This window comes from candidate division KSB1 bacterium (genome assembly GCA_016214895.1).
In the GTDB taxonomy this organism is placed as follows: Bacteria; Electryoneota; RPQS01; order RPQS01; family RPQS01; genus JACRMR01.
Window position 1 is genome coordinate 173,015 of sequence record JACRMR010000003.1, and the last position, 57,671, is coordinate 230,685.

At 61.0% G+C, this 57,671-nt stretch carries 42 protein-coding genes and 1 tRNA gene (1 of these 43 cut by a window edge); 25 read left to right on the top strand and 18 right to left on the bottom strand.

Going from position 1 to position 57,671, the window contains the following annotated elements; translation table 11 throughout:
• The first annotated feature begins 100 nt into the window (after positions 1 to 100).
• The 12 genes from bshB1 to HZB60_02775 all read left to right on the top strand — a co-directional run bounded on the left by bshB1 (position 101) and on the right by HZB60_02775 (position 16,180).
• Complete coding sequence (gene bshB1, locus HZB60_02720) at positions 101 to 826, top strand: bacillithiol biosynthesis deacetylase BshB1 (protein MBI5058679.1); 726 nt, start codon at positions 101 to 103, stop codon at positions 824 to 826.
• Positions 827 to 931: 105 nt separating this feature from the next.
• Entirely contained in the window at positions 932 to 2,800 is a 1,869-nt protein-coding gene (locus tag HZB60_02725; GenBank protein ID MBI5058680.1) for a S8 family serine peptidase, read from the top strand.
• Positions 2,801 to 3,079: 279 nt separating this feature from the next.
• The gene (gene bshA, locus HZB60_02730; protein ID MBI5058681.1) at positions 3,080 to 4,198 is read left to right on the top strand and encodes an N-acetyl-alpha-D-glucosaminyl L-malate synthase BshA; all 1,119 of its coding nucleotides are present in this window, start codon (positions 3,080 to 3,082) and stop codon (positions 4,196 to 4,198) included.
• A gap of 175 nt (positions 4,199 to 4,373) precedes the next feature.
• Positions 4,374 to 4,934, top strand: a complete 561-nt coding sequence (locus tag HZB60_02735; protein MBI5058682.1) for a hypothetical protein — start codon at positions 4,374 to 4,376, stop codon at positions 4,932 to 4,934.
• A 320-nt stretch (positions 4,935 to 5,254) separates the two neighbouring features.
• The gene (locus HZB60_02740; protein ID MBI5058683.1) at positions 5,255 to 5,677 is read left to right on the top strand and encodes an OsmC family peroxiredoxin; all 423 of its coding nucleotides are present in this window, start codon (positions 5,255 to 5,257) and stop codon (positions 5,675 to 5,677) included.
• A gap of 24 nt (positions 5,678 to 5,701) precedes the next feature.
• Positions 5,702 to 6,220 (top strand): GNAT family N-acetyltransferase, encoded by a 519-nt coding sequence (locus HZB60_02745; GenBank protein MBI5058684.1) that lies wholly within the window; start codon positions 5,702 to 5,704, stop codon positions 6,218 to 6,220.
• Between the two features lie 308 nt (positions 6,221 to 6,528).
• Positions 6,529 to 7,047 carry a GNAT family N-acetyltransferase gene (locus tag HZB60_02750; GenBank protein MBI5058685.1) on the top strand — a complete coding sequence of 173 codons (519 nt, stop codon included), beginning with the start codon at positions 6,529 to 6,531 and terminating at the stop codon, positions 7,045 to 7,047.
• Between the two features lie 224 nt (positions 7,048 to 7,271).
• Complete coding sequence (locus HZB60_02755) at positions 7,272 to 8,660, top strand: phosphomannomutase/phosphoglucomutase (GenBank protein ID MBI5058686.1); 1,389 nt, start codon at positions 7,272 to 7,274, stop codon at positions 8,658 to 8,660.
• Between the two features lie 89 nt (positions 8,661 to 8,749).
• Positions 8,750 to 9,736: an ADP-glyceromanno-heptose 6-epimerase gene (rfaD, locus tag HZB60_02760; protein MBI5058687.1), complete on the top strand. Its 987-nt coding sequence runs from the start codon at positions 8,750 to 8,752 to the stop codon at positions 9,734 to 9,736.
• A 369-nt stretch (positions 9,737 to 10,105) separates the two neighbouring features.
• Positions 10,106 to 12,145 carry an Omp28-related outer membrane protein gene (locus HZB60_02765; protein ID MBI5058688.1) on the top strand — a complete coding sequence of 680 codons (2,040 nt, stop codon included), beginning with the start codon at positions 10,106 to 10,108 and terminating at the stop codon, positions 12,143 to 12,145.
• 497 nt (positions 12,146 to 12,642) lie between these two features.
• Complete coding sequence (locus HZB60_02770) at positions 12,643 to 14,382, top strand: T9SS type A sorting domain-containing protein (protein ID MBI5058689.1); 1,740 nt, start codon at positions 12,643 to 12,645, stop codon at positions 14,380 to 14,382.
• 85 nt (positions 14,383 to 14,467) lie between these two features.
• On the top strand, positions 14,468 to 16,180 hold the full coding sequence (locus HZB60_02775) for a T9SS type A sorting domain-containing protein (GenBank protein MBI5058690.1): 1,713 nt from the start codon (positions 14,468 to 14,470) through the stop codon (positions 16,178 to 16,180).
• Positions 16,181 to 16,193: 13 nt separating this feature from the next.
• Here the strand turns inward: HZB60_02775 and HZB60_02780 are convergent, their stop codons facing one another.
• Together HZB60_02780 and HZB60_02785 are read right to left on the bottom strand one after the other, a co-directional pair.
• A complete protein-coding gene (locus HZB60_02780) occupies positions 16,194 to 16,574 on the bottom strand; it encodes a hypothetical protein (protein ID MBI5058691.1) in 381 nt (126 codons plus the stop codon).
• 17 nt (positions 16,575 to 16,591) lie between these two features.
• Positions 16,592 to 16,834, bottom strand: coding sequence for a cytoplasmic protein (locus HZB60_02785; GenBank protein MBI5058692.1), 243 nt, complete (start codon positions 16,832 to 16,834; stop codon positions 16,592 to 16,594).
• A gap of 702 nt (positions 16,835 to 17,536) precedes the next feature.
• On the opposite strand from HZB60_02785, the gene HZB60_02790 reads away from it, so the two are divergent.
• Positions 17,537 to 20,449, top strand: a complete 2,913-nt coding sequence (locus HZB60_02790) for a hypothetical protein (protein ID MBI5058693.1) — start codon at positions 17,537 to 17,539, stop codon at positions 20,447 to 20,449.
• Between the two features lie 120 nt (positions 20,450 to 20,569).
• Here the strand turns inward: HZB60_02790 and typA are convergent, their stop codons facing one another.
• From typA to HZB60_02805, 3 genes are all read right to left on the bottom strand, one after another.
• Positions 20,570 to 22,399, bottom strand: a complete 1,830-nt coding sequence (gene typA, locus HZB60_02795) for a translational GTPase TypA (GenBank protein MBI5058694.1) — start codon at positions 22,397 to 22,399, stop codon at positions 20,570 to 20,572.
• Between the two features lie 165 nt (positions 22,400 to 22,564).
• The gene (locus tag HZB60_02800) at positions 22,565 to 25,570 is read right to left on the bottom strand and encodes a T9SS type A sorting domain-containing protein (protein ID MBI5058695.1); all 3,006 of its coding nucleotides are present in this window, start codon (positions 25,568 to 25,570) and stop codon (positions 22,565 to 22,567) included.
• Positions 25,571 to 25,876: 306 nt separating this feature from the next.
• Positions 25,877 to 26,848: a hypothetical protein gene (locus HZB60_02805; GenBank protein MBI5058696.1), complete on the bottom strand. Its 972-nt coding sequence runs from the start codon at positions 26,846 to 26,848 to the stop codon at positions 25,877 to 25,879.
• 1,065 nt (positions 26,849 to 27,913) lie between these two features.
• Here HZB60_02805 and HZB60_02810 point away from each other — a divergent pair.
• The 8 genes from HZB60_02810 (at position 27,914) to HZB60_02845 (ending at position 37,330) form a co-directional block, all read left to right on the top strand.
• The gene (locus HZB60_02810; protein MBI5058697.1) at positions 27,914 to 29,068 is read left to right on the top strand and encodes a T9SS type A sorting domain-containing protein; all 1,155 of its coding nucleotides are present in this window, start codon (positions 27,914 to 27,916) and stop codon (positions 29,066 to 29,068) included.
• Positions 29,069 to 29,329: 261 nt separating this feature from the next.
• Positions 29,330 to 30,559, top strand: coding sequence for an isochorismate synthase (locus tag HZB60_02815; protein MBI5058698.1), 1,230 nt, complete (start codon positions 29,330 to 29,332; stop codon positions 30,557 to 30,559).
• A 62-nt stretch (positions 30,560 to 30,621) separates the two neighbouring features.
• A complete protein-coding gene (menD, locus tag HZB60_02820; protein MBI5058699.1) occupies positions 30,622 to 32,334 on the top strand; it encodes a 2-succinyl-5-enolpyruvyl-6-hydroxy-3-cyclohexene-1-carboxylic-acid synthase in 1,713 nt (570 codons plus the stop codon).
• Positions 32,331 to 33,137: a 2-succinyl-6-hydroxy-2,4-cyclohexadiene-1-carboxylate synthase gene (gene menH, locus HZB60_02825; protein ID MBI5058700.1), complete on the top strand. Its 807-nt coding sequence runs from the start codon at positions 32,331 to 32,333 to the stop codon at positions 33,135 to 33,137. The genes menD and menH overlap by 4 nt, the downstream gene beginning before the upstream one ends.
• Before the next feature lie 29 nt (positions 33,138 to 33,166).
• The gene (gene menB / locus HZB60_02830) at positions 33,167 to 33,988 is read left to right on the top strand and encodes a 1,4-dihydroxy-2-naphthoyl-CoA synthase (GenBank protein MBI5058701.1); all 822 of its coding nucleotides are present in this window, start codon (positions 33,167 to 33,169) and stop codon (positions 33,986 to 33,988) included.
• Positions 33,970 to 34,866 (top strand): 1,4-dihydroxy-2-naphthoate polyprenyltransferase, encoded by an 897-nt coding sequence (locus tag HZB60_02835; protein ID MBI5058702.1) that lies wholly within the window; start codon positions 33,970 to 33,972, stop codon positions 34,864 to 34,866. The genes menB and HZB60_02835 overlap by 19 nt, the downstream gene beginning before the upstream one ends.
• Positions 34,863 to 35,963, top strand: coding sequence for an o-succinylbenzoate synthase (gene menC / locus HZB60_02840; GenBank protein MBI5058703.1), 1,101 nt, complete (start codon positions 34,863 to 34,865; stop codon positions 35,961 to 35,963). Before HZB60_02835 ends, menC begins: the two co-directional genes overlap by 4 nt.
• Before the next feature lie 8 nt (positions 35,964 to 35,971).
• A complete protein-coding gene (locus HZB60_02845; GenBank protein MBI5058704.1) occupies positions 35,972 to 37,330 on the top strand; it encodes an acyl--CoA ligase in 1,359 nt (452 codons plus the stop codon).
• A gap of 5 nt (positions 37,331 to 37,335) precedes the next feature.
• On the opposite strand, the gene HZB60_02850 is transcribed toward HZB60_02845, so the two are convergent.
• The 4 genes from HZB60_02850 to HZB60_02865 all read right to left on the bottom strand — a co-directional run bounded on the left by HZB60_02850 (position 37,336) and on the right by HZB60_02865 (position 43,346).
• Entirely contained in the window at positions 37,336 to 37,764 is a 429-nt protein-coding gene (locus HZB60_02850) for an acyl-CoA thioesterase (protein MBI5058705.1), read from the bottom strand.
• 87 nt (positions 37,765 to 37,851) lie between these two features.
• Complete coding sequence (locus HZB60_02855) at positions 37,852 to 40,980, bottom strand: carboxypeptidase regulatory-like domain-containing protein (protein ID MBI5058706.1); 3,129 nt, start codon at positions 40,978 to 40,980, stop codon at positions 37,852 to 37,854.
• Between the two features lie 249 nt (positions 40,981 to 41,229).
• On the bottom strand, positions 41,230 to 42,411 hold the full coding sequence (locus HZB60_02860) for a glycosyltransferase (protein MBI5058707.1): 1,182 nt from the start codon (positions 42,409 to 42,411) through the stop codon (positions 41,230 to 41,232).
• Positions 42,408 to 43,346: a glycosyltransferase family 2 protein gene (locus HZB60_02865; GenBank protein ID MBI5058708.1), complete on the bottom strand. Its 939-nt coding sequence runs from the start codon at positions 43,344 to 43,346 to the stop codon at positions 42,408 to 42,410. Before HZB60_02865 ends, HZB60_02860 begins: the two co-directional genes overlap by 4 nt.
• Positions 43,347 to 43,675: 329 nt before the next feature.
• Between HZB60_02865 and HZB60_02870 the strand changes: the two genes are divergently transcribed.
• From HZB60_02870 to HZB60_02880, 3 genes are all read left to right on the top strand, one after another.
• Positions 43,676 to 45,484, top strand: coding sequence for a response regulator (locus HZB60_02870; GenBank protein MBI5058709.1), 1,809 nt, complete (start codon positions 43,676 to 43,678; stop codon positions 45,482 to 45,484).
• The gene (locus HZB60_02875) at positions 45,477 to 46,508 is read left to right on the top strand and encodes an Hpt domain-containing protein (protein ID MBI5058710.1); all 1,032 of its coding nucleotides are present in this window, start codon (positions 45,477 to 45,479) and stop codon (positions 46,506 to 46,508) included. The genes HZB60_02870 and HZB60_02875 overlap by 8 nt, the downstream gene beginning before the upstream one ends.
• 167 nt (positions 46,509 to 46,675) lie before the next feature.
• Positions 46,676 to 47,326 (top strand): hypothetical protein, encoded by a 651-nt coding sequence (locus tag HZB60_02880; GenBank protein MBI5058711.1) that lies wholly within the window; start codon positions 46,676 to 46,678, stop codon positions 47,324 to 47,326.
• 80 nt (positions 47,327 to 47,406) lie between these two features.
• Here HZB60_02880 and HZB60_02885 read toward each other — a convergent pair whose 3' ends face one another.
• The 3 genes from HZB60_02885 to HZB60_02895 all read right to left on the bottom strand — a co-directional run bounded on the left by HZB60_02885 (position 47,407) and on the right by HZB60_02895 (position 50,087).
• On the bottom strand, positions 47,407 to 48,258 hold the full coding sequence (locus HZB60_02885) for a T9SS type A sorting domain-containing protein (GenBank protein ID MBI5058712.1): 852 nt from the start codon (positions 48,256 to 48,258) through the stop codon (positions 47,407 to 47,409).
• 222 nt (positions 48,259 to 48,480) lie between these two features.
• Positions 48,481 to 48,921, bottom strand: a complete 441-nt coding sequence (locus HZB60_02890) for a CBS domain-containing protein (protein MBI5058713.1) — start codon at positions 48,919 to 48,921, stop codon at positions 48,481 to 48,483.
• A 227-nt stretch (positions 48,922 to 49,148) separates the two neighbouring features.
• Positions 49,149 to 50,087, bottom strand: a complete 939-nt coding sequence (locus tag HZB60_02895; GenBank protein MBI5058714.1) for a DMT family transporter — start codon at positions 50,085 to 50,087, stop codon at positions 49,149 to 49,151.
• Between the two features lie 543 nt (positions 50,088 to 50,630).
• On the opposite strand from HZB60_02895, the gene HZB60_02900 reads away from it, so the two are divergent.
• Positions 50,631 to 53,249 (top strand): right-handed parallel beta-helix repeat-containing protein, encoded by a 2,619-nt coding sequence (locus HZB60_02900; protein ID MBI5058715.1) that lies wholly within the window; start codon positions 50,631 to 50,633, stop codon positions 53,247 to 53,249.
• Between the two features lie 148 nt (positions 53,250 to 53,397).
• On the opposite strand, the gene HZB60_02905 is transcribed toward HZB60_02900, so the two are convergent.
• The 6 genes from HZB60_02905 to gap all read right to left on the bottom strand — a co-directional run.
• A tRNA-Leu gene (locus HZB60_02905) sits at positions 53,398 to 53,479 on the bottom strand.
• A 66-nt stretch (positions 53,480 to 53,545) separates the two neighbouring features.
• Positions 53,546 to 53,908, bottom strand: a complete 363-nt coding sequence (secG, locus tag HZB60_02910; protein MBI5058716.1) for a preprotein translocase subunit SecG — start codon at positions 53,906 to 53,908, stop codon at positions 53,546 to 53,548.
• Between the two features lie 88 nt (positions 53,909 to 53,996).
• Positions 53,997 to 54,779: a triose-phosphate isomerase gene (locus HZB60_02915; GenBank protein MBI5058717.1), complete on the bottom strand. Its 783-nt coding sequence runs from the start codon at positions 54,777 to 54,779 to the stop codon at positions 53,997 to 53,999.
• A 110-nt stretch (positions 54,780 to 54,889) separates the two neighbouring features.
• Positions 54,890 to 56,086, bottom strand: a complete 1,197-nt coding sequence (locus HZB60_02920) for a phosphoglycerate kinase (GenBank protein MBI5058718.1) — start codon at positions 56,084 to 56,086, stop codon at positions 54,890 to 54,892.
• A gap of 645 nt (positions 56,087 to 56,731) precedes the next feature.
• A complete protein-coding gene (locus HZB60_02925) occupies positions 56,732 to 57,184 on the bottom strand; it encodes a DUF4920 domain-containing protein (protein MBI5058719.1) in 453 nt (150 codons plus the stop codon).
• A 122-nt stretch (positions 57,185 to 57,306) separates the two neighbouring features.
• Positions 57,307 to 57,671, bottom strand: the end of a protein-coding gene (gap, locus tag HZB60_02930; protein MBI5058720.1) for a type I glyceraldehyde-3-phosphate dehydrogenase. 640 nt of this gene lie beyond the right edge of the window; 365 of the gene's 1,005 nt are visible here — the last part of the coding sequence; its start codon lies off the right edge, out of view — the gene reads right to left on this strand; its stop codon occupies positions 57,307 to 57,309.

Here is a 57,671-nt window from a genome sequence, read left to right on the forward strand (position 1 = left end):
TCTCAAGAGACGTGCCGCCGCGACGAAGGGCAGACTCTCCGATTCCGGCCGCGCGGGGACGCACGGCTCGGCGAAGCAGAATGTAGTGATGAGGTAGAGCATGTTTGAAGCGGTCGAGACGAAGGTGGATGTGCTGGCGATTGGGGCGCATCCGGATGATATTGAGTTGTGCTGCGCGGGGACGCTGTTGCGGCTAAAGTCACTGGGCTATTCGATTGGTCTGGTGGATATGACGCGGGGTGAGCGCGGGACACGCGGGACGCCGGAGCTTCGCGCGGCGGAGGCGAACGCGGCGCTTGGCAGTCTGGGGTTTGCGTTTCGCGAGAATCTGGATTTGGGGGACATGCACATCCGGGACACGGATGAGCGCCGGCGGCACGTGGTGGAGTGCATTCGGCGGCACCAGCCAAGGCTGATATTTACGCAGTATTTTCACGACCGTCATCCCGATCACGAGGGGACGGCGCAGGTGGTGAAGAACGCGGTGTTTCTGGCGGGGGCGGCGAACTTTGACGCGGCGGGGGAGCCGCATGTGGCGAAGCGGCTGTTGTACTGGCCGGCCTCGTGGGTTCACGATGTAAACGTGTTCGTGGATGTGAGCGAATTTTACGCGGGGAAGATCGCGGCGGCGCAATGCTACAGGTCGCAGTTCTACGATCCGGGTTCGAGCGATCCGGAGACGCAGTTGTCGCGGCAGAGTTTTTGGGCGGACATGGAGACGCGGCACCGCAACTTTGGGTTGCAAATCGGCGTCCAATACGCGGAGGCATTTTTCATGCGCGAGAAGATCCGGGTCGATGATCCCGTGGCGACGCTGGCGCGGTGACGGACGGCGCGCACGCTCAGAAGGGGCACATGAAGACAAGTGCCGCCCAATGGTTCGGTTTGCAGTTTCCTAATTTTCGATACCTCTCATACTGGAGAATTGGTCATGAAGAGTCTGACATGCTTGCTGGCACTGCTGGCGGTGTTTGCGCTGGCCTTTGGCGATGCGCCGAAGGTGAAGATTGAGAAATTGGACGATCTGCCGCGGCATCTGTACAAGATTGACGTGAAGGCGGCGGAGCTGCTGGATAACGATGCGGCGCTGTTGAAGTTGGCCAAGGAGGTCGAGGCCAATCTCAAGGCGGACCTGGACAAGTTTGACATTCAGGATAAGACGACGCTGAAGGGGATGTGGGCGGATCTGGGTTCGATCGCGCTGATCGAAGGTCGTTATGACGATTACCTCAAGGGTCTCGAGCTGCGTAAGTCGCTGGAGGACAAGGAGGCGAGTCGCTACACGACGGGGCTATTCATGCGGGCTTTTATCGCGGCGAAGCAGTCCGGCGACACAGATTTCGCGGGAGCGCTGAAGCGCGAGCTGGAAAAGCTGGTGAAGGACCTGCCCTACGAGGTATGTGAAGCGAATCTCAAGTCGGCGAAGGGTTCCGCGGAAATCGTGTCGAAGGATTTGTTAGTCGGGCAGATCAATTCGGCGATCCAGCCGACGCTGGATGGCTCGAAGGGCGAGATGAGTCAGGATATTGCGACGGGGCTGTTAAGTCAGGCGGTGTCGGCGCGGAATCTGATTCCGTACAAGCAGGTGATTGTGGAGGTCTATAGTGCGTGGATCGACGCGCATGCGACGGCCTTGAAGCCGGACATTTGGGAAGCGCGCGACGTGACTTTGACGCCGCAGGAGGGCAAGGATCCGGTGGTGGTGGGGGTTTGGGATTCCGGTGTAGATGTTGAGATATTTCTGCCGAAGCAGCAGGTGTGGACGAACAGCAGGGAAGTCGCGGATAACAACAAGGACGACGACGGCAACGGTTACATCGACGACGTGCACGGGATTGCGTATTCGCTGCACTCGGAGAAGGAGATTCCGTTGTTGTACAACGTGGGCGACGTGTCGCAGGATCGTCCGCGCTTGCAGCGGCTGATCAAGGGTTTTTCGGATTTGCAGTCGAGTGTGGACAGTGAGGAGTCGCAGGAGCTGAAGGTGATGATGAGCAAGCTGCCGGCGGATTCGGTGAAGCCGTTCATTGAGGGCATCGCGAAGTACGGGAATTACTCGCACGGGACGCACGTGGCGGGGATCGCGGCGAAGGGCAATCCGTTTGTGCGGTTGCTGACGTCGCGGATCACGTTTGACTATCACATGATTCCGGAGACGCCGACGAAGGAGCTGGCGCGGGCGGAGGCGAAGGCGAATGCCGAGGCGATCGCGTATTTCAAGCAGAACGGCGTGCGCGTGGTGAACATGAGCTGGGGCGGGTCGCTGCGTTCGGTGGAAGAGGCGCTGGAGCAGAATAACGCGGGCGGGTCGGTGGACGAGCGCAAGCAGTTGGCACGGGAGATATTTGAGATCAGCAAGGACGGGCTGTTTGAAGCGATGAAAGGCGCGCCGGAGATTTTGTTCGTGGTGTCGGCGGGCAATTCGAACAGTGACAACGAATTCGAGGAGTTCATGCCGAGTTCGTTCGTGCTGCCGAACATGTTGACGGTGGGCGCGGTGGATCAGGCCGGCGACGAGACGAGCTTTACGAGTTTCGGCAAGACGGAAGTCTATGCCAACGGGTTTGAAGTGTTGAGCTATGTTCCCGGCGGCGATCAGATCAAGTACAACGGGACGTCGATGTCGTCGCCCAACGTGACGAATCTCGCGGCGAAGTTGCTGGCCAGGAATGCGAAGCTGAATCCGACGCAATTGCGGGAGCTGATTATCAACGGCAGCGAAGAGCGCAAGTCGGGCGATCGAATATTCCGATTGATCAATCCGCGGCGTTCGATGGAATTGCTGGCGGCGGGGAAGTAGGGCGGGAGGCGGCCTCCCTTGCAGAATGCGAGGGGGGGAGTGCTGACGCTCCGATTCCGGCCGCGCGGGGACGCACGGCTCGGCGGGGGGAGAGCGGGGCACGTCAAGTCTCAAGAGACGTGCCGCCGCAGGGAAGATTCCGGGCATGTGAAGACACATGCCGCGGCGGTGGAGCTCGGCGGAGGGAAGAGCGGGGCACGTGGCTCGGCGGGGAAGAGGCGCGAAGACGCGCACCCCCCTTGATCCCCCCACAGGATGTGGGGGGAGGTAAAACGAACTATGAACATCGGCATTGTTTGCTATCCGACGCATGGCGGTTCGGGAGTGGTGGCCTCGGAGTTGGGGTTGGCGCTGGCGGATCGCGGGCATAACGTGCATTTCTTTTCGACGGCGCGGCCATTCCGCTTGCCCGGATTTAAGCCGAACGTATTCTTTCACGAAGTGCCGGTGGTGCATTACTCGCTGTTTGAGCACACGCCGTACACGTTGACGATTTCCTCGACGTTGTACGAGGCGGCGGAGTTGCACGGGTTGGATGTGATCCACGCGCACTATGCGATTCCGCATGCGGCGGCGGCGCTGATGGCGAAGCAGATGGGCGGCGGTCGGCCGCCGATCGTGACGACGCTGCACGGGACGGATATTACGCTGGTGGGTTCGCATCCGGCCTATTTGCCGACGGTGCGGTGGGCGATCAATGAATCGGATGCGGTGACGGCGGTGTCGCAGCATCTGGCGGCGGAGACGCATCAGCGGTTGGGCGTGACGCGCGAGATTGACGTGGTGTATAATTTTGTGGATGGCGCGATCTACCGTCGTCAGCCGTGTTCGGTGGAGCGCAAGCTGTTTTCGCTGGCGGGCGAACCGCTGATTATGCATATCTCGAATTTTCGTCCGGTGAAGCGGATCGGAGATTTGATCGAGGCGTTTATCAAGGTGCGGAAGCAGGCGAAGTGCCGGATGCTGCTGGTGGGGGACGGGCCGGAGCGCACGCGGGCGGAGCAGGACGCGCGGCGGGCGGGGGTGCTGGGCGACGTGGTTTTTCTGGGCAACCAGGTAGCGGTGAATGAGTTGCTGGGGATTGCGGACATCTATTTTCTGCCGTCGGAGAATGAGTCGTTCGGGCTGTCGGCGCTGGAGGCGATGGCCAGTGAAGCGCCGGTGGTGGCGACGAAGATCGGTGGTTTGCCTGAAGTTGTGAAGGAAGGGGAGACGGGGTTTCTGTGTGATTTGGGTGACACGGACACGATGGCGGCGCGAATCTTGCAGTTAGTCGAAGACGGGGAATTACGCCGGACGATGGGGCAGGCGGCCCGCCGGCGCGCCTTGACCGAATTCCCGCAGGACAAGATCGTGCCGCAGTACGAGGCGGTTTACTCGCGGATCGCGAAGGGGTGAAGCAGCGCATCGCCGCGCGCTCGGACACGATCGGCGAGCCCCCCCCCTATCCCCCCCGTGAACGGCGGGGAGCCCGAGTCCGCTTCCGGTGGGGTTGCGCAGACGGGCGACGCAGTCTGCCCGTACAACGCAAACCAACGGTAATCGTCGTCATTTCAATTCACCAGGGAGCCGCATGTCCCGTTTCTTCGTCATCGAAGTTCGCGATCATCTCACCCGGTTCTACAATCTTCCCGCTGAGCTTCCGGCGCGGAACGAGGAGGAGATTGCGTACATCCGTGAGCATGGCTATGATCTGACGCGCGGCCGGGCGGCGATGCAGTGGGTGGTGGAGCATCGGCCGGATTATGAACATGCGGGGGCGTACCGGCGGTTTCTGATCAAGTGGCCGTTGATATTGGAAGCGCGGGAGACGATTCTCGATCACGATTATCCGGCCGCGTTGATTCGGTTGGACGCCCTGGTGACGATTGATCCTGATGATCCGAGCGGGCACTATCATTTGGGCGTCGTCTTCCGGTATGTGAATCGCTTTCGCGAGAGTGAGACGAGTCTGCGGCGCTGTCTCGATTTGTATCCTGACTTGGCGATCGCGCATCGAGCATTGGGCTTTACGCTGGCCTATCTCGAACGGAAAATGGAGGCGATTTGCGAGCTGGAGATCGCGCGGGCGGGTCTGCCCGATGATGCGGACGTCCTGCGCGCGCTGAACGAGATCAAGGAAGCGGCGGACTAAAGAAACTGCGGGCAGTTGAGAGTGCGGAGGGTGGAGACCTCCCCCTGACCCCCCCGGTGACTACGGCGGGGGACCCGAGGCCGATTTCGGGCACATGGAGACATGTGCCGCGGCGCAGAAGCGACCTCCCCCCGCGTGGACGGTGGGGGACCCGAGGCCGATTCCGGGGTCGGGAGGGCTTGCGCGGGGTGACTCTCCGATTCCGGCCGTGCGAGGACGCGCGGCTCGGCGGGGACTCCGAGACCCCCCCCCTTGATTCCCCCTCAGATGCGGGGCAGAGCAGAATTTGATTTCCCACCACCACCATACTGGAGCAACGAATGAAGCGCAAGGCAAGCGCGCATTGGCAGGGCGGCCTCAAGGCCGGCATGGGTACGGTATCGTCGGAGAGCGGCGCGCTGCAGCATACGCCGTACGCATTTCACAATCGATTTGAGAATGAGCCGGGGACGAATCCGGAAGAGCTGATCGCGGCGGCGCACGCGGGGTGTTTTGCGATGGCGCTGGCCGGCGCGCTGGAAAAAGCCGGGATGACGGCGGAAGCGTTGGATGTGACGGCGACCGTGACACTCGAATTCGTGGATGGTGCGCCGACGGTCACGGCGTCGCATCTCGATCTGGTGGCGAAGATTCCGGGCGCGGATGCGGCGCAGTTCAAGGCGGCAGCGGATGGCGCGAAAGCGGGCTGTCCGATTTCGCGACTGTTGAAGGCGGCGATTACCTTGGACGCGAAACTGAAATAGGCGAATCTTCCTTCCCCGGCTGCCGTGACTCCCCCCGAAACCGCGAGACTGAAGCTGCGCGAGCTGACGCTCGACGACGTCGATAATCTGCACAGCATTGTCGGCAGTCCGTTAGCGATGCGCTGGTATCCGAAGGTCTATTCCCGGGCGGAGGCGCAGGAGTGGATCGAGCGGCAGTTCAGGCGTTACGTGGTGGGCGGCTGCGGACTGTGGGCCTGTGAATTGAAGGCCACGGGCGAGTTCGTCGGTACGTGCGGTCCGTGCTGGCAGCCGGTGGACGAGGTGTATGAACTCGAAGTCGGCTATCTGTTGGTGCCGATACACTGGGGTCAGGGCTACGCCACGGAGGCGGCACGGGCGTGCCTGGCGTGGAGCTTCGAGCACTATCCGGTGCCGCGTGTGATCTCGCTGATTCGTCCGGAGAATACGCCATCGTGGAAAGTCGCGCAGCGAAACGGGCTGACGGTGTGGAAGGAGACGATGTGGCACGACCTGTTGCATCAGGTGTGGCGGGTGGACAGAAACTCGGAAATAGGGAATTAGGAATCAGGATCCCGAGTCCGATTCCGGGCATGTGCAGACACATGCCGCGGCGGGAAGATTGCGGGCAGGTAAAGACACCTGGCTGACGGGGAATGGCAGATGCGCGAAGACGCGCACCCCCCCGGCCCCCCACAAGTTGTGGGGGGAGAGCCGATCTCCCGAGACCCCCCCTGCCCCCCCAAATCGGAATTTGGGGGGGGCGGACAACCGATTCCCGCCGCGCGAGGACGCACGGTTCGGCGGGTCTCTTACTTAACTTATCAGCATCGATGACGTGGCAATAGTGAACCGGAAAATGGAGATAGATTATGAAGGAAGTGAAAGTCATTATCGAGACCCATCGGCTGCGCTTGCGCGAGCTGGTCCCGGGCGATCTCGACAATATCATGAGGATGTTCGGCGACGCGGCGACGATGCGGTTCTTGCCGGGCGTGCAGACGCGCGAAGAAGGCGCGGCGTGGATTGCCGCTCAGCGCGAGCGCTATGTGACGGACCGTTGCGGTTATTGGGCCTGCGAACTGAGCGGGACAGGGCAGTTCATCGGCTATGCCGGGCTGAACAAGCAGGAGGTTAACGGCCGCGCGGAACTGCGGATCAGCCACATGTTCCTGCCGGCGTTCGAGCACGGCGGCTATGCGGGTGAGGCGCTGCGGGGCTGTCTCAATTATGGATTTGAGAAGTTCAAGATTATGCAGATTGTCGCGCTGATCCCCTCGGACAATGAGCTCTCGGTCCGCGTGGCGCAGCGCGTCGGCATGACGCTGGGCAAGACAACCGTGTACAAGGAATCGGTGCACGGGATTTGGGGTGTGCAGAGACGGGGGTAGAGGAGAACCCGCATCCGATTTCGCGCCGGGTTGCGCGGACCTGACCCGGCGCGGCGGGTAATTCCGATGTCGCGCATGGGAGTGCGCGTCAGGGAAGATTGGACTGGCCCACCGAGGTGGGCGCTACGGAAGCTTGGATTGGCCCACCGAGGTGGGCGTTACGGAAGATTGGACTGGCCCACCGAGGTGGGCGCTACGGGCGATTATACATTTTGATTTTGACCATGATCAATCCCAACATTTTTCGAGAGTATGATATTCGCGGCGTGGTCGCGGATGATTTGCCGACCGCGGTGGTCGTGCAACTGGGCAAGGGAATCGGCACATACATGCGCGGTAAGGGTGCGAAGCGGATAACGCTGGGGCGCGACGGCCGGCTCTCGAGCGAGCGGATCCAGCATGATCTGCAGGACGGATTGCTGGCGACGGGTTTGGAAATCACGGATGTGGGAATGTGCCCGACGCCGGTACTCTATTTCTCGATCCAGCATCTCGGCGTGGACGGCGGGATCATGATCACCGGTTCGCACAATCCGCCGGAGTTCAACGGGATCAAAATGACGCTGGGCAAGACGTCGATCTTCGGGCCGATGATTCAGGAGATTCGCGAGCGGATCGACGCGCAAGCGTTTGCGGTGAGTGCGTCCCGCGCTCCGGTGCAGACGTACGAAGTGCTCGATCCGTATGTGACGTGGCTGTCGCGGAATCTGAAGCTGGATCGCGCGGTGCGCGTGGGGATGGATTCGGGCAACGGCGTCGGCGGTCTGGTGGCGCCGCAGATTTTTCGCGCGATTGGCGCGACGGTGTATGACATTTTCACGGAGGTCGATGGGCGGTTTCCGAATCATCATCCCGATCCGACGGTGGAGCGGAATCTGACCGCATTGAAGCAGTTGGTGGCTGAGAAGGGCCTCGAAGTCGGCGTAGGCTTTGACGGCGACGCGGACCGGCTCGGTGTGATCGATCAGCACGGCACGCCGATCTGGGGCGATCAGTTGATGGTGCTGTTCGCGCGGTCGATCCTGCGGCATCATCCGGGCGCGGCGATCATTGCGGATGTGAAATCCAGCGACAATTTTTTTGCCGACGTGCAGCGGCATGGCGGTCGTCCGATCATGTGGAAGACGGGGCACGCGCTGATCAAGAGCAAGTTGTGGGAGGAAAGCGCGGTGCTGGCGGGCGAGATGAGCGGGCATTTCTTTTTCAATGACCGCTATTTCGGGTTTGATGACGGGATCTATTCCGCGTGCCGGTTGGCGGAAATTGTGAGCCAGCTCGACAAGCCGTTGCACGAGGAGCTGGCCGATCTGCCGCGGACCTACAGCACGCCGGAAATTCGCGTGGATTGTCCCGACGATGTGAAATTCGGGTTGGTGGAAAAGGTGAAGTCCACGTTCAAGCGGAAGGGCCACGAGACGTTCGATCTGGACGGCGTGCGCGTGCGGTTCAGCGATGGTTGGGGTCTGGTGCGCGCCTCGAATACGCAGCCGACGTTGGTGCTGCGGTTTGAGGCGAACTCGGAAGCCGGCTTGCAGCAAATTGATCACGACATCCGCGACGTGCTCGCGAACGAGGGCGGGTTCACGTTTGACGAGAAGTCGGGCGGGCACTGAAGCAGGGCTGAAATCCGATTCCGGCCGGGTTGCGAAAACTTAACCCGGCTCGGCGGTGATAACGTTTTCGTGTAATAGCTGTTCAGACCATGATCCTAATTACCGGTTCGGCCGGTTTTATTGGCAGTGCGATAGCGGCGTTTCTGAATCGACAGGGGCGCGCCGACCTCGTGTTGTGCGACACGCTGGGGACGGGGGAGAAGTGGCAGAATCTTGTCGGACTGAAGTTCGCGGAGATCATTGCGCCGTCGGAGTTGTTCGCGGCGCTGGCGACGCGGCGGGACATTGAGACGGTGATTCACATGGGCGCGTGTTCGGCGACGACCGAGACGGATGCGGATTACTTGCTCGCGAATAACACGCAGTTTTCGTCGCGGCTGTGCCGCTGGTCATTGGAAAACGGTGCGCGATTTATTTATGCGAGTTCGGCGGCGACATACGGCGACGGCGCGTTGGGTTTTTCCGATGATCCGGAGCTGACGTTCAAGCTGAAGCCGCTCAATGCGTACGGTTTTTCGAAGTGGCTGTTCGATTGCGAGGTGGTGAAGAACCGCTGGCACGAGCAGGTTTGCGGACTGCGCTTTTTCAATGTATTCGGTCCGAACGAGTATCACAAGGAGTCGATGGCGAGCGTGGTCTATCGCGCGTTTCCGCTGGCTGCGCGGGAAGGTCGTGTGCGGTTGTTCGAGTCGTACCGGGAGGGGATTCCGCACGGCGAGCAGCGGCGGGATTTTGTGTACATCGATGATTCGCTGGCGGTGATTGACTATCTGCTCAAGCGACCATCGGTGCACGGGATCTTCAATGTGGGCTCGGGGATCGCGCACAGCTTCAACGAGCTGGCGCGGGGGGTGTTCGCGGGGTTGGGGATCGCAGGCCGAATTGAGTATTTTCCGATGCCGGAGGAGCTTCGGGACCGCTACCAGTACTATACGGTAGCGGACCTGTCGCGGCTGACGGCGGCGGGGTTTGCGCGGCTGCCGGACCGTTTTGAAGAGCACGTTGCCCGCTATGTCCGGGAGTACTTGCGGCCGGGGCTGAAGCAGTGGCAGGACGGGAAGCGGGAGGGGGGATGAGGGCTGACTGCCCGAGCCGCTGTGTGGCTTCCCGGCTGTGGTTCGGGGAGAGGCTCTGCTATGCTTAATGTGCACATCTTGCGGGGGAAGGGCAATGGAGACGGTGTTCTTCGGGAGAATCTAATTGTGAGGCCGGTCCCGGGTGGCCGGCGGCGGCGAGATGAGTACATGTAAATTAATATAAACAATGTAGTTAGTGTTTTCGTATATTCATGTCGGTGAATTTGGTGGTATTCCGGTTGTGGGATTGGTTTTTGCCGCGTTTTGGGGGCGGAGACTTGCCCTATTTCCGACGGGAGACTATATTTTAGCACTTGAATTGGAGTTAGATTTCAACGGAATAGTGGTCTCTCAACGAAAGGAAACCCCATGAAGTTGGCGCATCGATTTTTCCTTCTGACCGCGCTGGCCACGATGCTGCTGTTTGCGACGGCGGGGGCGGTGCAGCGGACGGTAGTATTCGAGGATTTCACGAACTGGAGCTGTGGGCCGTGTGCGCAGGTCAATCCGGGATTCCGCACGGTGCTGAATTCGATGACGACGGATACGGTAATTGCGATAGCTTACCATGTTTGGTGGCCGGGTGCGAATGACGCGTTCTATCTTTGGAATACGGCGGAGATTTCGTCGCGGGTGAATTACTATGGCGTTAACGCTGTTCCGGCTATTTTCGTGGATGGGGTTACCAGTCCCAATCCGTCGAGCCAGACCGCGATTCGCTCGGCGATTCGTCAGCGGTACGCGATAGCGTCGCCGGCGACGATCGAACTCGGGGCGTTCGTGGCGGGGGAGACCTCGATTGGTTTCAGCGGCACGGTCACGGCGGAATCGGGCATGAATAATTCGACGACCCGCTTGTTCGTCGTGTTGATCACGGAGCATGTTACGTACAGCAGCCCTCCGGGTACCAACGGCGAGACGTTCTTTCCGCATATTTTCCGTGACTTCTGGCCAAGTGCCAGCGGTCAATTGTTCACGCTGGAGGCCGGGGAGACGCTGGACTTTGAGGGAACGCTGAATCGCAACGCGTCCTGGGATCCGGATAGTCTGCGCGTGATGGCATTTATTCAGACGACGAGCAACCGTGAGTTCCTGCAATCGGCGGAGGTGCATGTCGATCAGTATTACGGCGCGCGGATGGAGACGGCGGATGCGCATCAGAGCATTGAGCCGACGAACGCGGAGCAGTCGTACGAATTGACGCTGCAAAGCATCGGATTGAACGAGGATACGTACACGGCGACGTTGAGCGGGGAGTTGCCGGCCGGGTGGACGCGCACGGTGGAAGCCGTCGGCGTGACTCCGAACTCGAATGAGATTGACATCACACTGGACGGTCAGGCCTCGACGACGCTGACGATCCGCGTGAATCCGAACGGCTATCCGGGCAGTGCGGATCTTGAGCTGGCGGTTTCATCGGCGAATATGCCGTCATTGAACCTGCATGACAGCTTCCGGCACATGGCGGGGCTGGAGATTCTGATCGTGGATGACGACGGCGGCGAAACCTATGAGACTTTTTACGAGGAGGGTCTCACCGCCGCGCTTGCCGCGCAGCAGCGTACGCTTCCGTGGGGCGTCTGGAACGTCAACCGCGACGCGCTCGATGCGGCGCTGGATGGCGTGGAACTCGTGATTTGGGGCACGGGCGCGACTCCGAACAATACGTCGCTGTCGGAAGCCGATATCCTGTTGTTGTCGGACTATCTGGATAACGGTGGCAACCTGTTCCTGTTTTCGCAGGGTGCGGGTTTCGACCTTCGTCAGACCACGTTCTACAGCAGCTATCTGCATGCGACGTACACGGGCAACCATGCCTGGCGTGAGATCGAGGGTCTGTCGGGCGATCCGATCGGGGACAACCTGCATTTCTATCTTGGCACGGATCAGGGCGGCGACGGCATTCCGCAATCACGTCAGCACAGTGTGAGCCCGTTGGACGGCATGGCGGCAAGCTCTCTGCTCTATTCCGGTCATACCAACACCGCGGCGCTGCGCGTGGAAACCGGGACATTCAAGGTGTTTTACGCCGGGTTTGGCTTTGAGGGGATCGGCGATGCGGACAGCCGCACGGGCGTGATGGCCCGCGGTCTGGACTGGATCTTCCCGCAGGATGCGGAGAACCCGGGCGATCCGTTCATGCCGCAGGAGTTCGCACTGGGGCAGAACTTCCCGAATCCGTTCAACCCGACGACGGTGATTCCGTTTGCGCTGCCGGTGCGGACGGATGTGCGGCTGTCGGTATTTGACATTCTTGGCCGGGAAGTGGCCGTGCTGGTAAACGGCATGACCGACGCCGGTGTGCATGCGGTGGAGTTCAACGGCGTTGATTTGTCGAGCGGTGTCTATTTCTACCGGCTCGAAACATCGGAATTCCGCGCGACGCACAAGCTGGTGTTGATGAAGTAAACGAACGCGATGTCGCGTTGGGCTGATACGGCAAACAGGGGCACGGCTTGCCGTGCCCCTGTTGTTGTGGTGGCGGCTGTGGAGGAGGATATTTGCCGGCTGCCGACGCACGGGCTCGGCGGCGGGCACCGACCCCATCTAACTTCCCCAGAAGCTGGGGAAGGACCAGAGGCGGATTCCGGCGGGGTCTGGAGACCCCGCTCGGGGAAGGATGCAGATTCCGTCCGGGTGGCGGGAGCGTTTGACCCGGCTCGGTGGAAGAGCGGGGCACTTGGAGACAAGTGCCGCCGCGAGTGATTCCGGCAGGGAAGGAATCCCTGCTCGGCGATCAACTTCTGCAAGGCAAGGTGGCTTTAGAGCCTTGATCGGCAACACAGACAACGGGCTGAAGCTCCGTTGCCCGCCTGCTGCCATTTGGGGACAGCTTCTTGATTCGCACACGGAGCGGGGAGAGTTGCGAGCACCTATATTTTCAACCTGGAGGGGAGGTTCGGAACATGGTGAAGCAGAGTGGCCGAATTGAACCGGGTTATCGCATGCGTCAACTGATCGCCGGATTTCTGATCACAGTTGGACTCCTCGGCATGATCGCCGTGGATAGTTATGCGTGCTGGACCGTGGCGTTGCAGGAGTGCTTTGAGCGGCCGGTGACGCAATGGCCGTGGGTGAATCCGGTGGGCGGCACCGCGCGCTGGCGGAATTGCGCATTGATGGGCGGCCAGATGGTGTGCTGGCCATCGTTGCCGCCGACGCAGCCGTTGCGCTGGGGGATTCAGTCGCAGATGTACGATCAGCGGATTTGCGGGAATGACCAGCAGGCGGCGTGGATCATCGGTCAGCCGACCTCGGAGGATCCGCGCTACGATCCGTATCCACCGAATATTGACACGTACATGATCTACGGACCGGTGAATTTGTCGAGCGTGGTGGCGGCGCATGTGCTCTTTTTCTATTACAATCGCTCGGAGCCTTCGCACGACTCCCTTTACTGGGGCGCGGCCACGGACTTCAATTTGACGCCGGCGAACATGCAGGTTGCGGAGAGCAATTGGGGCCGGATGGTTGGCTTGGATTTTCAGGAGACGACGATGGATCTGTCGAATTTGCGGAACTATTCGACGGGCGATTCGGTGTCGATGATCGGTGAATCCACGGTGTATGTATTCTGGCGGTTCAAGGCGGACGGGAACGCGAATCCGGCGCCGCCGCAGGGGGACATCGGCGCGTTTGTCGATCAGGTGATTTTCGCGTATGATGACGGCGGGATCGACCTGCGCTCCGGGGCGTTGCGTTTGATGCGCACGGACTCCAGCGACTTTCCGGTGGAACCGCAATTGGGGGATAGTGTCTGGGCGAGCTTCGACTGGCAGACCTGCGACGGCGGTGTGGAAGAGTACCCGGACTTTCAGGTGATCGGCACGGTGAACGAGCTGGTGGTGCTCGATACGGTGCTATCGCAGGTGCAGCCGGACACACGGATCACGCTGTACACCGATTTCTGGGTGAATAGCGCGCCGGGCGATTACCACGTGCGGATCAAGCTCGATACGTTAGGTCAGGTCGGCGAGACCAACGAGAACAATAACGCGGCAAACGCGTCGTACTATGTACCGCCGCCGAATCCGGCGCCGGTGTTTACCTGGGTGGATCCGGCGACGGACACGCTGTTCGCGGATTCGATTGCGCTGTTGCGCTGGACTTGTTTTGATCCCGACGAGACGGCGTTGATCTCGATTTACTACGATCAGGATCAGATCGGCTGCATCGGCGTGACGATCCCCGGCGGCTCGAATCGGCCGGAGCTGGATGGTCCGGATTCGCTGGCCTGGGACGTTCACGCGCTGCCGCAGTACCGCACGATGTACGTTTACGCGGTCGTGACGGATGCGCAGAATCAGGCGTGCATTTACGGTCCGTTTCCGGTGACGATCGACCACGTCCGCGCGGCGAATGAGCCGCGCGGCGGCTTGCCGACCGCGCTGACGCTGGGGCGGAACTATCCCAATCCGTTCAATCCGGTCACGACGATTGAGTACAGCATTCCGGTGTCCGGCCCGGTGACGCTGCGGGTGTTTGATATCGCCGGACGCACGGTGGCGACGCTGGTGAATGAGCCGCTGGCGCCGGGAAACTACCGTGTGGAGTTCAACGGTCGCGGGCAGGCCTCCGGGATCTATCTCTATTCGCTGTCCACTCCCGGCGCGACGTTGACGTCCAAGATGGTCTTGCTGAAGTAGGGGCCGGTTCGGTGCACGATAGCACGTTTACACCCATTGCACAACTTGACAGGCACATTTTTTTACCGCGGGGGGAATTCGGAAGATGGCAACTCAGAATCACGGTAGTCGGAGACATTCCGGTGCCGGGCGATTGCTCGCCGGGGCCGTGCTGATTTTCAGTTTGGTCGCGCTGGTGACGGACGAAGCGCGGGCGTGTTGGACCTCGCTGTTGACGGAGTGTTTTTCGCGTCCGGCGACGCAATGGCCGTGGGCCGGACCGGCGGGTTCGGGCGCGCAGTGGCGGCATTCGCCGAATGATCCGATGCTGCACTGGGGGATTCAGGCGCAGTATTACGATCAGCGGATCTGCGCGACGGACCAGCAAGCGGCGTGGATCATCGGGGATCCGACGACGGAGGATCCGCGTTACGACGGCTATGCGCCGAATTTGGACACGTATATGACTTACGGTCCGATCAATTTGTCGAACGTGGTCGCGGCGAATGTCTTGTTCTTTCTGTATTGCCGGTCGGAGCCGTCTCACGATTCGGTCTATTGGGGTGCGGCGACGGCGTCCGGCCTGACCGCCGCCAATATGCAGGTGTCCGGCAGCTTCTATGGCCGGATGCAGAGTATCGACTTTCAGGAATACACGATGGACCTGTCGAATCTGCGGAATTACACGACGCATGATTCGGTGTCGATGATCGGTGAGCCGGCGGTGTTCATCTTCTTCCGGTTCAAGGCGGACGGCAATTCGAATCCACCGCCGCCGACCGGGGACGTTGGCGCGTTTGTTGACGAGGTGATCATCGCGGTGGACGACGGCGGGATCGATTTACGCGCGGGTTCGCTGAACCTATTGCGCCCGGATTCCAGCGATTTTCCGACGACGCCGCAGTTGGGCGACACGGTGTGGGCGAGCTTCGATTGGTCCACCTGTGACGGCGGCGTGCTCGAGTATCCCGAGTTTCGGGTGACGGGCACGGTGACGACGTCCACCCAAACGCTGGTCGTGCTCGATACGGTGATGACGGGAGTGCAGCCGAACACGCGGTATCGGTTCTTCACGAACACGTGGGTGAACGAGACGCCCGACGATTACTGCGTGCGGGTGAAGTTGGACACGCTCGGGGAGGTGGGGGAGACCAGCGAGATCAATAACCAGTCGTACCAGTGCTATTACATTCCGGCGCCGAATCCGGCACCGGTGTTTACGTGGGTAGCGCCCGCGACGGACACGCTATTGGCGGACACGATCGCGATGATCCGCTGGATTTGTACGGATCCCGACGAAATCGCGCACGTGTCCCTGTATTACGATCAGGATCAGTTTGGCTGCGTGGGCGTGAACCTGCCCGGCGGAGTCAATCGCGAGGAGCACGATGGTCCGGATTCGCTGGCGTGGGATGTGCACACGCTGCCGCAGTTCCGCACGCTGTATGTGTTTGCGAATGTGGTTGACGAGCAGAATCAGTTCTGCACGTACGGACCGTATCCGGTGGTGATCGACCATCCCAACGCGGTTGGCGAGCGGCGCGACGGCCTGCCGGCGGAGTTTGCGCTGGAGCAGAACTATCCGAATCCGTTCAATCCATCGACGGAGATCCGTTACAGCGTGGCCGCGGCGGGAGCGGTGAAGTTGCGCGTGTTTGACATCCAGGGCCGGGACGTGGCGACGTTGGTGGACGAGGCCCACGCACCGGGGAACTACCGCGTGCAGTTCGACGGCAGTGCGCTGGCGTCGGGCATCTACCTGTATCAGCTTACGGCTCCGGCGACGACGCTGACGCGGAAGATGGTGTTGATGAAGTAGGGGGGGGAAGACTTCACCCCCCTTGATCCCCCACAAGATGTGGGGGAGATACCGAGAATATGAAAGAGGCGAACCATCGGGTTCGCCTCTTGGCGTCTCTACAGCCCTCGACGCACGCTGGGAACACATGCCGCTGCAGTTCATGCAGGAATTCGGCTGTGATCGGGAGGTGCGTGGAATCGGCCAGCACGGCGGCTTCGCCGCAGTGCGGGCAGAGGGCGGTGATTCCCGCGTGCCATTGCCGGATTTCTTCGGGGAAGAAGACCCGCAGGCAGTGGAAGCAGCCGCAGACGAAGCTGTCGTTCAGATCGTCGCGGTTGAGCGTGGACTCATAGCGCGCGTGACTCACGAGTTCGCGGCCGCGGATGTGGAGGGGTTGGATGTACTCGGCCATGTTGAATGGTCTCCGGTTTAGTGAAGGTTGAACCAATGCTTCCGCATGTCGCAGAGAAAACGGCGACGGATAGGCAGGCCGGCGGCGCCGGGCAGCACGGCGTCGATGCCGCAGCGCGGGCAGAGCGCGGTTTGTCCGCTGTCGCTCCACTTCTGGATTTCGCGTCTGGAGAAGACGGCCAGACAGTGGAAGCAGGCGCACCGGCGGCTGCGATCAAGCCATTCACGGTGGCGCTGGCTGAGGCTGAACGCGGACTTGATGGCGTTTGCGCGCGCTGCCTGTCGGAGGGTGACAAGCAGGTAGTGTCTCATGATAAGGATACACCTGTAATCTTTTCGGTAGTGAGGGTCTTGGCAACAAAAAAGGCGGCCGCAGCCGCCGTGACAGAAATGTCGCGGGGTACTGTGGGGATGGCTTACCTGGAACTCAGGGTACGGCCCGGCCAGCGGGCATCGACGGCTCGCGTCGGCCGGCATAGTGTCGTTGGATTCAGCATTCTGATCAGTCTGATTTTCATTTTGCTCGAAAAAGGCTCCCGGTTTTGGATTTGAACTCGCGCGATGGTGGATTGGTTCCCGGAGCTAATATAGAAAAGGAAGTGTGATTGTCAACACATACTCGACTCACATTCGCATGGCGGCCGACTTCATCGATGATCGCGCCCGCCAAATTCTTGCGCCGAGTCACCTCCGGCCGGACGCTTGCGGCAACTCGGTGCAGACTGCCACACGTGTGAAACGGTCTTCGCTGCCTCTCGACTGGGACGAAAAAGTCCCGCTCGCCTGTCGTGAAGATGCTGTAACATATGCTATAACAAATATTTGACGTGCGGGCATCCCCGTGTGACCGCTTCTTAAATTGCGGGCAGAGTAGGCCCCGCCACTCGGATTCTGAGCGGATGGAGGTCTGACCTTATCAAACCTGCCGCACTGCGCGGCGAACAAATGGTAAAGGAGAGCCCGATGAAGCACTCACTCAGTGCCGGAATGTTGCTGTGCCTGATGTTTAGCCTTGGCTTCGGCCAGCCCTACACACCTGATGCGAACACCATTGCCCTCATTCATGCCGACGAGATGAGCGGCGTCACCGCCTATGATGCCACGCCGAACCATCTCGATGGCACGCTGGGCGGGAGCACCAGTTGGTCCACAGGGATGTTCGGCGGTGGGTTTCACTTCGCGCCCGCGGCGAACTGCGAGATTGCTCTCGATGGGAGTACGTCGTATGTTGAGATGGCGGATCGTCCGAGCCTGAACTTTGGCAGCGGGGATTTCACGCTGGAGTGCATGATCAGAATGGACAATACAGGTGGACTCTATGATCTGCCGGTGCTGTTCAAGTCACAGAGTTCGACCATCGGGGGCTACGGGCTGCAGATCATGATTGGAGGATACCCGCAGTTCTTCGGCAGTCACAACAGTGTCGAGTGGCACGTGACGGCGACGACGCCGCTCACAACCGGGTCGTGGCATCACATCGCAGGAGTACGGTCGGGCAACGACTACTTCCTGTACGTGGACGGCGTGCCGGGAGGAAGCAGTCATTTGGTGGTCGGGAGCACGGATAACAATCAGCCCCTTCATCTCGGCTACTGGCCGCATGGGATTCCTGCGCGATACTTCCCCGGTGATTTGGACGAAGCGCGAGTGTGGAGCGTGGCGCGGAGCGCCGGAGAGATCGCGGCGGACGCATTTCTCGCTTTGACGGGAAATGAGGGCGGGTTGGTCGGGTTGTGGGACTTCGACGATTGCTCGGGGACGACGGTGCCGGATCGGTCCACCGCCGGGAATCACGGAAGCTTGCACGGGAGTTACTCCTACGAGCCAGCCTCGTGGGGTCCGTCCTCCGCCGGAATTGCCTACGTTGACATGGGCAGTTCCGCGCTCCTGAAACCGTCACAGCTCACCGTAGAATGTTGGGCCAAGGCGGACTCGATTCGCCCGAGCACGATGTTGATCGTCACGAGCGCCAAGGATTACCAGGGCTATCGCCTGTACCTAGCTGACGGCGGCAAACCCGCGTTCGACTGTCAGAGTGGCGGCTCAAACATCGCGATGTCGCCTGATGCGATTCTCCCGGGTGAATGGCATCACTTGGCGGGCACGTTCGACGGCAGTACGGTACGCGTCTATGTTGACGGGGCGTTGAAGGCCAGCACGGCCGGTAGTCTGTCCGCAGCGACGTACCCGCTGTTTGTCGGCGCAGATGTTACGCCGCCGTTCGCTTCCGATCCGTTTCGCGGGGACGTGGATGAGATTCGTCTCTCGGACGTGGCGCGGGCTGCGTTTATCGAGACGCTCACGGTGGTCGGTCCCGGCTTTGGTGACGAATGGCGAATCACGCAACCGGATGCCTCGTGCGTACAATGGGCATACTCAAATCCGGGCGGGACGCTCAGAATCGACCTCCTTCAAGATAACTCGTTCGTGATGAATATCGCGGACAACGTCAACACGACGGATTCGGTATTCTGTTGGACGGCACCGTACTCGCTGGCGCCAGGCTCCGGTTACCAGATCTACATCGAGAGCAACACGAATTCGGCCGTAAACGACCTCGGCGATCCGTTCGTGATTCTTCCGTGCGGCGGCCTGCTTGGGTCGGATGCCAACACGCTTTGCTACTACGATTTCAACGAGTGCGAGGGAACCATCGCTCACGATGGGTCAGGAAACGGCTTTGACTTGGCGTTGCAGGACGGGGCAGCATGGACGCCGCATTTCACATGCGGATGTGCCGCGGACCTGAGTGCCGCCACGGCAAAGTTGAGCTCGCCGCACATTGTGGGCAACGGGTTGAATCAGTTCACGGGCGAGGCTTGGATCTATGCCACGGAGATTCAGTCCGGCACGCACCACACCATTATCTCCCGCTACAGTTACTACACATCGAATCCGGCCTACATCTTCGAGCTGCAGGGTAACGGCGCGCTGGCGGCGAATGTTTACACGACAACGGGCCAGGCGGCGGCCTATACCGACTCCGGTTTGATCCAGACCGATCAATGGTATCACGTTGCGTTCGCCTGGACGAGCGGCGGCCATGTTCGCGTGTTTGTGGATAGTCTGCTCGCCGGCAGCAGTCTCGCGACGTTGGACGGTGCGATCAACAACTCGGTGGACCCGCTCACAGTGGGCTGGTACCACGACACGAGTTACGGGAACTTCTACTTCCAGGGATATGTGGACGAAGTGCGACTCTCGAATGTGAATCGTTATGGTCCGACCCTGGCCGTAGTTGGCCCCGGCTTTGGCGACGAATGGCGAATCGGGCAATATGGCGCGGGTGTGGAGTGGACGTCGGCGCGGTTGGATAGCTGCATCAAGATTGATCTCTATCGCAACGGGAGTTTTGTGACAAATATTTCGAATGCCGTGCCGGTTGAACAGGACACCCTGAGCTGGGATGTGCCGTGTGACATTGAGCTGGGCGGCGGTTACCAGATTTACGTGGAGAGCTGCATTGATGCAACGATCAACGATCTTGGCAATCCGTTCCTGATTCGGGAGCCGTATCCGGCTGACGCGGTCGATGATTTGGTGATTCAGCAGTCGTATCCGAATGCGCTGCTCAACTGGTCACCGGTTGCGACGGACACGCTCGGCAATCCGCTGTGTCCGCATCTCTACCTGATCTACTTTGAGAGCAGGTTCAACGAGACGGAAGACTTCCTCGCCTGGACGACCGACACGAGTTATGTTCACTCCGGTGTCATGCAGTTCAGTCCGGCGATGTACTACTCGGTGGAAGTGTTCATTGGTACGGTCGCTACGGTCGCGGGCGCCCAGCGAGATTTGGGTCCGCACTTCAGCCGGGCCGAGTTCCACCACTATGCTGAGAAGCAGACCGGAACGCAGCTTCCTTCAATGAGGTAGGACGGCGAGCCTGGACTGGACGCGGAATCACTGCGGCAGACCCGCGGTATTGGCCCAAGTGAAGAAACGGCGGGCAGCGCGATGCTGTCCGCCGTTGCCAAAACGGGAGCCATCGCGATACTACACCTTGGCGACGCCGGCTTTTTCCTGGCGTTTGCGCTCTTCGGCGTTGAGATAGATCTTGCGCAGGCGGATGGACTGGGGAGTGACCTCGACCAGCTCATCTTCATTGATGAAACCGACGGCGTCCTCCAGCGACATCAGGCGCGGTGGGGTGAGTTGATAGGCATCATCCGAGCCGGACGCGCGCATATTGGTCAGCTTTTTCTCGCGCACGATATTGACGACCAGATCGACATCGCGGGCGTTTTCGCCGACGACCATGCCTTCGTAAACATGCACGCCGGGCGCGACGAACAGTTCGCCGCGGTCGCGCAGTCCGTCCAGCGCATAGCCGGTGACCCGGCCTTCGCGATCGGCGACCAGCACCCCCGTCGGGCGGTGGCTGATCTCGCCTTCCAGCGGACGATAGCCGGCCGACATGCTGTTCATAATGACGGTGCCGCGCGTACTGGTGAGCAGAATCGGCCGCACGCCGATCAGGCCGCGCATCGGAATTTCGAAGGTCATCCGCACCCAGCCCGTCGCGTGATTGCTCATGCGCGTCATGCGGCCGCGGCGGATGCCCAGCGTTCCGGTGACGACGCCGACAAATTCTTCCGGGACGTCAACCAGCAGCGACTCGTACGGCTCCATGAGCTGGCCGGCTTCGCGTTTGAACAGCACGCGCGGTTTGCCGACGCACATCTCGAAGCCTTCGCGCCGCATCATCTCGATCAGGATCGCCATCTGCAATTCACCGCGGCCGTAAACGCGGAAGGCATCGGTCGTATCGCTGTCTTCGACGCGCAGGGCGGGATTGGCGCGCAGCTCTTTTTGGAGCCGGTCGCGAATCTGCCGCGAGGTCACGAACTTGCCTTCGCGTCCGGCGAACGGAGAATTGTTCACGGTGAAGGTCATCTCGAGCGTCGGCTCGTCGATCTTCAGCGGCGGCAGCGGTCGCGGATCATCGAGGGCGGTAACGGTGTCGCCGATAAAGAGCTCTTCGATTCCGGCCAGCGCCACGATTTCGCCGGGCCCCGCGTCCTGAATCTGCATGCGGGCGAGACCATCGAAGCCGTAGAGCTGCGTGATCTTGACGGGCACGTGTTCCCCGGAGGCCTTGACATGCATGGCCTGATCGCCGACCTTGATCCGTCCATGCGAGATGCGGCCGATGCCGATGCGGCCGACGTAGTCGCTGTAGTCCAGAGTCGTGATCTGCAATTGCAGCGAATGTCCGGGATCGTGCTGCGGCGGCGGCACGCGTTCAAAGATCAGGTCGAACAGCGGCCGCAGGTCCTCGCCGGGAATCTTCAGGTCCAGCGTGGCCGTTCCGGCGCGTGCATTGGTGTAGATCACGGGGAAATGGCACTGCTCTTCACTCGCATCGAGGTCGAGGAACAGTTCGAGGACCTCGTCGAGGACTTCGCTGATGCGCGCATCGGGGCGATCGATCTTGTTGATGACGACGATGGGCGCGAGTCCGTTGTCCAGCGCATTGGAGAGCACGTAGCGGGTTTGCGGCAGCGGTCCTTCGGAGGCATCGACGAGCAAGAGACAGCCATCCACCATTTTCAAGATGCGCTGCACCTGACCGCCGAAATCGGCGTGGCCCGGCGTATCGAGAATGTTGATCAGGTTATTCTGCCAGTGCACGGCGGTGTTCTTGGCGAGAATGGTAATGCCCTTCTCGCGTTCGAGATCGAGCTTGTCGAGCACGCGCTCTTGAACCTGTTGATTTTCGCGGAAGACGCCCGCTTGATGGAGCATTGCGTCAACGAGCGTGGTCTTACCGTGGTCAACGTGGGCGATGATGGCGATGTTACGTAAGTCGTTTCTGGACTGCATTTAGCTCTGGGATTGTGACTATGAAGAACCCTCAATATACGGATTTCTGGTCAGAATTCCAAACTCGCGCGGTTGGCCATGAGGTCGTACTATGAAGGCGGGCGGCCCGATGGGTCGCCCGCGATAGAAATAGTCCTGCTTTCTCGCGGGTGCCGGGAAGCCATATTATCGCAGCAACACCATCTTCTTCGTCGCGGTGAAGCCCGCGGTTTCGAGGCGGTAGAAATAGATCCCCGAAGCCAGGGCGGCGGCATCGAACAGCACGGTGTACTCGCCCGCGACAACTTGTCGATCGACCAGCGTGGCAACTTCGCGGCCCAACAGATCGAAGACGCGCAGCGTGACGTCCGTTGCCCGCGGCACCGTGAAGCGGATCTCGGTGACGGGATTGAACGGGTTCGGATAATTCTGCGCCAGCGTGTACCGCGCGGGAGCATGGACAGCCGGATGATCCGCGGCATCCACATAACCGTCGTAGATCCGTTGGACGTACGCGCTCATTACGGTGTCAACAGATCCAGCGGAGCGATACTCGTAGCTCGTGAGGATGAAGCCGCCCACTCCGTCCGATGTCGGAGGATTGTAGAACGGCATTTCACCCGCGAGGCCGAGATCACCACCCTGCCGTGGAGTCCACCATGGATCAGTGACTTGGCCATTCCCGCCGATGTGAGTCCCGCGATAGGATGTGTGAAACATGTAGTCATCATACGCCCACGTGACCAGCACATCATTGCTGATCCCGGCGACAATGTCGACGCGCGAATAGCGTGGTAGTGCGGGTGCCAGTAGCTGACCCGCCTCCGGCCACACACGCTCACCCGGCGGAGTTACGCGTTGAGCCCAAACGCTGAGCACCGTATCGCCGGGCAGGCTATCGGACCAAGCTACAAACAGATCACCCCCCGCAAGCAGCACCCCTGACGCCAAACTCTGATCTCGCGGTTCCGAGCAGACGGCCAACCCCGAGTCGCCCCACAGGCGCTCTCCGTTCGCATCGATGTGCTGCGTGAAGATATCCTGTCCAGCCTGACCCGTTCCTTGTGCAACCACGTAGATTCCCCCCGCGCCGTCACCGAAAGACCCGATGTACCTCGGCAGAACGGCCGGGAACAGAGCGGTCTGCCAGATCGTCGTGCCCGCATCGTCATAACATGTGACGGAGTAGCCGGTGGAGCGACTGCCGTGTCCAAGGATGATCCGTTCCGGCGTGGACAAAATCGGTACGCCCCAAAGCTCTTCCGGCAGCGTCAGCGTTGGCCGCAGCAATTCGCATTGTGCATTGACGTGAGCAAGTCTGCGAGTCGCGGTGTGATGTACGTCATCCCGTCGCCACCAAACGATGTGACATCCACCCGCTCCATCCGAAACACACCTGACCGAGGTCAGGTTGCCATCCTGAATTCCATCGAGCACTATGCCGTTTGGGCCGCCGATCACGTTCAGAGTCGCGCTCACATGGACCACGCTTACATCGACGAGCAGCGGTGACCCTGGGTTGAACCACCACGTTGTCCACGCGGCAAAGAACCCCCCGTTTCCATCCGCGCACGCGTCAAAGTAGTCCACCCAGCGCGGCTCAGCATCCGGCAGCAGGTCGAGGCCGCTCGGTCCGAACTCACGATTCCCCAAAGTGTCAAAGATCTGAATCTGCAAGTATGGCGTCATCGTCACAAAGCGATTGGGGCTTAGTCGAGTGAGCCAGGAGTAGTCGCCGGTCCACGGGGACGCGCTCGCCAACGTATCAACGTGATCGGGTGACGCGGTTCCGTCGAGCGTGCTGACGAGATGGGAGACTAAGACGCGAGCATTGCCCCATCCGGCCTCGTGAATGAGATGCAGCCAGTCATCGTCGCCCCAGTGAATCTGAAACGTGCCGTATTGTGGATCGGTTAGCACTTGCACGCCGCCCTCACCGCCCCAGATGAAGTTTCCGGCCGCGTCTATCCGGGCAGCGCGGAGGCTGTTGCCGACCAACCAATTCACGATAGCGCCACCGTAGCGGTCTGAGACAATCGGTGGGCCAGAACCGTCTAAGTCCCTCGCGATGGTCACCGGTAATCCGTGTTCCGACCAACGTATCGTACCGTCGTCCGCCAGCTTCTGGACGAACAGCGTTTCCGGATCCTGGTAGTTGTGATAATCGCGCCAAGTCAACAGCATTCCATCTTCAATCCCGGCATGCTGGCTTGCGCATGTCCCCGTTAGTGAAGCGGTTCCCGGAACACCAGAGATTGTGACGCCCCCGACCGGCCACATCGCTTCGCCCCACGCATCGAGCCGCTGCGCGAAAATGTCGCCGTGGGAATCATTCCGGTCATCCCCGAACACGACGTAGGCCCCCGCCTCGACCGGGTGGATTGCCATTGCCCATTGGCTGCTGTCTCCGGGTGCGACATGGACCCCGCCCGTGCCGTTACCCCATTGAAGCACCCCGTTTGGCAATATCTTCGACGCGTACACGCGGTACTGGTACGCCGGACCCTGCGTCCAGACGAGATAGAGAGTGCCGCCGGCGTCCGCTGCCGCACTCAGTCCCACCACGTTGGAATCCGGATCGACGATGACCGGAGGTACCAACCACACCAGTTCGCCGTTGGCAGAAACGCGCCTCGCGTTCACGGCGACTCCGTCATCGTCACCTCGCCACGCCAACAGGGCACCGCCACTTCCGTCATCACTAATGAAGACGTCCGGGAATGATTCGTCAAGATCTTGTGTGACTAACAGCCCGTGAAAGTCGGCAACCGGCCACTGCGGCTCACCGTGCGCATCGAGCTTCTGTAACCGTAGCGCGTATTCCCATCCCACCGTCCGTTCTTCGTAGGCAAAGAGCCAGCCGTCCGCCGTCGGTGCGATGATCTGAATATCACCGTACGGACTGTAACCGTATTCCAAGGCTGCCCGCGTCAACAAAACGCGCCCGGAGTCTGCCCAGGCGCGCGTACCATCCGCGTGAATCAACTGTCCCTTCCAGATATCCCGATCCGTGTGCGACTCCCGCCAGACGCACAGCTCATCTCCCGCGCTGTTACTCGCGCAGGTCGCGCCCGACTGAATATTGTATCCATCCCCCCAGCACACCCCGTGCTCGCCCAATTGCCGTGGGTCAGCCCAAGTCAGGCTGATGAGGGAAACGACCGCCACCGCTACTTGCCAGAAGTGTCTCATATTGAACACTTCGCTCGTTAGTTCTCCGGCACAGAAGACACCATCCGCAAGATAGTTGCGCTGGCCGGGAATTGCAAGGGTTGTGGCGCTCGCGTGTGCTGAATCGGCGGGGTGCATTGCCAACAATGTACAAGTCGGGAGATGCGGTTGTCAACTGGCTGCCTCCTGGCCGCCGCTGAAAATACGGGGTGAGGTAACGAGATCGGGCAAGTCCAGCTTCAGGAGACGTGCCACCGCCGCGTATGAGCCGCACAGGCTCCCCGCGGGAGCCTGCGCCAAGTTATACACGCGAGTTTGCGCGCGCGTCTACGCGCTGCCGCCGTTGACGAGCTCGGCGAGCTGCTTGACCGAGGCGTGCATGTGCTCTGCTTGTCCGCTGAGTTCCTCGGCGGCGGAGGCGCTCTCTTCGGCGGTGGAGGCGTTATGCTGTGTGACCGTGTTCATCTGATGGATCGCGATGCTGATCTGCTCGACGCCTTTCGACTGTTCATCGGATGCTGCTGCGATCTCTCGCACCAGACTGGAGACCTTTTGCGAGGCGTTCATCACGTCATCCAGTGAGCCTTTGAGTTGGCTGACCATATCGACTCCACCGGCCACGCGCTGAATCGTGTCTTCAATGAGCGAGCTGGTGTTCTTGGCGGCCTCGGCGCTGCGCATCGCGAGATTTCGGACTTCTTCGGCGACGACGGCGAAGCCTTTTCCGGCTTCACCGGCGCGGGCCGCTTCAACAGCGGCATTCAGCGCCAGCAGGTTGGTTTGGAAGGCGATCTCGTCGATGGTTTTGACGATCTTGGAAGTTTGATCCGAGGCGGACTTGATGTCGCGCATGGAATTGTCCATGGTGTGTGCGCCCTGGGAAGCTCGTTGGACGAGATCCTGCGACTCGTTAACGATCACGGTGGCGGTGGCGAGATTCTGCGCGTTATGACGACTCATGGCGGCCATCTCTTCGAGGCTGGCGCTGGACTGCTGGATGGCGGCGGCGGATTCGTTTGCCCCTCCGGCGAGGGACTGGCTGGCGGCGGAGACTTCGGCGGCGGCGGCGGCCACTTGGTCGGCGCCTCGGTTCAACAATGCGGTCAGCCGGTTGATGGGAGTATCGACGGACTTGGAAATGGCGAGCACGAATGCCGCGGCGCAGGCGAGCAGACCGAGCAGAATCACCAGTCCCGCTTTGCTGGTCGTCGCCGCGAGCTCGGCGTCCGCTGCGGTCAAGGATTGGACGACCTCGAAGGCCCCGTGGATTTCGCCGACCTTCCAATTTTCCATTTTCATACCCGTTCCGTCGAGGCCCTGGCTGTTGCCCCAAACGGTCTCGGAGGTAGCGGGGTCGCCGTGACAGAGCATGCAGGTCTCGGTCAGTTTGACGGGCCGGAAGTAACGTACGGCGTTCTTTTGTTTGTCGATCTCGTAGTACTCGCTGAGTTTCCGGGTTTCCATTTCCTTGAGCGCGCGCAGCTCGAGTTCATCGGGCTGGTTACCGGGATTTCGGGGCTGTATTTTGGGTACGCGGAACTCGTAGTCTCCCTCTTTTGCCTTGCGCGAAGCGGCCTGCCAGGCGGAGACGACAGGTACGGCTTTCAGCACCTTATCCAACTGCCCGGCCTCCGACCATTGGCGCAGTTCAGCGGCGGTAAACAACCCGGCCTCCCATTTGTCTTCCATCTCTTGCCGGGTGGACTCAGCGGTGAGGCAGATCGCGCGCGCTTTTCCAAGATAGGCCGAGACGGTCTGCTTGCGGGAGTGTGAGTGGAAGATCAGCAGCATGGCGCTGGCCAGTACGGCTGGAAGCGCGATGCCGATGAATGCGATTTTGAAGCGCAGGGATCGGTTGGATACGAAAGACATTTGACAACCTCATGTTGGGGAGTTGAGTCGGGCGTTGTGAAGCGGGATTCGGCGAGGAGCACGGCGGGCATGTTGCTCATCGTCATCTATTTCCTTCCAATGCACGGATCTAATTCTCCCGTCCAGCAATTCTTGTTCCACGAGTCCCTGGTGCGGTTCACAGGCGGAAACCGTTGCCCGGCATCGACATTCAGTCCTGAACCGGCCACGGTGCACTTGCCACCTTGGGCATGGGCGACGTTTGCCACGCGGCATCGATGCCTCCTCTATTCTCGGAAGCGCGGTGTCGCGATGTATGCGAGTGACGATGACAAGTGCCGAATGCGCGGCATTGCAACAGCTTCTCGGAATTCGGTGGACGGAACTGCGCAACCGGGGTCTATGTCGATTCGTGTAACAAATACGATAGGGAACGATTCATCGGACTCATACCGGTGCAAAATCCAGTTCTCGTGCCGGTCGAGTCCACCACGAACAGCCAAGGAGGCAGCCATGAGACGGTCCAGTCTTGTTTGCGCGCTGCTGGTTCTGTTCACTCTTGCCGCAGTTGCATCAGGCTCAGGGATTGAGCGCGACATCGTGAAGGTCCAGCCGCTGCTCACATTAATCTCGCCCAATGGTGGCGAGATTTTCTCTATTGGAAAGCCGATTGAGATTCACTGGGGACTCGGTTGTCCGGCGCCGGCCTGTACCGAGATTTGGCTTTCCACGGACGGTGGACTCAGCTATCCGATCCTGCTGAACAAACTGACCAAGCCCACCGACGAGGGAGCGGATCGCGGGCTTGACGGATATACTTCATGCTGCTGGGTCTGGCCTGCCGCGGATGTACGCGGCGATCACTTGCGGATCAAGGTGCGCGGCGTGTCGCCGCTCACGGTGCTGATGGAAGACATGAGTGACAAGGACTTTGTGATTCTGCCGAAGCGCGACGACTTAGGCGCGCTGGCGCCGGCGCCGCGATGTGCCGTTGACGGCGAGCATCCGCACGTCTGGGCACCGGGCTGGTACCCGGCCTCACCGTCCGGTTTGGAGCCGGGGGAGCCTCCGCCGCAGCACGTCGTTTTGCTGAGTCCGAACGGGTGTGAGGTGTACGATTTTGGCGCGCCGGTGGAGATTACGTGGCTCTCGAAAATCGCCCTGCACGCCTGCCTCGAGATCACGCTCTCGACGGACGGCGGAAAGAGCTTTCCGATCTTCCTAACGCATCTGGATTGGCCGGTGAAACAGACATCGTGGACCTGGAACAACCACCAGTACTTCGGATCCAACCTGAAGATCATGTTGACCTATTATTGCGAGAAGTTCGTCTGCCCGGATATGTCGGATATGTGCTTTACGATTCGTGATCCGGGGACGGGCGACGGGCCGCCGACGTCCTTGCAGCGCGCGCCGGGATTGGTGCCCGCTCCGAATCCGTTCAATGCGATGACCCGGATTTCGTATGCGGTAGCTTCGCCCGGAACCGTGAACATGACGATCCATGACCTTGGCGGGCGGGTGATAGCCGAACTGCTGAACGGTTGGCAGGATGCCGGCGAGCATGCGGTTTCGTTCAATGCGGCAGGCCTGGCCAGCGGCACGTATTTTTGCCGGCTGACGACGCCGGGTAACGTCACGACGACGCGGCTGGAGTTGCTGAAGTGAGGCTTTCGACGACAAGGTCCCGGCTCACCGTGCGACCGACAGGGGTCAGGTGTGAGAAGGTCGCGCTTTCGGGCGCGGCCTTCTTTCCACGGGGGGAGTTCGACGGTGGAGTCTTGACCACAAACTGCTGTATATTATATTATTAGCAGGTATCTGTGACCCCAACCAAAGGCTACGGTGGCAGACATTGCAGCGTAGCCAAAAAATTCGTAAACTACTATGTTTGCTAAATTGCTCAATCGCCGCACGCAACCCTCCCCAGTGCCGACCACCCACCCTGCCTCACTGATAACTGTTGACCAATTCGTCTGCCCGTCGCCGTGGCAGCTGTTGCCGCGCACGGGAGAGTTCTGGGCCTGGCGTAGTTGTGGATCACCGGCGACCTGGATCGCCCTTGGCAGCGCGAAGTCCACGACGTCTCTGGGGCTGTGCCGCGAGTGGCTGAAGCAGCTTCCGTTGCGCACGCTGCCGTTTTCGCCGCGTTGTTTCGGCGCGGTGGCGTTTGACGATCGCGCCGAAATGCAGGACGAATGGTCGGGATTTGCGGTCCGGAAGTTCGTGCTCCCGCGCACGCTGATTCGCTGGATTTCCGGCACGGCCACGGCCGTACACCTTGGCGATCCGGTTGCGCTGGAGCCGGTTCCCGAGTCCCGCCCGGCGGCTCCGCCGCGGCTGGCATCGGAGCAGGCGAGTTTCGCGCTGCCGAATTGGCGGCGCGCGGTCGGGGCAGCATTGGCGGAATTTGAGCAGGGTGAGCTCGACAAGGTGGTGATCGCGGAGCGCGTGCGGCTCGCACTGTCCGGCGTCGTCGAACTACGGGATGTGCTTGGCGTCCTCGGCAACGTCGAGGATTGTGCGCTCTTCGCCTGTCGCGACACGGCCAGTGGGATATTTCTCGGCGCGTCACCGGAGCGCTTGTTCCGCATGCAGGGACGTGAGCTCGAAGTGGACAGTCTGGCCGGAACGCGACCGCGCGGGGCGACGGTCAGTGACGACGATCGGCTCGCGCTGGAGCTTGAGCGCTCGGCGAAGGAGCGCCGCGAGCAGGCCTGCGTCACGGAGTTTTTGCGCGCACAACTTGCGGACGTGTGCGAGCAAGTCCACGAGGACACGGCCGCAGCGGTCCGGCGTTTGGCCAACGTTCAACACTTGCAGACGCGCCTGCGCGGCGTCCTTCGCGCGGAGGTTACACCGGATCAACTCCTGCGACTGCTGCATCCGACGCCGGCGGTCTGCGGCAATCCGGTTGCGCCGGCCCGGGAATGGATTCGCTCGCACGAGCCGCACGCGCGCGGCCTTTACGCCGGAGCGGTAGGTTGGATTGACGTCCAGGACGCGGAGTTCATGGTGGCGATTCGCTCCGGGCTGTTGCGGGACCATCACGCCTATCTCTATGCCGGAGCGGGAATCGTTCCGGGCTCGCGGGCCGAAGCGGAGTACGCGGAGTGCGGCTGGAAGATGGCCGGCATGCGCAGCGCGCTCGGCGTGTGATCGAGTTTCATCGGACTACCGTGCGGTTCTCAGCGACTTAGCGACTCCAGAGCAACACATTTTTGTATCCGAATCCGAATTACGCGCTGGCCGCAACTCTGCTCGCGCAGCTTCAGCACTGCGGTTGCCGGCGCGTCGTGATCTCGCCCGGCTCGCGCTCGACTCCGCTCGCGCATACGGCGCTGGAGCTATCCGGGTTTCAAACGTATGTGCTGACGGACGAACGCAGCGCCGCCTATTTTGCGCTGGGGTTGTCGCGGGCCGAGCGGACGCCCGCGATCCTGATCTGCACGTCGGGTACGGCGGCGGCCAACTATTTTCCGGCGGTGATCGAAGCGGCACAAGGCATGGTGCCGCTTTTGATGCTGACGGCGGATCGCCCACCGACGCTGCGACACCGCGGGGCGCCGCAGACCATCGATCAGGTCGAACTCTACGGGCGCTATCCGCGTTTTTTTGGCGAAACCCCGTCGGCCACGGAGGCGAACATGGTCGAACGCGTGCGTGCCCTGGCGTTGCGGGCCTATCTGGCGGCGGTCGCGCAGCCGGGCGGTCCCGCGCATTTGAACGTACCGTTCGACGAGCCGCTTGCTCCGGTCGCGTCGTCCGCGGCGAACGCCGCCTTCGCCGCCGCGACTCCGCTGGATCCGGCCGTCCGGCCTCCGCCGCGGTTTGAACTTCGCGCGGCAACGCTGCAAATCGTTCGCGACTCGCAGTGCGGACTGATCGTTGCCGGGCCGGGGGCGGCGGGGGATGAACGCGCCGCCCATGCGCTGCACTTTCAGGCGCGGCAGCTCGGCTGGCCGATCTTCGCGGATGTGCTCTCCGGGCTTCGCTTTGCGGGAGACCCGGTCATTCCGTGTTATGACATTCTGCTGCGGAACGCGGAGCTGAGCACGCTGTCGCCCGACGTCGTGCTTGCGTTCGGCGCGCATCCGACCTCGAAAGTTCTGAATCAATGGCTGGATGCTCAGCGTGAGGCGTACACCCTGCGCGTGCAGCCGCACGGGCTGGTTCAGGATCCCACGCACCGGGCCACGGAGACAATCGTGGCCGAATGCGAAGAGTTCTGCGCAGCACTCACGGCGGGCGTGACCGCCGCGCGCGATTCGTGGTTGCTGGAGCCGTTTCAGCGGGGCACGGGAGCATTAAACAGCCTGCTTTCGGCCTGGAATCCGGACGACGACGCGGCCGCGGAGCTGGCGTATGTCTTTGCCGCGCTGCGGAGTCTGGCCCCGGACACGCGCGTGATCCTTGCGAATAGCATGAGCATTCGCTACGCAGACGCGATCGCCGGGCAGTCCGGCACCCGCTTGCAGGCGTACGGCTTGCGCGGGGCGAACGGGATCGATGGCACGCTCTCGCACGCCGCGGGCATCGCGGCGGCGGCAACGACCGCCGCTGTGCTCTTTACCGGCGATCTGGCGTTCCTGCATGATCTGACCGGCCTGATGGCGGCGCGGCGGTTCGCGGGAAACCTGAGTGTCGTGTTGTTCAACAATGACGGCGGGGGGATCTTTCATTTTCTGCCGGTGCACGAAACGGGTCGTCACTTCGAGACACTTCACGGCACGCCGCACGGGCTGCATCTGCGCGCTGCCGCGGGACTATTCGATCTGGATTGGGAGTTCGCGGCCTCACCGTCGGAACTGGCGGCGCGATTGCAGACTCCCGCGCGGCGCGCGCGCGTGCTGGAAGTGCGGACCAACCGCGATGCAAATTACGCAGCGCAGCAGCGGCTGATGGCGCGCTTCGCGGCGGCGGCGGCGACATGAACGTGCCGGCCGCCGATGTCGAGTGGCATGTCGAGACGGTCGGTGATCCGGCGGCTCCGGCCCTGCTGCTCCTGCACGGTTTCGCAGGTTCGCATCGCACCTGGCTGCCGGTCGCGGCGGAGCTTGCCCGGGACCGCTATCTGATCATGCCGGATCTGCCGGGGCATGGCGCGACGCCGGTCTGTGACGCGCTCGGCTTGAACGAGCTGGCTGACGCGCTGGCCAGACTGTGCCGCGCAGTAACGAAGTCTGCACTATCGCTCTGCGGTTACAGCATGGGCGGTCGGATCGCGCTGCATCTGTTGCTTCGGCATCCGGCGGCGATCAGATCGTCCGTCCTGCTTGGAGCGTCGCCGGGGATTCCAAATCCAGCTGAGCGTTCCGCACGCCGCGCGCGGGACGATGCGCTCGCGGAGCGGATTCTCTCGCAACCCCTCGCGTGGTTTGTCAACTACTGGGAGCGGCAACCGATCTTCGCCTCGCAGCACGCACTGGCTCTCGCGGATCGGACCGCCCTTCGCGCCGAGCGACTGGCCTGCAATCGTGACGGCCTGGCCGCGGCGTTGCGCCAGTGGGGCACCGGCGTGCAGGAGGACCTGCTGCCCGCGCTGAATCAGTCGCGGTCCCCCGTGCTGTTGGTGGCGGGCGAACACGATCAGAAGTTTCGCGCGTCGAACGTGCGGCTGGAATCCGTGCTGCCGCAGGCGCGCCTCGCGATCATTCCCGGCGCCGGACACGCCGCGCACCTCGAGCAGCCCGCGGCATTCGGCAATTCCGTGCGGGCGTTCTTGTCTGGTTTCTAATGTCTCATTTCCAATTTCTCAGATCGCCCATGTCCCTCTTTCCCTGGCACTCCGCCGGCAATTATCAAGACATCCTCTATCACAAGTGGGATGGCATTGCCAAGATTACGATTAACCGGCCGGAGGTTCGCAACGCCTTCCGTCCGCGTACGCTGTTCGATATGCAGCACGCGTTTCTGGATGCGCGCGAGGATCCGCAGGTCGGCGTGATTATCCTGACCGGTTCCGGCGATCTCGCGTTTTGCTCCGGCGGCGATCAGTCCATTCGCGGCGACCAGGGCTACGTCGGCGACGACGAAGTCCCGCGCTTGAACGTACTGGATCTGCAAAAACAGATTCGCAGCTTGCCCAAGCCGGTCGTCGCGATGGTCGCGGGCTATGCGATTGGCGGCGGCCACGTGCTGCACGTGGTGTGCGATCTCACGATTGCCGCGGACAACGCACGGTTCGGCCAGACCGGTCCGCGCGTCGGTTCGTTCGATGGCGGATTCGGCGCGGGTTATCTGGCGCGGATCGTCGGCCACAAGCGGGCGAAGGAAATCTGGTTCCTCTGTCGCCAATATGATGCGCAGCAGGCGTTGGCGATGGGGCTGGTGAACACCGTGGTACCGCTGGCCGAGTTGGAATCGACCACGGTCGCATGGTGCCGCGAAATGCTCGCGCTGTCGCCGCTGGCGTTGCGCTGTCTGAAGGCGGCGTTCAACGCGGAGACCGACGGTGAAGCCGGGCTACAGGAACTCGCCGGGAATGCCACACTGCTCTATTACATGTCGGCGGAAGCGCAGGAGGGCCGCAATGCGTTCCGGGAGAAGCGTTCTCCGGATTTCTCGAAATTCAAGCGGCTGCCGTGACAAAGTTCCGCATTTGGCTGCTCGCTTCTCGGCCGAAAACGTTGCCGGCGGCGATCATGCCCGTGTTATTGGGAACGGCTTGCGCGATGCGTGGGGGTGCGATTGACGGTTGGATCTTTGCCTGTGTATTGTGCAGTGCGATGGCGATTCAAATCGGCACGAATTTCGCGAATGACTTTGCGGACTTCAAGTCCGGCGCCGATACTTCCGAACGACTGGGGCCGACGCGCGTCACGCAGGCGGGGTTGCTCTCGCCGGGCGCGGTCAAGGTGGGAGCGAATGTCGCGTTCTTGCTGGCGTTTCTTTGCGGAATTCCGTTGATGCTGAAAGGCGGCTGGCCGATTGTGGCGATTGGTCTGGCCGGCATCAGCTGCGGCTGGGCCTATACCAGCGGGCCGTATCCGCTGGGCTACAACGGTCTCGGTGAACTCGCTGTGATGCTCTTCTTTGGTTTCGCGGCGGTGATGGGGACTGCATACTTGCTGACTGGAGCGTGGAGCGCGCTCAGCGCAGTCGTGTCCGTTGTTCCGGCGTGTCATGCCGCGGCGCTACTGGCGGCAAACAATTTGCGCGACCTCGACACCGATGCAGCGGCGGGCAAACACACGCTGGCGGTACGGTTCGGTCGTACATTTGCGCGGTGGGAGTTCGCCGTTTTGTTGTTGCTTCCGTTCGCCGTTCCCCTGTATCTTGTGAGCGCGGAACCGTGCTCCGCGTGGCTGCTGCTGCCATTGCTCACGATGCCGGTAGCCCTGCGCGCCACACTGATTGCGTCGCGCGCGGGCAGCGGACTTGCCATCATTCCCGTGTTCCGCCTGACGGCCCTTCTGTTGGCGTCGTTCGGGCTGTTGTTCACGGTCGGTCTGATCGTCGCATGAGACCGCCGCGTCTGACGTGGACGAATTACGCGCTGCCCTTGCGTGAGCCGGTGCAGACGGCGCGCGGAACGATTGTCCGGCGCGACGGAGTATTGATTGCGCTGCGTGACGACGACGGGATCACCGGCATCGGTGACGCCGCCCCCGATTCCCGCTTCGGCTCCGAGACACTGGACGAGTTGCGCTCCGCGCTGGCGGGACTTCAATTTTCCGCTGCCCTCCCGCCTGCGGTTAACAAGCTTCCCGAGTGGCTGCAAGCATGCGGTGTCTCGCCCTATGTTCACCCGGCGCTCAGCTTCGCGCTGGAGTCCGCCGCGTTGGCGATGCTGTGTCAACGACTCCACACTCCGCTGCACGTGGCGTTGCGCGCCGGCGCGCCAGCGGAGGTGATGGTCAACGCGCTGATCGGCGGCGCTTCCTCGCCGCAGCGATTCGAACAGGCGGAAGCGGCACTTCGCGGCGGCTTCCACGTCCTGAAGTTCAAGTGCGGCGGTCGCGGCACGGCGGACGAAGTTGCCTGGTTGCGCAGAGTGACGGAGCGCCACCCGACCGTTGAGTGGCGCGCCGATGCCAACGGGCGGTGGTCGCTGCCGGAAGCCCTCGCGTTCTGCACGACGGCTCGCGGCTTGCCGCTCGAATACATCGAAGATCCGCTCGCGCATGCGCACCCGGAGTCGCTGGCCCTGCTGAGGCGCGAGACCGGCGTCCGCATCGCGCTGGACGAATCGTCGCGCGATGATGTCTGGCGCGCGGCGCGGATTGCCAATCGTGTGTTTCACACGTTAATCATCAAGCCCACCATCTTCGGAATCACGACGCGGGCACCGGCGCTAATCGCGAAGGCCGCAAGCGCGGGCATGCGCGTGGTCATGAGCAGTTTCTATGAATCATCGGTGGGCCTTTCGTACGTCGCTGCCGCCGCTGCCGCCCTGCCCGGTCCGACGGTCGCGCACGGGATCGGCACGGCGACGCACTTTTCCGAAGACGTGACGGAGGATCCGCTGCTTCCGGAAAGCGGAATGCTGCGGATTCCGGACGTCCGGGAACTTCCAGGCATGTTAAGATCCGCGTACCTGCGCAAACTTCAATTGAGCTGAACCCTACCATGGCGGCTGCAAACCAAACGGTTGAGGAACTGGCGCGCGCACTCAGCGCGCGCTTTCCGGTTCGTGGTTCGCGGATCGGGCTATGGGGTCGCAACTCCGCGGACTACGCGCTGGCGATCCGGGCGATCCTGCGCGCGGGACAAACAGCAGTGCCGCTCAGCACGCGATGGGATTCCACGGCGCTCGCGGCGGCGCTTGCGCGCACGGAGTTGAGCGGCATCATCGACTTCGACGAACGATGTCCAATTGCCGATACGACAGCGTGCCTGAGCCATGGCGAACTCGCTCAAGACGTTCGAACGCCGGCGGTGATCCCTGGCCACCCTGCGGCAAACGAGATCGCGGCGCTCGTCTTCACGTCCGGATCGAGCGGCGAGTTGAAAGTTGTCGCACACACGTATGGATCGCTGCTTGCGCATGCCCGTTCCGTCTGTGCGCATCTGAAATTGACGGCGTCCGACTGCTGGTTGGCCTGCTTGCCGCTGTATCACATCGGCGGTTTGGCGATTCCGCTGCGCTGCGCGGAAGTCGGAGCCGGCTGTTGCTACTGTGACTCGTCGGATCTTGACGGGATCGAGCGCCGGCTCGACAGCGGGGAGATTAGCATCGTGTCGCTCGTCCCGACGCAGCTTCAGCGAGTGCTCGACCGCCGCGCGGAGCGGCCGTTCCATCGGCGGCTTCGCGCCATTATTGTTGGCGGTGGCACGGTCTCACCGGCGCTGTTGGAGCGGTGTTCGATTGCGTATCCGACCTACGGCTTGACGGAGTCCGGCTCGATGCTCACGTGCGCGCGACCGGGCGCGGACGCGCGCGAGCGCAATAGCGCGGGTGCAGCCTTGCCGGGTGTAGAACTGCGCATCGTCAATGCGCACGGCGGGGTCCTGCCGCACGGTGAGCGTGGCGAGATTACCGCCCGTGGTCCCGGGCTTGCGCGCGGCTATTGGAAAGATCCCAACGCAACAGCCCTCGCATTTCGCGAGGGCTGGCTGTGGACCGGTGATCTCGGGCAGCTGGACGAATCCGGTTATCTGCATCTGCACGGGCGGGCGGATTTGCAGATGAAATCAGGCGGCGAGAAGATTCATCCGGCGGAGCTTGAACGCGCGTTGGAGCAGATCGCCGGCGTGCGGCAGGCGGTGGTGCTGCCCGTCGCGGATGCGGAATGGGGACAGCGGCCCGTCGCGTTTGTCGCGCTACGCCCGGGCGCGACGCGGACCGGCGAGGAATTGCGCACGGAGTTATCGCGGCTGCTGCCGGCCTGGAAGCTGCCGCTGCGGATCGAGCTCGTGGCCGCGCTGCCGCTGCTGGACAACGGCAAGGTGGACTTGTCGGCACTGCGCAATCTCCTTCGCATGTAGCCGGGTCACACTCCGTTCGGCACGAAGTGCTTGCCGAGCGCTTGCCGGAAGTCGTCGGGCAGCTCAAGCGGTCGATAGGTTTTCAGTTCGACGCAGACATGCACCGTCGCGGCTTTCGCGGCGGTTTTTTCATTGGCGGTCATGAGCGCAAACTCGACGCGATAGGAACTGCTGCCCAGCTCGGTGACGCGGGTCACGATATCCACGTCATCACCGCAGCGGAGCGGAGCGAAGAAATCTCCTTCGATGTGCGCGAGCGGCAGGCCGAACGGGCGTTCGCGAAACAGCCGCGGCAAGCCGTAACCGATGTTCTTCATCATGGCTTCATAAGCCTGATGGCAGATGCGGGTCAGGTTGGCGGAGAACAGCACGCCGGCCGCATCGGTATCGTGCAGCCCGAGGGAATAGTGGAAATGAAAGGGGACGCCGGGCATGGTAAAGGGGAAAGCTGGTGTGGCAAAGCAGACAGGCCGCGAATCGCTCGCGGCCTGTCGCCGTTTTGCACGTATGCGGTCAGCGGCTCAGCGGAGCAACATGACTTTGTTGGTGAAGACGTGTCCCTCGGATCGCAGTTGCACGATATAGAGACCGGTGCCGACATCGAGGCCGCGCGAATCGCGACCGCTCCAGGTGACGACGTGGTGACCGGCATTCAGCGAGCCATTGACCAGCATCGCGACCTCTTGTCCCAGCAGGTTGTAGATCATGAGCGAGACCAGGGCCGTCTGCGGAACATCGACGCGCAACTCGGTGGACGAGTTGAACGGATTCGGGTAGTTGTTCAAAAGCGCGAATTCGGTCGGCAGATTGACGACCGGATCGTCCCCGCTCGAAGAGACGTCGAGGGAGACCGGAATCTGGTACGGGCTGCCGGTCGCGGAGTGCGTGACGGTGATTCGCGACAGGTGCTCGCCGATGCTCAGATTCCCGGCATCAAAGATGACGGTGATTTCCACAGCTTGCGAGGCCGGCAGATTCCCTTGCGCCGGGTTTTCAGTCATCCACGCCGAGGTATCGGCCAGCGACCAGGTCAGGGGGCAATTCCCGGCATTGGTGATCGTGAAGGTGGTCGAGGATACGTCGCCGATCACGACCTGATGGCTGATGGAGGTCACGCTGAAGGCGGCGGCCGGATTCAGCATCTCGATATCGAGCGTCGTCGTGATCTCGTCTTCGATGACGACCCCGGTCGCGGCAAAGTCGCAGAAGCCGTCGCGGTGCACGGAAACCGAATAGGTGCCCGCTTCGATACTGTGGAAGGAGTAGAATCCGTTTTCGTCGGCGGTTTCAGTTTCGTCGAGTTCAACAATCGTGACGACGGCGCCGGCGACGGGCAGTTGCGATTGCAGTCCGGTCACGGTGCCTTCGAGATCACCGCGCGGACCGATGGAGCCGCCGAAGATCACCTGCCAACTGTTGATTGCGCCCTGATCGGCGCCGGCGGCATCATAGACGATGAACGTCCAGTTGCCCATAGCCGGCTGCGCATTGAATGCGGACAGGGGTTGTTCGGGCAGGAAGGTGCCCGTAAACGGCGCGACGCCCTGTGCGATCGGCGTCGTCGCTTGATCCGTGAAGATGGTCTCGATGTAGTTTTCGCCGGTACCGCCGTGCCGGTTTGAGAGCTGCACGCGCTCGCCCGCGGGGTTCTCGATCCAGAGAATCAGGTCGCCGTCGAAGGTATGCGTCAGGCTGACAATCCGCACGACGACGTATTCGAGATCGAATTCATCCGGTACCGTGATCGGCGCGTAGGACGTGTCGTTGTCCGTGATCGGCACGGGGTCGCCGGTGTAGTCATAGAGGATGACTCCCGACTGCATCTCGGCATTGACCGTAATGACGTCGCCATCGCCGACGGAGACGTTGGGCACCGATTCGCCTTCAAAGAAGACCGCACTGAAATTTACGGTGTAGGTTCCCGGCGTCACGAAGCCAAAGCGATACTGGCCCGCGGCATTCGTATGACGGGACAGGTTCGTGCCGTCGATTGTGACTTCGGCGTTGGGTATCGGCTGATCGTTTTCCGCGCTCGTTACCGTACCTTGAATCGTTCCGCCGAGGTCGGAGCCGGGCGTGATGAACAATTCCCAGGCCAGCAACTGGCCGCTGTCGGTGGCGTCGCGGTCGTCGATGGTCAGAATCCAGGTGCCGAGGGCGTCCTGCCCGTCGAGGACGGACAGCGGGGATTCCGGAATAAAGTCGCCGGTATAGGGGGCGGTGCCGTTGGCGATGGGCGTGGTTGCTTCATCGTCGAAAGCGGTATTGGTGAAGTTGTCGTTCACACCTCCGCGACGGTTGACGAGCGTAACCACGGAGCCTTCGGGCGACGTGAGCGTAACGATCAGGTCGCCGACGGACGTATGCGCGACATCGAGCACAACGTCGAGATCAGAGATATTGATCGACTGATCGATGACGATTTCCGACGTGACCACACCTTGCAACGGAATATCGACGGGCACATTGAAGGACGGGAAATTCAGGAGTCCGAGGTTCACCAATGTCAGATCGACGGTGGTATTCTGATTGGCATTGACCTGAACCCCGAAGGCGGTGTCGGACTCGAACCCGCGCTTGGTGGCATAGATGCTGTAGGTTCCGACGGGCACGAGCGGGAAGCTGAAATCACCCTGATTGTCGGTGAACGTCTGGGCGCCGGCGATTCCCGGATTAATCACCCGTGCCTGAAACAGCGGTTGGCCGCCGTCATCGCTGACGTGGCCGGAGATGGAACCGGATTCGCCGAGCGTGAACCAGATCGCGAGATCATTGACCGGCTGGATTCCGGTGGTATTGCAAACATAGTGCAGAGCGGGGCCGGTGCCGGTCGCCTGAATGCCGATGGTCATCGAGCTGTCGGTGGCGGCCAGCCAGACCAGATTCTGATACTGGAACTTCATGCGGCCGTCCGCGAACAGCAGCAGCTCGAACTTGACGGAGGTGCCGGGCGAGCAGCAGTGCCCGATGGAATCGTATTCGATGACGACGTAATCGCCGAAGTTGCGCCACGCGATGACATTGGAGCCGGAGTTGCCCTGTCCGCCGTAGTCGAGATGCAGGTCATCCCAGTAGGGGAAGATCGTCGGCCCGGCATAGAGACTGGTGGGCAGGCAGGCGTTGACGTAGGGATGGATCGCCGTGGTGAACTGGATCGTGCCATTTGTCGCGATTTGACACGTTGAGTAGCTTGCACCGTAGAACGGGAAGTCCATCGCGAAGTTGAGCGCCTGGTGGTTGTCGTCGTGACTGCCGGTCCAAGCGAGCCAGGTTGCCAACGGGTCGCCGCTGAGTTCGATCCACTCGAAGGTTGCGGTGTCCCCGCCCTGATTATCGACGAATTGATAGCCGAAGGCATCGGGGCCGCCGACATTATCGAGACCGCGGGTATCGCGCAGCGGTTCCTCAGGATAGCGGGCCGTCAGCTCTTCCAGTCGCATTTTCTCGGCAAAGCTGAGTTCCTCGCCGCGATTCATGCGGTCGAGGATCGATTCCAGCTCCTTCATTTCCTGTTTGGCAAGCGAGTTCTGCTGGTCCTGCCAGGATTTCGTGTACAGCGGGTCGGCGGCGGTTCCGGCGCTGAGCACACCGAACATCCACACGATGCCGATCAACAGAACCGCGGGCACAAGGTAACGTGCGAGTTTCAAGGCAACCTCCCGGAAATATGAGTGAATCTCGATGGTCTCAAGGCCGCGCCTCCGTGAAGTCGGAAGCCGTCCCCCGTCCTGACCTTCCTATTGCCAGAATCTACGAACCCGGCGTGAAACAAGCAATAGTGCATAGCGGATGAGATACGACGGCGGGGTACGAGCCTCAACATCGCGGGTCAGAGCAATTTTCGTGGCAACCACGGGCGGCCTCCGCAAGGCGGCCAACGACGGGAGCTTAACGGTGATTCAGCGGCGGGCAGGACTCAACGATTTGTCATAAAATTCAACATATCGTTGAGCACACGCGGCCATGCTGAACTCGTGCTCAGCGCGCTGCCTGGCGTGTTCTGCCAAGTCCGCAGCAAGTAGGTCGGACAACAGCAGTCGCTCCAGTGCTCCGGCGAGCGACACAAAATCTGGAGAAACATACATTAAGGATTCGATTTCAGGTCGAGCGACTTCGCGGCAGCCGCCGGCTGAAGTAATCACAGCGGGAAGTCCGTGCTGCATAGCCTGCAACAGGGCGAGCGAGAAGCCCTCGGACCTGGAACTGACAACGAAGATGTCCAGACCGGGCAAGAACTCCCGGTCCGGATCGGTCGCGTGCGTGAGGACGGCTCGACCGCCGACTTGAGTCTTGACGATCAGGGCTTCGAGTTCATCTCGCTGCCGCCGGTCGCCCATCACGTCTCCCCCGGCAATGCGCAGGCGAAGCCGGGGGAATCGGTCGGCCAGGAGCGCGAAGCCCCGAATCAGGATGTCAAACCCCTTCACGGGCGCGAGGTGTCCGAGCGCGCCAATCACAATCGCATCCGCTTCGACCTGCCAGCTTTGCCGGATCTCATCACGCGAGCCCGCCTCCGCGGGCGGATTCATACCGTTATGGACGACATCCATGCGAGCGGCGGGGACGCCGATCTGTTGCAACGCCTTGGCCACATAGTGGGAGTTGGCGGCGATCCGCGCGGCGGAGCGCGTGATCCAGGCGTCGCCGGCGGCGTGTCGAGCCATCAGATAGGGTCTCAACCACGGACGACCGACAGTGGCCGGACCGTAACCGAAGTTGCGCCACGAACTGTGGATCGTGCACACCCACGGCACACCGCGCGGCGAGAGGCTGCGATGACAGATCAGATTGGTGAGCGGCACGTGCGAGTGCACGAGGTCGGGCCGGAATTCCGCGACCGCCGCACTCAACGCCAGCCCCAACCGATGCCAACGTCGTCCGCGCGATTCGTGGGGTTTGCTCGCGAGTTCCGCGAGCGTCACGGGCAGGTTCCGTTGTCGCGCCACTTCGAGCGGTCGTCCGTCGGCGAACGCCAGCAGCCGGGCGTCGATTCCGCGCTCTCGCAGCGACTCCACCAAATTGATGGAGACGATTTCGGCTCCGCCGAGATGCGGTGAGCCGATCAGGTGCAGCACCTTCAACGGTTGCCCTCCGCCGGTTCACGGTAGATCTTGCGTTCGGCTCGCGCTCCGGCGATCCGCAGGCGCATGGTATCGCCTCCCGCGAACGGCAGCAGCACGCGCGCTCCGATTTCCCGGATCCAACCGGCGGCGATCATCCAGCGTCGCAGGCTGCGCAGACCGCGTTCACCGTAGTGTTTGCGAAAGTAGGCCTGCGCGCTGCGGGCATGGTAGCTCCGCGACTGCACGAAGAAGCGCGACATGGTGGTGGCCCGGTGATGCACGATCCGCGCCGACTGCACGACATGGATCTCCAACCCGGCGGCTTTGACGCGGCGGCACCAGTCCACCTCTTCGAAGAACACGAAGAACTGCGGATCAAGATCACCGACCTGCTGGCGCGCGGCGCCGCTGATCATCAGGGCGCTGCCTTCCACCTGCTCGACCGCATCGAGTGTTTCGGGCGCATGTTCACCGTAGAAATAGCGGGCGAACCACCGCGACCGCGGAAACCAGTTGGCGAGGTGCAGCTGTTCGCAGAACAGATCGAACGGCCGGGGAAAGCGGCGGGCAGCGGTGTAAAGCTTGCCGCTGCCGTCCACCATCCGTGCGCCGACGATGCCCCAGCCGGGGTGTTCGTCGAGGGCGCGGACCATCCCGGACAGCGCCCCGGCGCAGACTTCGGTGTCGGGATTCAGCAGCAACGCGTGGCGTCCCGCGGCCCGTTCCAAGCCGCGGTTACAGGCGGCGGCGAATCCAAGATTTGCTCCGGCGCGGATCAGTTGAACGGCGGTGAAATCGTGTTCGATGCGCTCGCAGCTGCCGTCACTGGAACCATTATCGATGACGATAATTTCACTCTCAACCTCGCCGGACACGCGTTCGAGCGCTCGGAGACAGCGCAGCGTGTCCTCGCCGCCGTTGAAATTGACGACAATGACGGAGAGCTCGATCATGAGGCCTCACCACGGCAAATGCTGTGGCGGAAGCCAGGGCGCAGTCGAGCCGGAACGGTCTGAGGCGCGGGGCACCGGGGTGGGTCAGAACTCATGCGGGGCAAATTACGCAATTCCGTTCACAGTCGCAAGGATGCCGCCGTGGGGATCGGTCTTGACCGGTCTTTCCCTGCGCGGGAGCCGGGAGGCGTCGGATTGGGGGGTCGGCAACGGCGTGCGGGCACTGGCAAGTTTCTTGCAAACTTTGGTGGTGAATATAGGACTATGGAGCCTGTGCGGCTGAATAAGTCCGAACAAATTGCCGATCACCGCGGGAGAGGAATTAAAAGTTGAGTACCAAGATACTGGTCTGCGAAGACGAGAAGATTTCCCACGAAGCGGTAGCCCGCGTGGTGAAGTCGCTGGGTCACGAGGTGCTGAGTGCCTGGACCGGTGCGGAGTCGATTCAGATGTGCACCGAGCATCGGCCCGATCTGGTGTTGCTGGACATGTTGTTCTCCGACACCGACGGCGTCTCGGTGTTGAAGCAAATGCGCAGCAACCCGGACACGCGCTCGATTCCGGTCATTTGCATGAGCGCGTCGTCTCCCGAGTCCACGCGGCAGCGGTTGGGCGCGATGTCGGTCTCGGGCATCATTGCCAAGCCGGTTCGTCCGGGCGAGTTGAAGGAGCTGATGGATCAGTTGCTGAACAAGCAGGAAGAGACGAAAGCCGGTGACCATTTGGTGTTGTGCATCGATGAGAGCGCGGTTCAACGCAAGGTCTTCGAGCGCTTGCTGACGGAGATGGGCATGCGCACGGTGTTCGCGACGACGATCACCGAGGCGCGGGTGTTGCTGCAGAATGTGCTGCCGCACGTCATCCTGTTTGACGTCAAGCAGAACTACCGGGAAGTGCTCGATCTGGCTCGTAAGCGCGGGGCCAACCTGCGTCGCGAGATTCCGATCATCGCCGTCATGAGCGCGATCGATCACAAGCGGTTGCAGGTGCTTTACCAGAACGGAGTGACGGACATCCTGCTCAAGCCGATCGCCTCGGGTCGCCTGCAGCATGCGGTCGAGCAGGCTCTGGTCAAGGACCAGCAGAAGTCCAAGGACTTGTCCGCGATCAAGACGGTAATGGTCATTGAGGATTTTACGATCACGGCCAAGAGTCTGGAAGCCTTGTTGAAACGTGCCGGGTACAAGCCGCTGATGGCGCGCACGGCTGAGCTGGCGTTGGGGATGATTGCGTCGCAGGTTCCCGATCTGATTTTGCTGGACTACAATCTGCCCGGGATGAACGGGGACGAGTTCATCGCCCAGCTTCGCAAACAGGACTTAGACGTGCCGTTTGCGGTGATCACCAGCTCCCGCGAGCCGTCGATTGTCTATCAATTTCGCAAGTTGGGGGCGATCAAGGTGCTGAACAAGCCGATCGACCCGGAGATGCTGGAAAGTCTGATTCAGTCGCATTTTGCGTCCGGCGCCGCCGGTGCGGAGGGCGAGTCCTCGGTGCAGGTGCTGCTGGTGATGCAGGATGCGGCGGGGGCGGAGATTCTGGGCGACGTGTTGATGAAGAACAGCATCACGCATCGTCCGATCAACAACGTGCATCAGGCGTGGGCGGAGCTCGAACACCGTCCGCGGGTCGTGGTGATTGACTCGATGCTGGACAGCATGGAGGGGATCGACTTCGTCCGGCGCATTCGGGAGTCGTTCAAGAGTTCGGTGATTCGCATCGTGGCATTGCAGGAGATGAACAGTGCGGCCTCCAAGCGGGATCTGTTCGAGGCGGGGGCCGACGAATTGGTGAGCAAACCCGTCGATCTGCCGCGATTCGTGGACACGGTCAAGCAGTGTCTGGCGCCGTCCACGGCGGGGGTTACGATTGAGGAGTTCTGCTCGGCCTTTTCGACGGAGATTGGCGGGATTCCGGGCAGCGGCGACCCCAACTTTCGCGCGCATGTCAAGCGACTGGGTCACAATCTGGCGGGCAGTGCCGGCTTGATCGATCAAGCCGAGCTCGAAGAGTTGGGTCGCGGGCTGGAGACCCAGGCGGATCAGGAAACCATCGAGAAACTGCAGGCCTCGATCACGGCGGTTCAGCGACTGCTCGCCGAACTCGCGCCGGCCGGAGGCCCCGCGAAGCGTGATTGAGCCGGACTGCCCACGCGGAGTTTTCCGCATTCCGCAGTCGCTGGATCCGGCGTTCTTGCGCGATTTTCAGGGCGAAGCGGCGGAGCGGCTGGCGCGCGCGGCGATCGCGTTGACGACGTTGGCCCGCGATCCGTCGAACGAGGACGCGCTGAACGCGACATTCCGTGCGTTTCATACGATGAAGGGGATCTCCAGCTTCCTGGGGTTGACACCGATTACGCATCTGGCGCATTTGACCGAGAGTTGTTTGTTGCGCGTGCGGGACTCCGGTGAGGTCGAGGCGGAGGAATGCGTATCGCTGGCGGCCGAGTCGCTGCAACTCATTCGTTATCTGATCACCGCGATCGGCGAATTGTCGCAGGCCGGAGCGTGGGAAGCGACGGCGGAATACAGCCGGCTGGAAGCGCGGCTCGTCGAACTTGGCGACGCTCTGAATACGAGTTCGCGGCGGCAGATTCGCGAGGCGCGGGAAGCGCGGCGGCAGCGGATCGAGCAGCTGATCGAACAGACGGAAGCGACGGTTGAGGTGCTGCGGCCGGTCGCGGTGCACGGCCTGCTGGAGCGGCTGGAGCCGCTCGTGCGCGGGTTGGCCCTGCGGCTGAACAAGCAGTTGAAGCTGACGATCAAGTCCGAGGCGATTGAAATCGATCATGCACTCGGCGCGGAACTCGGCGATGCGTTGGTCCACTTGCTGCGGAATGCGGTCGATCATGGCATTGAACCTGTCGCGGAGCGCGAGCGAAGCGGGAAGCCACCTGTGGGCACCATCGAAATCCGGGCGACGCGTCAGGCCGGTTACCTGGTGCTCGAAGTGCAGGATGACGGCTGCGGGATCGCGGCATCCGATCGTCAGCATCTCGGCGAGCCGGGCTACTCGACATCCGCGGCGGTGACGGAGATCTCCGGTCGGGGTATGGGGCTCAATGCCGTGATTTCGGCGATGGAGGCGCTGGGCGGTGCCGTGGAAGTGGAGTCCGAAGCGGGGCGTGGATTGAACGTTCGGCTGCGGCTCCCGCTCGGCTAAGTCATGAATATTAGCGACTTCGCGACGGGGCCAATGGCCCCGTTTTCACTCGTAAGCATCGCGAACTGCCGCCTCAATGGTGGATTGTGGTCTATCGCTTGCATGTGAACCCCAAATCGGCTAACTTTTCGACTCAGGCTGTTCCCTATCGGTTTAACCAATTCCCCATGAAACCTATTCTGATTCTTGCTCTGATGCTGAGCATAGTGGCCGTTTCGTGCGTTCCCAAGCGACCCGAGGCAAAAGACACGAAGATGCCGGAGATGCCGGCGGGTGTTCCGAATCCCCACGCCACGCCGAACCCACACGGTGCGGACGCGGACGCGGCGGCAGGCGGCGGTGGTGTCGATATCGCGGCGATGTTGGGGGCGCTTCCGGAAGGCTGGAAGTCCGAGCCGCCAGCCTCGAACATGCGGCTCGGTCAGGTCGTGATTCCGACGGTCGCCGGTGATCAGGGCCGGGCGGAGATCGCCATTTTCCATTTCCCCGGCTCGGGCGGTTCGTCGTCGGCGAATATCCAGCGGTGGCAGGGCCAGATGACCGGCCCCAAGGGCGAACCGGGCGCGTCGGTGGCGAAGACGGATACGTTGAAGCTGCCGAAGTTCACGGTGATCACCACGGACGTGACCGGCACACTGTTGGCCAGCACGATGGGTACCGGTCCGAGCAGCGACGTCGCGAATTCGCGGATGATTGCGTCAGTAATCGAGACTCCGGCGGGCAATTGGTTTGTGAAGGCGACGGGTCCGATCAAGACGATTGCCGCGGCGGAGCCGAAGTTCCGTGAGTGGGTGAAGAACGCGAAGTTGAAGGGGTAGCGTTGAGGGATAGAAAAACGAAGCGGCGAGTCCGGTTGGGCTCGCCGCTTTTGTATCCCAAGACCTGCGCGGCAAACCACCTACTCCACCTTCCGGAGCATAATCACACCGCTTCTGTACGAGCCGTCTGCGCGGAAGAAGTAGCTTCCGGCGGGGACGTTGTTCAGTGAGACCTTTGACCGCGCGTCCGCGAAACCGGAGGCGATTTCTCGCCCCAGGATATCGTAGATGCGAAATCGTGTTCGCGGACCATCATAAACAAACGAATCCACGAACGGGTTCGGGTAAACGGTGATTCGCGCAATGGGTGATGTCGGTCGTGGCTCCGGCGCAGCATCCAACGCCTGCGTGGTCCAATACAGCGTCGACGACAAAACGAAATGCGTGTCGTTCGATAACGTCGGTGAAATGGCCATGATCAAATCACGACAGGTGGGATAGTCGCGGTTCAGAATATACCGGAAGTACGTGTCGAGGTTAAGGTAGGTTCGGTGGACGGCGGTGTCGCCGTACCGCAGCGTATCGTATGTGTAGTAATGTCCCCAATGAGTATTGGGAAAGTAAGAGAACTGCAAAGTGTCCGTCGAATCATGTGGAAAGAAATCCATGCTGATGCCGGTCTGACCTCCCGACGGATCATACGAAAGATTGACGGCCGCAACAGTCACGTAGAGACAGTCACAGGCGGCAACGGTGGTCGGCAAGTGGAAAGAAACGAACTTCCACTGATGCGACCACACCGTGTAGCCGGAATCGATAACCGTGTACACTGTATCTGCCGCGGTGGTATCCAGCGGCGTGTAAGGGATGCCCGGCCCGGTGTCGAAGACCAACGTATAGAGCGGCTCGGCGGATACCTCGACTTCAACGGCGAAGGCCGACCCCCATAGCGTCAACGCCGATAGTAGGCCGTAAGCGTATCGCCGCGCCATGTGACATAGCCCTCATAACGGATAAGTACCATGTTGCTGCAATAGACAAAGTACGGTTGGCGCGGGTTGCATGCAACTCCTCTCGTCCAACAACCGAAAGCGGCGAGTCCCCCCGGACTCGCCGCTTCGCATTTAGATTGAACCGTGCTTGTGATTCGGACGGGCGATGCCATCAGCCGCTTCAAAGCGCGGGCGACGCCGTCGGCCGCTCGGGTCTCATCCTCAGCCCGGATATTTTCCGGTGATGAAGGAGGTGAGCTGTTTGGCGTCGAACTCGACTTCATCGAGTTTTGATTTGACGAGGTCGCCCTGCGAGATGATGCCGAGCAGGATTCCGTTTTCGACGACGGGCAGATGGCGGATTCGCGCATCGGACATGACGGCGAGGGCCTGATCGATGGAGTAGGCGAGTGTGGCGGTGATGACTTCGCGCGTCATGAACTCAGCGACGCGGAGTGTGGCGAGGTTCACGGGACTCTGGACATGCAATCTGAGGACATCCCGTTCGCTGATGACTCCGACGAGTTTACCGCCGTCATCGAGCACGGCGAGCGCGCCGATATTGCGAGCGACGAGTGTATGCACAGCATCCAGCACGGAGTCGCGCGGACGGATTGTGAATACATGCTTCCCTTTGGTGTTGAGGACTTCGAGCAGCGTCATCTCGACCTCCTTAGTGGTGCAGGCGTGTCAGTTGTGGCAACCCTGCCCGCCGGGTGTATCCGACCAGTTTCCCTATCAATTTAATGCACAACTCGCGCCAAAGCAAGTGGTTCAAAACGCGTTGTTGATATTCTGAGTTGAGCAAAAACAAGAACTCAGTGGACCCGATGGCATGACTTGCGACAATTTGCTCAACTCCGCTTGACCCACCTCTCGTTACGGTCCGGCTAATCGCGGCGGCCAGAGGCGGTCGTTCCGGAGCGCACGGGGACCTTGGCGGGCGCGGGCAGGGAGGCGGAGGCGATGCCGAGGATGACCAGCACTCCCGCGATGACAAACGGCCATGTGACGGGCTCATCGAGGAAGACGGCCCCGAGGGCCACGGCCCAGACGGGGAAGAAGTAGGTGACCATGCTGATCCGGCTGATGGGCCAGACGGTGAACAGATAGTATAGCGCGTGGAAGGCGAGGGCCATACCGAGCACGCCGAGCCAGCCGAGCGCAAGCCAGGTCATAGGCTGTGCAGGGATTTTCAGAGGCCATTCGATCCAGAGGGCGGCGAAGGTCTGATAGACGAGCGAGCTGGTGAGGGCGGTCGCGGACATGAGAATGGGCGGCATGCCCTTGATGAAACGTTTGGTGTACACACCGGCCGCCGCATAGGATAATACGGCGAGCAGCATGGCGGCGATGCCGAGCGTACTGCCGGAGATGCCGTGTTGAAGATCATCGTAGAGCAGGATCAGCATCCCGGCGAAACCGGCGATCAGGCCGAGAATCTTGTTGCGGTTGAATTTGTCGTCGAACAGGAAATAGTGCGCGGCGACCATGGAGAAGAGCGGGAGCGTGCCGTTCAGCATTCCGGCGAGTCCGGAGCTGATGTGAATCTCGGCCCACGAAATTGCGGTCATGGGGATGGTGGCGTTCACCAATCCGACGACGGCGAGATGTTTCCACTGATCGCGCGTGATGGGCGCAAGCTGCCTGGTGACGACGGCAATGATCCAGGCGGCGACGGCGCCGATCAGGATGCGATAGAAAACGAGCGTGAACGGACCGACCTCGCGCAGGGCGACCTTGATCCAGAAGAACGACATCCCCCAGCCCAGGCAGCCGAGATAGAGGAAGATGAGCCAGGGTTTGAGTCGGGAGGGGGAGGAAGGCAAAATGGGAAATCAGAAATCGGAAATCAGAAATGATGAAATTTGAGAAAGATTAACGAGCGAGATCAAAATACTTTTGACCAAACGAACTGCTTTACGCTTTATGAATTAACGAAGTAGGTGAAAATTGGTTGCGCACGAAGTGGACAAATTGCGAGCGAAGGCGGGGCAGTTGGATTTTTGGTTTTCACTGACATGAGGTTAATATACTGAGCAAACACGCAAAAAGCAATAGAAATGTTTATTAAATACGTAAGTGGTTGTTCATGAAGGCAGTATACGAAGTCGGAAGGGTGCGGGGTGCCGGACCCCCCCCTACCCCCCTAAGTCGGTTTTTTTTGGGGGGGGGAAGCCGATTCCGGGTAGGTCAGGAGATGCAGCCCAGGGAGAGTGGGGGTCTGAGAGGCATACTGGTCGGGGTTGCTCAGGAACTTAACAATGGCGAACACACGCAAGCATTCATGTTAATATGACAAATCATATCATATTGCTAATTACATATGCAACTCCGTAACTTGTGATCAGACCCAACTAATTCAGGAGATCATGATGAAGCTATCGCTATTCATTCTGCTGACTGTGCTTATGGGAAGCACATCGATTTTGGCCCAAGGGCCGGACACCGTATGGACGAGGACGTACGGAGGAACGGCGGATGAAGATCATTGTGCCGTTGTCATTTCCGTTGGAGCAGGAGGGTACGCATTTGGTGGCGTTACGCGTTCCTACGGGGCGGGCAGTGCCGACATGTGGCTCATTCGCACCGACGATCAGGGGAACACGGTATGGACACGAACCTATGGTGGCAATTCGTCGGATGATCTGCGGGACATGGTTGATACACAAGCGGGCGGATTCGCGATGGTCGCGGGCAGCTACCTTGATGGCGGGTATCAAAGCGACGTCCGATTGATCATCACCGACGCTCTTGGAAACACACTGCACGATGTCTCGTTTGACGGTGGCTTTGGAGGCGCGGGAAACGACTATGGACACGCGATCGTTGCCCTGCCCGACGGAGGCTTCGCACTGGCAGGTCGAAACGAACTTGGAGTTCATGAGGGACCTGCGGATTTCTGGTTGATTCGCACGGATTCCGCGGGCGATTCACTGTGGTCGCGGACCTACGGCGGCGGTGGAAACGACATCTGCTGGGATATTGCGCGCACAACTGATGGTGGCTTTGTTCTCGCAGGTTGGACGAATTCCTTTGGAGCGGGTGGATACGACCTCTTCCTCGTGCGGACTGACGGCGATGGTAACACACTCTGGACTCGCACATTTGGAGGAGCGGGCAATGACGGATGGCCCTATGGGGTTGGCCTCGCGACGACGTTTGACGGCGGGTTCGTTGTCACGAGTTACACGGAGTCTTTCGGCACCGGAGGGGACGTCTATCTGGTGAGGACCGATGCAAACGGCAATGCGCTCTGGACCAATGCATTCGGCGGGTCGCTCGGTGACCGCGGTTCAGCAGTTGCGCGGATGGCTGACGGAGGGTTCGCCGTTTTCGGGACTTCAGATATTGCAGGCCCACCGGCTAACTTCTACCTTGCCAGAACCAATGCTGACGGTCAATTGCTGTGGTCAAGGACGTACGGTGGTCCGCAAGTAGAGGATGCCGCAGCAGGCATCATCACTGCAGACGGTGGCTTTGTTTTAGCGGGAATGACCAACTCTTTCGGAGCCGGGAGTTCAGATTTCTATGTTGTGAAGACTGCGCCTGATCCGACTTTGTGCGACACGCTGTCAGGGACACTGGGGGCGGCGGGTTCGCCCTACTTTGTTGCTTGCGATCTGCTGCTGCCGGCCGGTGACACGCTGGTGATCGAGCCCGGGGTTGTGTTGAATTTCATGGGGCCGTACAAGTTCGAAGTGCGGGGGACCTTGTTGGCGCAAGGCACGGAAGAGGATTCAATCGTGTTTACGACGGACACGTTGGCGAATCCGGGAAGGTGGCGGGGATTGCGTTTCTACCATGGAAGCAACGACGCCTCGGAACTCGGCTACTGCATCGTTGAGCACGTCGTGAACAGCACATGGGCCTGGCCAGAAGTATATGGAGCCATCTGGGTCGATTCAGCAAGTCCGGCGATCAGCCATACGACAGTTCGACACAACTATGCCAATCGTGCGGGTGGGATAGGTGCTACCGGGGGCAGTCTTGTCCGAGTCAGCGATTGTGTGTTCCTTGACAACGGCACTGACGAGGCTGGCGGAGCGATTGAAGCTCTGGATGGAGGCTATCCGACAGTGGAACGCTGTCTGTTTGTTGGCAACTACGCTCTGAATAACGGTGGCGCCATCGGGATTGGTGTCAGCGGTTCCGGCGCCAACTTCAATTACTGCATCTTCCGTGAGAACTCGTGCGAGGCTGTAGGCTCCGCTCTAGCCCTTGGCGAAGGGACAACGGTTGTACTGAATCACTGCACAATGTTCGGCAATACGAGCGGTAATGGACAGATCGGCGCATTCAGCGGCTGCGATCTCACGCTTCGAGATTGCATTGTTGCCGCGGGTAACGGCAGTGCTCTCTACTGCGAGGCGAGCAGCTTCGTGAGCGTTGGGTATACCGATTTCTACGGAAATCCTGCGGGTGTCTGTTCTGGATTCTGCCCACCGAGTCTCGGCCAAGTCGTCACGACCAATCGCAACGGTGATCCGTGCGACCAGTACTACAACATCTTCCTTGACCCACAGTTCGTGAATTCTACCGGCGGTGACTTTCATTTGACGGCGAACTCGCCATGCATCGACGCGGGTGATCCGACTCTGTATGACCCGGATTGCACGATTTCGGATATCGGGGCGTACTTCTACTATCACCTCGCGCAGCCGGAGTCGCTGGTGGTGTGGCAGGACGGGAGCGCGATGGCGATGTGCTGGAGTGTGGTGGACAGCACGGACTGCGCGGCGCCCTCGCCGATTCGTTCGTACGTGATCTACTACGAGGAAGAGGTGAACGAGAACTGGGATTTTCTGGCGGTCACGACGGATACCTGCTATCGCCACGAGCATGTGCTCCCGTTTTCGCCGCCGTCGCATTACTATGAAGTGGTGGCGACGGATTACGAGCCGGCGGCCTTGAATCTGATTGTTGAATCGCTGGGCGGACGTCCGACGCGAGAGGAACTGACGCAGGCGATCAGAATGCGCGGCCGGTAGCGTGCGAGGGACCCCCCCTACCCCCCCCAAAGCGGAATTTCTTTTGGGGGGGATAGCAGCAACGGCGGCCGATGGGCCGCCGTTGTCGTTTGGAGTGTCGTTGTCGTGAAGCCTAAGCCGCGCTTAGTGCAAAATCACACGCCGTGTGTGCCCGAGCCCGGATTCGAACCGGGATGCCTTGCGGCGCTACCCCCTCAAGATAGTGTGTCTACCAATTTCACCACTCGGGCTGGAAGTCAAATGCGGAACGTCGGAAATTCGGAAATGCAGAAGATCCGATGCTGGCCGAAGCGCGCTTAGTTGCCGCCGGAGGGGGGCGTGGCGTTGTTGCCTTCGGGCATGGTGGCGCCGCCGGGGATCTGCGGGACCGGGCTATTGGCGGGTTCGCCCTGCACCGCCTGTTGAGTGACGGAGACTTTCTGTTTACCGGTCGTGGAGAGCACGGCCATGCCGAGACAGTTCAGCATGAAGAGCGTGGCCAGCACGGTGGTCGCCCGGGTCAGGAAGTTCGCGGCACTGCGTCCGCCGAAGACGGTGGATGACATCATACCGCCCGCGATGCCGGCGAGTCCGCCGCCTTTGGAAGCTTGCAGCAGAATCGAGACCACGAGCAGGACCGAGATGATCATCTGCAGGGCGATAAGGATACCGTAGATCATGTGTCTTTCCGAAAACTTGGAACTTGAAACTTGAAATCTGAGACCTGAATTCGAACCGGACAAGCCCGGTGATCGAAATCCGCGCGAGTTAGTGCTTCGGCTTGGCCGCTGCTGCCGTGGCGCAGCCGTTGTGCAGGGCGAGCAGGCTATCGACTTTGAGGCTGGCGCCGCCGACGAGGGCGCCGTCGATGTGGGGGCGGCTCATGAGCGACTCGACGTTTTGCGGATTAACGCTGCCGCCGTACAGAATGTGAATCGCTTTGGCGGCATCGCCGCACATGGCTTCGAGCCGGTGGCGGATAAATGTGTGCGCGGCTTGGGCCTGTTCGGGCGTGGCGACGACGCCGGTGCCGATGGCCCAGACGGGTTCGTAGGCCACGACGAGCTTGCTGAATTGATCTGGTGAGAGGCGGGACAGTCCGACATCGAGTTGTCGTTTCAGGACCAGCTCGACGTTACCCGCGTTGCGTTCGTCGAGCGTCTCGCCGATGCAGAAGATGGGCGTGAGTCCGGTCTCGATGCAGCGGATGACCTTTTTACCGACGATCTCATCCGTTTCGCCGAAGATTGCTCGCCGTTCACTGTGTCCGCAGATGGCATATCCGCAGCCCGATTCGAGCAGCATAGTGGCCGAGATTTCGCCCGTAAAGGCACCAAAACTCTCAAAATACACATTTTGGCCGCCAAAGGCAAGCCGTTCCCTTGGCAGGGCGGAGCTCTTGACGGCCTCGGCCACCGCCGGAATGACGGTAAACGGTGCCAGAATGACTGTTGGCACGATCGTCGGGGGCAGGTTCCTGGCGTAAGTATTTATGAATTCTGTGGCTTCCTTGGCCGACAGGTTCATTTTCCAGTTTGCACAGAGGAGCATGGGGAATTAAGTATGAAGTATGAAGGATGAAGTATGAAACAGAAAGACCGACTCCCCGTGATCCCCCGGCTGCGTTGAGTGAGCACGCGGGCGGCTTCATACTTCATGATTCATAGTTTTTCAGAGAGGGCTACGACGCCGGGCAAGGCCTTGCCTTCGAGGAATTCGAGGCTGGCGCCGCCGCCGGTGGAGACATGGGAGACGGCATGGTCGAGGCCGAATTTTTTCATGGCTGCGGCGCTGTCGCCGCCGCCCACCACCGTAATCGCGCCGTTTTTGGTGGCATCGGCCATGGCCTGGGCGACACATTTAGTGCCGTGGGCGAACTCGTCGATCTCAAATACCCCCATCGGACCGTTCCAGATGATGGTCTTGGCGGCGCGGATGATGTCGGCGAATTGATTTTCACTTTCGCTGCCAATATCCCCGGCGACCTGCTCTTGGGGAATCGCGCCCGAGGGCGCGATGGCAGTTTTCGCGCCGGCTTTGAGTTCATTCGCGACGCGCGAATCGGGCGGCAGCATGAACTGCGTGCGGCTGGACTTGGCCCGTTCGAGAATGTCGTGCGCGAGATCGACCTTATCGGTTTCGAGTATCGAGTTGCCGATCTCCTTGCCCATGGCTTTGTAGAAGGTGTAGGCCATGCCGCCGCCCACGAGAATGGTATCGACTTTTCCGAGCAGGTTTTCGATGACGTCGATCTTGCCGGAGATCTTGGAGCCGCCGAGCACGGCGACGAACGGCCGCGCGGGTTGGGCGAGCGCCTGTCCGAGGTACTTCAGCTCTTTCTGCATCAGGTAGCCGGCGACGGCGGGCTTGATGAACCTGGTCACGCCTTCGGTGGACGCATGGGCACGGTGGGCGGAGCCGAACGCATCGTTGACATAGAGGTCGCCGAGTTTGGCGAGTTTCTCCGCGAAGCCGGGCTCATTCTTCTCTTCCTCGGCGTAGAAGCGCAGGTTTTCGAGCAGAATGACGCCGCCGGCGGGGAGTTTGCTGACGGCCAGTTCGACGTCCGGGCCGATGCAGTCGGAGGCCATGACCACGGGCTTGCCAAGTAGTTCGGCGAGCTTTTTGGCGGCGGGGGCCAGCGAGAATTCGGCGGTCTTTTTGCCTTTGGGCCGGCCGAGGTGACTCATCAGAATGGCCATTCCACCGCTCGCGATGATCTTCTGGATGGTGGGCAGACTCTCGCGGATGCGGATGTCGTCGGTGACGACATCGCCGTCGAGTGGGACATTGAAATCGACACGAACAAGCACGCGCTTGTGCTTGAGATCCACCTGGTCAATGGTGAGTTTGTTCATGGGATGGACTGGGGAGGCAATGGGCGAACTTGAGAGAATCCCGGATTGAAGGACGGCACATGAAGATTCGTTTCGCGGCGAAGGAGTTGCACAGCAAGATTCCGGCGGGGGCCGGAGACACGGCTCGGTTTGGAGCGGTCAGCGGAACCCCCCTGTTGTCCCCCCTTGAAAGGGGGGACGGCTTCGTTCGGGCGGTTTGGAGCGGTCAGCAGAACCCGCCTGTTGTCCCCGCTTGGAAGGGGGGACGGCTTCGTTCGGGCGGGCGTGGAGCGGTCAGCGGAACCCGCCTGTTGTCCCCGCTTGGAAGGGGGGGACGGCTTCGTTCGGGCGGGCGTGGAGCGGTCAGCGGAACCCCCCTGTTGTCCCCCCTTGGAAGGGGGGGCGGCTTCGTTCGGGTGGTTTGGAGCGGTCAGCGGAACCCCCCTGTTGTTCCCCCTTGAAAGGGGGGACGGCTTCGTTCGGGTGGGTGTGGAGCGGCCCGCAGAACCCCCTGTTGTCCCCGCTTGGAAGGGGGGACGGCTTCGTTCGGGCGGGTGTGGAGCGGTCAGCGGAACCGCCCTGTTGTCCCCCCTTGGAAGGGAGGACGGCTTCGTTCGGGTGGTTTGGAGATCGGGCTCGGAGGAAAGCGGGATCAGACGCGGTGTGTCAGATTCCCTTAACGCGTGCGCCTTTGAGGCTGACCATGACTTTGGGAGCGGGGCAGGCATGCGCTTCGCCGCCTTCGTGCGATTCTTTGACTTCGCCGGGCGCGGCTTCGTCCCACAGCAGCGTGCCCTGCAATTCGATATCCTTGCCCATCACGTCCTGAGTGAAGTGGACGGATTCATCGACGCTTTTGCAGATGATGGTGGACTTATCGGCCTGTTCGATTTCGACCCAGCAGCCCATGTGCTGGCACATCGCGACGACCTTGCCGGTGACGAGTACGTCTTGATCTTTGAACTTCGCGGGTTCGGAGTTCACGGCGGCGATGGAGACTGGCTCTTTGAGGGTTGGTTCGGTGCCGAAGACCTTTCCTTTGGCATTGCCGTTGTGGGCGGAGCAGCCGATCAGGGCGATGGCGACGAAGAGGCTGAGGATGGTGATGATTTTCTTCACGGTGATGTGTTTCCTTGACATGTTTATCGTGTTCCCGGATGCTGCGCCGGGAGATCAGTTGAGCGAGATTCCGGCGGGGAAGGAATCCCCGCTCGGCGGAACGGATTGAGGTATGGTGCGGACTACGCACCCATGCGGCCGAGGATGTCGATGCAGCGCATGGAATAGCCCCATTCGTTGTCGTACCAGCCGAAGACCTTGAGCATGCGCGGTCCCATGACCATGGTGGACTTGGCGTCGAAGATACAGGAGTGCGAGTTGCCGACGATGTCGCAGGAGACGATCGGATCTTCGGTGTATTCGAGCACGCCCTTCATGGGTCCGTTGGCGGCGGCCTTGAAGGCGGCGTTGATGGATTCGACAGTGACGTCTTTCTGGACGTTGCAAACGAGGTCGGTAATCGAGCCGTCCACGGTCGGCACGCGGAGCGCGGTGCCATCGATCTTGCCCTTGAGGTCTTTCATGATCTTGCCGACGGTGCGGGCGG

What these genes read in the sequence shown, in the direction of transcription:
- HZB60_02775 (MBI5058690.1), top strand. Translation starts at nt 14,468, where the DNA reads ATGGCAACTCAGAATCACGGTAGTCGGAGACATTCCGGTGCCGGGCGA.
- HZB60_02850 (MBI5058705.1), bottom strand. Translation starts at nt 37,764, where the DNA reads ATGCCCGGCGTCCCCTTTCATTTCCACTATTCCCTCGGGCTGCACGAT.
- HZB60_02780 (MBI5058691.1), bottom strand. Translation starts at nt 16,574, where the DNA reads ATGGCCGAGTACATCCAACCCCTCCACATCCGCGGCCGCGAACTCGTG.
- HZB60_02865 (MBI5058708.1), bottom strand. Translation starts at nt 43,346, where the DNA reads ATGATCGAGCTCTCCGTCATTGTCGTCAATTTCAACGGCGGCGAGGAC.
- HZB60_02725 (MBI5058680.1), top strand. Translation starts at nt 932, where the DNA reads ATGAAGAGTCTGACATGCTTGCTGGCACTGCTGGCGGTGTTTGCGCTG.
- HZB60_02880 (MBI5058711.1), top strand. Translation starts at nt 46,676, where the DNA reads ATGAAACCTATTCTGATTCTTGCTCTGATGCTGAGCATAGTGGCCGTT.
- HZB60_02920 (MBI5058718.1), bottom strand. Translation starts at nt 56,086, where the DNA reads ATGAACAAACTCACCATTGACCAGGTGGATCTCAAGCACAAGCGCGTG.
- HZB60_02915 (MBI5058717.1), bottom strand. Translation starts at nt 54,779, where the DNA reads ATGCTCCTCTGTGCAAACTGGAAAATGAACCTGTCGGCCAAGGAAGCC.
- bshB1 (MBI5058679.1), top strand. Translation starts at nt 101, where the DNA reads ATGTTTGAAGCGGTCGAGACGAAGGTGGATGTGCTGGCGATTGGGGCG.
- typA (MBI5058694.1), bottom strand. Translation starts at nt 22,399, where the DNA reads ATGCAGTCCAGAAACGACTTACGTAACATCGCCATCATCGCCCACGTT.
- bshA (MBI5058681.1), top strand. Translation starts at nt 3,080, where the DNA reads ATGAACATCGGCATTGTTTGCTATCCGACGCATGGCGGTTCGGGAGTG.
- HZB60_02885 (MBI5058712.1), bottom strand. Translation starts at nt 48,258, where the DNA reads ATGGCGCGGCGATACGCTTACGGCCTACTATCGGCGTTGACGCTATGG.
- HZB60_02765 (MBI5058688.1), top strand. Translation starts at nt 10,106, where the DNA reads ATGAAGTTGGCGCATCGATTTTTCCTTCTGACCGCGCTGGCCACGATG.
- HZB60_02755 (MBI5058686.1), top strand. Translation starts at nt 7,272, where the DNA reads ATGATCAATCCCAACATTTTTCGAGAGTATGATATTCGCGGCGTGGTC.
- HZB60_02750 (MBI5058685.1), top strand. Translation starts at nt 6,529, where the DNA reads ATGAAGGAAGTGAAAGTCATTATCGAGACCCATCGGCTGCGCTTGCGC.
- HZB60_02790 (MBI5058693.1), top strand. Translation starts at nt 17,537, where the DNA reads ATGAAGCACTCACTCAGTGCCGGAATGTTGCTGTGCCTGATGTTTAGC.
- HZB60_02900 (MBI5058715.1), top strand. Translation starts at nt 50,631, where the DNA reads ATGATGAAGCTATCGCTATTCATTCTGCTGACTGTGCTTATGGGAAGC.
- menH (MBI5058700.1), top strand. Translation starts at nt 32,331, where the DNA reads ATGAACGTGCCGGCCGCCGATGTCGAGTGGCATGTCGAGACGGTCGGT.
- rfaD (MBI5058687.1), top strand. Translation starts at nt 8,750, where the DNA reads ATGATCCTAATTACCGGTTCGGCCGGTTTTATTGGCAGTGCGATAGCG.
- HZB60_02845 (MBI5058704.1), top strand. Translation starts at nt 35,972, where the DNA reads ATGGCGGCTGCAAACCAAACGGTTGAGGAACTGGCGCGCGCACTCAGC.
- HZB60_02805 (MBI5058696.1), bottom strand. Translation starts at nt 26,848, where the DNA reads ATGAAAATGGAAAATTGGAAGGTCGGCGAAATCCACGGGGCCTTCGAG.
- menB (MBI5058701.1), top strand. Translation starts at nt 33,167, where the DNA reads ATGTCCCTCTTTCCCTGGCACTCCGCCGGCAATTATCAAGACATCCTC.
- HZB60_02770 (MBI5058689.1), top strand. Translation starts at nt 12,643, where the DNA reads ATGGTGAAGCAGAGTGGCCGAATTGAACCGGGTTATCGCATGCGTCAA.
- secG (MBI5058716.1), bottom strand. Translation starts at nt 53,908, where the DNA reads ATGATCTACGGTATCCTTATCGCCCTGCAGATGATCATCTCGGTCCTG.
- HZB60_02810 (MBI5058697.1), top strand. Translation starts at nt 27,914, where the DNA reads ATGAGACGGTCCAGTCTTGTTTGCGCGCTGCTGGTTCTGTTCACTCTT.
- menC (MBI5058703.1), top strand. Translation starts at nt 34,863, where the DNA reads ATGAGACCGCCGCGTCTGACGTGGACGAATTACGCGCTGCCCTTGCGT.
- HZB60_02740 (MBI5058683.1), top strand. Translation starts at nt 5,255, where the DNA reads ATGAAGCGCAAGGCAAGCGCGCATTGGCAGGGCGGCCTCAAGGCCGGC.
- HZB60_02735 (MBI5058682.1), top strand. Translation starts at nt 4,374, where the DNA reads ATGTCCCGTTTCTTCGTCATCGAAGTTCGCGATCATCTCACCCGGTTC.
- HZB60_02800 (MBI5058695.1), bottom strand. Translation starts at nt 25,570, where the DNA reads ATGAGACACTTCTGGCAAGTAGCGGTGGCGGTCGTTTCCCTCATCAGC.
- HZB60_02890 (MBI5058713.1), bottom strand. Translation starts at nt 48,921, where the DNA reads ATGACGCTGCTCGAAGTCCTCAACACCAAAGGGAAGCATGTATTCACA.